This is a genomic window from Metalysinibacillus jejuensis (genome assembly GCF_003057615.1).
In the GTDB taxonomy this organism is placed as follows: Bacteria; Bacillota; Bacilli; order Bacillales_A; family Planococcaceae; genus Metalysinibacillus; species Metalysinibacillus jejuensis.
In genome coordinates, this window is record NZ_QAFW01000011.1 from 1 (window position 1) to 57,671 (window position 57,671).

Annotated in this window: 62 protein-coding genes, 1 pseudogene and 1 riboswitch (1 of these 64 running past the window's edge); of the genes and pseudogenes, 3 read left to right on the top strand and 60 right to left on the bottom strand. The window is 40.4% G+C overall.

Annotated elements, in window-relative coordinates; translation table 11 throughout:
• Window positions 1-190 precede the first annotated feature (190 nt).
• The 47 genes and pseudogenes from panD to DDE80_RS05690 form a co-directional block, all read right to left on the bottom strand.
• Entirely contained in the window at window positions 191-574 is a 384-nt protein-coding gene (gene panD, locus DDE80_RS05460) for an aspartate 1-decarboxylase (RefSeq protein WP_036141893.1), read from the bottom strand.
• A complete protein-coding gene (panC, locus tag DDE80_RS05465) occupies window positions 575-1,393 on the bottom strand; it encodes a pantoate--beta-alanine ligase (protein ID WP_108306666.1) in 819 nt (272 codons plus the stop codon).
• Complete coding sequence (gene panB, locus DDE80_RS05470; protein WP_108306667.1) at window positions 1,384-2,229, bottom strand: 3-methyl-2-oxobutanoate hydroxymethyltransferase; 846 nt, start codon at window positions 2,227-2,229, stop codon at window positions 1,384-1,386. The genes panC and panB overlap by 10 nt, the downstream gene beginning before the upstream one ends.
• Before the next feature lie 210 nt (window positions 2,230-2,439).
• Complete coding sequence (locus DDE80_RS05475) at window positions 2,440-3,426, bottom strand: biotin--[acetyl-CoA-carboxylase] ligase (protein ID WP_108306668.1); 987 nt, start codon at window positions 3,424-3,426, stop codon at window positions 2,440-2,442.
• Window positions 3,407-4,576, bottom strand: a complete 1,170-nt coding sequence (locus DDE80_RS05480; RefSeq protein WP_108306669.1) for a CCA tRNA nucleotidyltransferase — start codon at window positions 4,574-4,576, stop codon at window positions 3,407-3,409. The genes DDE80_RS05475 and DDE80_RS05480 overlap by 20 nt, the downstream gene beginning before the upstream one ends.
• Window positions 4,569-5,705, bottom strand: a complete 1,137-nt coding sequence (gene bshA / locus DDE80_RS05485) for an N-acetyl-alpha-D-glucosaminyl L-malate synthase BshA (RefSeq protein ID WP_108306670.1) — start codon at window positions 5,703-5,705, stop codon at window positions 4,569-4,571. Before bshA ends, DDE80_RS05480 begins: the two co-directional genes overlap by 8 nt.
• A gap of 15 nt (window positions 5,706-5,720) precedes the next feature.
• A complete protein-coding gene (gene mgsA, locus DDE80_RS05490) occupies window positions 5,721-6,125 on the bottom strand; it encodes a methylglyoxal synthase (protein WP_108306671.1) in 405 nt (134 codons plus the stop codon).
• A gap of 14 nt (window positions 6,126-6,139) precedes the next feature.
• Window positions 6,140-6,934 carry a 4-hydroxy-tetrahydrodipicolinate reductase gene (gene dapB / locus DDE80_RS05495; RefSeq protein ID WP_108306672.1) on the bottom strand — a complete coding sequence of 265 codons (795 nt, stop codon included), beginning with the start codon at window positions 6,932-6,934 and terminating at the stop codon, window positions 6,140-6,142.
• Window positions 6,931-7,266, bottom strand: coding sequence for a nucleotide pyrophosphohydrolase (locus DDE80_RS05500; protein ID WP_108306673.1), 336 nt, complete (start codon window positions 7,264-7,266; stop codon window positions 6,931-6,933). The genes dapB and DDE80_RS05500 overlap by 4 nt, the downstream gene beginning before the upstream one ends.
• A 109-nt stretch (window positions 7,267-7,375) precedes the next feature.
• Window positions 7,376-8,050 carry a zinc metallopeptidase gene (locus tag DDE80_RS05505; RefSeq protein WP_108306734.1) on the bottom strand — a complete coding sequence of 225 codons (675 nt, stop codon included), beginning with the start codon at window positions 8,048-8,050 and terminating at the stop codon, window positions 7,376-7,378.
• Window positions 8,051-8,097: 47 nt separating this feature from the next.
• Window positions 8,098-8,706: a lipoprotein heptaprenylglyceryl N-acetyltransferase LhaT gene (gene lhaT / locus DDE80_RS05510; protein WP_108306674.1), complete on the bottom strand. Its 609-nt coding sequence runs from the start codon at window positions 8,704-8,706 to the stop codon at window positions 8,098-8,100.
• A gap of 67 nt (window positions 8,707-8,773) precedes the next feature.
• Window positions 8,774-9,589, bottom strand: a complete 816-nt coding sequence (locus DDE80_RS05515; RefSeq protein WP_108306675.1) for a menaquinol-cytochrome c reductase cytochrome b/c subunit — start codon at window positions 9,587-9,589, stop codon at window positions 8,774-8,776.
• 43 nt (window positions 9,590-9,632) lie between these two features.
• Window positions 9,633-10,307: a menaquinol-cytochrome c reductase cytochrome b subunit gene (gene qcrB, locus DDE80_RS05520; protein WP_108306676.1), complete on the bottom strand. Its 675-nt coding sequence runs from the start codon at window positions 10,305-10,307 to the stop codon at window positions 9,633-9,635.
• A 21-nt stretch (window positions 10,308-10,328) separates the two neighbouring features.
• Window positions 10,329-10,838 (bottom strand): QcrA and Rieske domain-containing protein, encoded by a 510-nt coding sequence (locus DDE80_RS05525; protein ID WP_108306677.1) that lies wholly within the window; start codon window positions 10,836-10,838, stop codon window positions 10,329-10,331.
• Between the two features lie 155 nt (window positions 10,839-10,993).
• Window positions 10,994-11,443 carry a DUF2487 family protein gene (locus DDE80_RS05530; protein ID WP_108306678.1) on the bottom strand — a complete coding sequence of 150 codons (450 nt, stop codon included), beginning with the start codon at window positions 11,441-11,443 and terminating at the stop codon, window positions 10,994-10,996.
• Window positions 11,444-11,527: 84 nt separating this feature from the next.
• A complete protein-coding gene (locus tag DDE80_RS05535) occupies window positions 11,528-12,049 on the bottom strand; it encodes a YpiB family protein (protein ID WP_108306735.1) in 522 nt (173 codons plus the stop codon).
• A 4-nt stretch (window positions 12,050-12,053) separates the two neighbouring features.
• Complete coding sequence (locus tag DDE80_RS05540; protein ID WP_108306679.1) at window positions 12,054-13,313, bottom strand: tetratricopeptide repeat protein; 1,260 nt, start codon at window positions 13,311-13,313, stop codon at window positions 12,054-12,056.
• 75 nt (window positions 13,314-13,388) lie between these two features.
• Window positions 13,389-14,684 (bottom strand): 3-phosphoshikimate 1-carboxyvinyltransferase, encoded by a 1,296-nt coding sequence (gene aroA / locus DDE80_RS05545; RefSeq protein ID WP_108306680.1) that lies wholly within the window; start codon window positions 14,682-14,684, stop codon window positions 13,389-13,391.
• Between the two features lie 14 nt (window positions 14,685-14,698).
• Window positions 14,699-15,796 (bottom strand): prephenate dehydrogenase, encoded by a 1,098-nt coding sequence (locus tag DDE80_RS05550; protein WP_108306681.1) that lies wholly within the window; start codon window positions 15,794-15,796, stop codon window positions 14,699-14,701.
• Complete coding sequence (gene hisC, locus DDE80_RS05555) at window positions 15,793-16,893, bottom strand: histidinol-phosphate transaminase (RefSeq protein WP_108306682.1); 1,101 nt, start codon at window positions 16,891-16,893, stop codon at window positions 15,793-15,795. The genes DDE80_RS05550 and hisC overlap by 4 nt, the downstream gene beginning before the upstream one ends.
• Before the next feature lie 16 nt (window positions 16,894-16,909).
• Window positions 16,910-17,272: a chorismate mutase gene (aroH, locus tag DDE80_RS05560; RefSeq protein WP_108306683.1), complete on the bottom strand. Its 363-nt coding sequence runs from the start codon at window positions 17,270-17,272 to the stop codon at window positions 16,910-16,912.
• A complete protein-coding gene (aroB, locus tag DDE80_RS05565; protein WP_108306684.1) occupies window positions 17,269-18,360 on the bottom strand; it encodes a 3-dehydroquinate synthase in 1,092 nt (363 codons plus the stop codon). Before aroB ends, aroH begins: the two co-directional genes overlap by 4 nt.
• Before the next feature lie 2 nt (window positions 18,361-18,362).
• A complete protein-coding gene (gene aroC / locus DDE80_RS05570) occupies window positions 18,363-19,544 on the bottom strand; it encodes a chorismate synthase (RefSeq protein WP_108306685.1) in 1,182 nt (393 codons plus the stop codon).
• A gap of 172 nt (window positions 19,545-19,716) precedes the next feature.
• Entirely contained in the window at window positions 19,717-20,490 is a 774-nt protein-coding gene (locus DDE80_RS05575; RefSeq protein WP_108306686.1) for a CheR family methyltransferase, read from the bottom strand.
• A gap of 116 nt (window positions 20,491-20,606) precedes the next feature.
• On the bottom strand, window positions 20,607-21,023 hold the full coding sequence (ndk, locus tag DDE80_RS05580) for a nucleoside-diphosphate kinase (protein ID WP_108306687.1): 417 nt from the start codon (window positions 21,021-21,023) through the stop codon (window positions 20,607-20,609).
• Window positions 21,024-21,111: 88 nt separating this feature from the next.
• Complete coding sequence (gene hepT / locus DDE80_RS05585; protein WP_108306688.1) at window positions 21,112-22,089, bottom strand: heptaprenyl diphosphate synthase component II; 978 nt, start codon at window positions 22,087-22,089, stop codon at window positions 21,112-21,114.
• Between the two features lie 19 nt (window positions 22,090-22,108).
• The gene (locus tag DDE80_RS05590; RefSeq protein WP_108306689.1) at window positions 22,109-22,813 is read right to left on the bottom strand and encodes a demethylmenaquinone methyltransferase; all 705 of its coding nucleotides are present in this window, start codon (window positions 22,811-22,813) and stop codon (window positions 22,109-22,111) included.
• A gap of 5 nt (window positions 22,814-22,818) precedes the next feature.
• Entirely contained in the window at window positions 22,819-23,544 is a 726-nt protein-coding gene (locus DDE80_RS05595; protein ID WP_108306690.1) for a heptaprenyl diphosphate synthase component 1, read from the bottom strand.
• 33 nt (window positions 23,545-23,577) lie between these two features.
• Entirely contained in the window at window positions 23,578-23,799 is a 222-nt protein-coding gene (gene mtrB, locus DDE80_RS05600; RefSeq protein WP_108306691.1) for a trp RNA-binding attenuation protein MtrB, read from the bottom strand.
• Window positions 23,800-23,875: 76 nt separating this feature from the next.
• A complete protein-coding gene (gene folE / locus DDE80_RS05605) occupies window positions 23,876-24,445 on the bottom strand; it encodes a GTP cyclohydrolase I FolE (protein WP_108306692.1) in 570 nt (189 codons plus the stop codon).
• Between the two features lie 220 nt (window positions 24,446-24,665).
• A pseudogene (locus tag DDE80_RS05610) lies at window positions 24,666-24,743 on the bottom strand (HU family DNA-binding protein); the annotation flags it as partial.
• A gap of 118 nt (window positions 24,744-24,861) precedes the next feature.
• Window positions 24,862-26,679, bottom strand: coding sequence for a reverse transcriptase/maturase family protein (locus tag DDE80_RS05615; protein WP_108306693.1), 1,818 nt, complete (start codon window positions 26,677-26,679; stop codon window positions 24,862-24,864).
• Window positions 26,680-27,276: 597 nt separating this feature from the next.
• Window positions 27,277-27,507: an HU family DNA-binding protein gene (locus tag DDE80_RS05620; RefSeq protein WP_108306694.1), complete on the bottom strand. Its 231-nt coding sequence runs from the start codon at window positions 27,505-27,507 to the stop codon at window positions 27,277-27,279.
• Between the two features lie 142 nt (window positions 27,508-27,649).
• Window positions 27,650-28,417 carry a hypothetical protein gene (locus DDE80_RS05625; RefSeq protein ID WP_108306695.1) on the bottom strand — a complete coding sequence of 256 codons (768 nt, stop codon included), beginning with the start codon at window positions 28,415-28,417 and terminating at the stop codon, window positions 27,650-27,652.
• A gap of 20 nt (window positions 28,418-28,437) precedes the next feature.
• On the bottom strand, window positions 28,438-28,650 hold the full coding sequence (locus tag DDE80_RS05630) for a DUF2768 domain-containing protein (protein WP_108306696.1): 213 nt from the start codon (window positions 28,648-28,650) through the stop codon (window positions 28,438-28,440).
• A 105-nt stretch (window positions 28,651-28,755) separates the two neighbouring features.
• Window positions 28,756-29,775, bottom strand: coding sequence for an NAD(P)H-dependent glycerol-3-phosphate dehydrogenase (locus tag DDE80_RS05635; protein WP_108306697.1), 1,020 nt, complete (start codon window positions 29,773-29,775; stop codon window positions 28,756-28,758).
• Window positions 29,776-29,794: 19 nt separating this feature from the next.
• Entirely contained in the window at window positions 29,795-31,105 is a 1,311-nt protein-coding gene (gene der / locus DDE80_RS05640; RefSeq protein WP_108306698.1) for a ribosome biogenesis GTPase Der, read from the bottom strand.
• A 170-nt stretch (window positions 31,106-31,275) separates the two neighbouring features.
• Window positions 31,276-32,412 (bottom strand): 30S ribosomal protein S1, encoded by a 1,137-nt coding sequence (rpsA, locus tag DDE80_RS05645; protein WP_108306699.1) that lies wholly within the window; start codon window positions 32,410-32,412, stop codon window positions 31,276-31,278.
• 93 nt (window positions 32,413-32,505) lie between these two features.
• Window positions 32,506-33,180: a (d)CMP kinase gene (gene cmk / locus DDE80_RS05650; protein ID WP_108306700.1), complete on the bottom strand. Its 675-nt coding sequence runs from the start codon at window positions 33,178-33,180 to the stop codon at window positions 32,506-32,508.
• 70 nt (window positions 33,181-33,250) lie between these two features.
• Entirely contained in the window at window positions 33,251-33,907 is a 657-nt protein-coding gene (locus DDE80_RS05655) for a flagellar brake protein (protein ID WP_108306701.1), read from the bottom strand.
• A 51-nt stretch (window positions 33,908-33,958) separates the two neighbouring features.
• Window positions 33,959-34,633, bottom strand: coding sequence for a glutamic-type intramembrane protease PrsW (gene prsW / locus DDE80_RS05660; RefSeq protein ID WP_108306702.1), 675 nt, complete (start codon window positions 34,631-34,633; stop codon window positions 33,959-33,961).
• A gap of 147 nt (window positions 34,634-34,780) precedes the next feature.
• Window positions 34,781-35,746 carry an asparaginase gene (locus tag DDE80_RS05665; protein ID WP_108306703.1) on the bottom strand — a complete coding sequence of 322 codons (966 nt, stop codon included), beginning with the start codon at window positions 35,744-35,746 and terminating at the stop codon, window positions 34,781-34,783.
• Between the two features lie 10 nt (window positions 35,747-35,756).
• On the bottom strand, window positions 35,757-36,722 hold the full coding sequence (locus tag DDE80_RS05670) for a YpdA family putative bacillithiol disulfide reductase (RefSeq protein WP_108306704.1): 966 nt from the start codon (window positions 36,720-36,722) through the stop codon (window positions 35,757-35,759).
• Between the two features lie 23 nt (window positions 36,723-36,745).
• The gene (locus DDE80_RS05675) at window positions 36,746-37,489 is read right to left on the bottom strand and encodes a metallophosphoesterase (protein WP_161952274.1); all 744 of its coding nucleotides are present in this window, start codon (window positions 37,487-37,489) and stop codon (window positions 36,746-36,748) included.
• Between the two features lie 62 nt (window positions 37,490-37,551).
• Entirely contained in the window at window positions 37,552-38,316 is a 765-nt protein-coding gene (locus DDE80_RS05680) for a LysM peptidoglycan-binding domain-containing protein (RefSeq protein WP_108306706.1), read from the bottom strand.
• Between the two features lie 80 nt (window positions 38,317-38,396).
• A complete protein-coding gene (locus tag DDE80_RS05685) occupies window positions 38,397-39,794 on the bottom strand; it encodes a RecQ family ATP-dependent DNA helicase (protein WP_108306707.1) in 1,398 nt (465 codons plus the stop codon).
• A 1-nt stretch (window position 39,795) separates the two neighbouring features.
• A complete protein-coding gene (locus tag DDE80_RS05690) occupies window positions 39,796-40,782 on the bottom strand; it encodes a YpbB family protein (protein WP_108306708.1) in 987 nt (328 codons plus the stop codon).
• Window positions 40,783-40,882: 100 nt separating this feature from the next.
• On the opposite strand from DDE80_RS05690, the gene DDE80_RS05695 reads away from it, so the two are divergent.
• Both DDE80_RS05695 and fabI read left to right on the top strand, forming a co-directional pair.
• The gene (locus DDE80_RS05695; RefSeq protein WP_053584054.1) at window positions 40,883-41,131 is read left to right on the top strand and encodes a ferredoxin; all 249 of its coding nucleotides are present in this window, start codon (window positions 40,883-40,885) and stop codon (window positions 41,129-41,131) included.
• A gap of 123 nt (window positions 41,132-41,254) precedes the next feature.
• On the top strand, window positions 41,255-42,025 hold the full coding sequence (gene fabI, locus DDE80_RS05700; RefSeq protein ID WP_036141776.1) for an enoyl-ACP reductase FabI: 771 nt from the start codon (window positions 41,255-41,257) through the stop codon (window positions 42,023-42,025).
• Between the two features lie 29 nt (window positions 42,026-42,054).
• Here the strand turns inward: fabI and DDE80_RS05705 are convergent, their stop codons facing one another.
• The 5 genes from DDE80_RS05705 to infC all read right to left on the bottom strand — a co-directional run bounded on the left by DDE80_RS05705 (window position 42,055) and on the right by infC (window position 44,921).
• Window positions 42,055-43,404, bottom strand: a complete 1,350-nt coding sequence (locus tag DDE80_RS05705) for a sodium-dependent transporter (protein ID WP_108306709.1) — start codon at window positions 43,402-43,404, stop codon at window positions 42,055-42,057.
• A gap of 43 nt (window positions 43,405-43,447) precedes the next feature.
• On the bottom strand, window positions 43,448-43,711 hold the full coding sequence (locus DDE80_RS05710; RefSeq protein WP_108306710.1) for a DUF1294 domain-containing protein: 264 nt from the start codon (window positions 43,709-43,711) through the stop codon (window positions 43,448-43,450).
• Window positions 43,712-43,775: 64 nt separating this feature from the next.
• Entirely contained in the window at window positions 43,776-44,135 is a 360-nt protein-coding gene (gene rplT / locus DDE80_RS05715; protein WP_108306711.1) for a 50S ribosomal protein L20, read from the bottom strand.
• Between the two features lie 52 nt (window positions 44,136-44,187).
• The gene (rpmI, locus tag DDE80_RS05720) at window positions 44,188-44,388 is read right to left on the bottom strand and encodes a 50S ribosomal protein L35 (protein ID WP_108306712.1); all 201 of its coding nucleotides are present in this window, start codon (window positions 44,386-44,388) and stop codon (window positions 44,188-44,190) included.
• 29 nt (window positions 44,389-44,417) lie between these two features.
• Window positions 44,418-44,921, bottom strand: a complete 504-nt coding sequence (infC, locus tag DDE80_RS05725; RefSeq protein ID WP_108306713.1) for a translation initiation factor IF-3 — start codon at window positions 44,919-44,921, stop codon at window positions 44,418-44,420.
• A 385-nt stretch (window positions 44,922-45,306) separates the two neighbouring features.
• On the opposite strand from infC, the gene DDE80_RS05730 reads away from it, so the two are divergent.
• The gene (locus DDE80_RS05730; protein WP_161952275.1) at window positions 45,307-46,989 is read left to right on the top strand and encodes a methyl-accepting chemotaxis protein; all 1,683 of its coding nucleotides are present in this window, start codon (window positions 45,307-45,309) and stop codon (window positions 46,987-46,989) included.
• A gap of 50 nt (window positions 46,990-47,039) precedes the next feature.
• On the opposite strand, the gene thrS is transcribed toward DDE80_RS05730, so the two are convergent.
• The 8 genes from thrS to ccsB all read right to left on the bottom strand — a co-directional run.
• On the bottom strand, window positions 47,040-48,974 hold the full coding sequence (thrS, locus tag DDE80_RS05735; protein WP_108306715.1) for a threonine--tRNA ligase: 1,935 nt from the start codon (window positions 48,972-48,974) through the stop codon (window positions 47,040-47,042).
• Window positions 48,975-49,285: 311 nt separating this feature from the next.
• Complete coding sequence (dnaI, locus tag DDE80_RS05740) at window positions 49,286-50,224, bottom strand: primosomal protein DnaI (protein ID WP_108306716.1); 939 nt, start codon at window positions 50,222-50,224, stop codon at window positions 49,286-49,288.
• An 11-nt stretch (window positions 50,225-50,235) separates the two neighbouring features.
• Complete coding sequence (locus tag DDE80_RS05745) at window positions 50,236-52,806, bottom strand: DnaD domain protein (protein ID WP_108306717.1); 2,571 nt, start codon at window positions 52,804-52,806, stop codon at window positions 50,236-50,238.
• 14 nt (window positions 52,807-52,820) lie between these two features.
• Window positions 52,821-53,291, bottom strand: coding sequence for a transcriptional regulator NrdR (gene nrdR, locus DDE80_RS05750; RefSeq protein WP_108306718.1), 471 nt, complete (start codon window positions 53,289-53,291; stop codon window positions 52,821-52,823).
• Window positions 53,292-53,416: 125 nt separating this feature from the next.
• On the bottom strand, window positions 53,417-54,007 hold the full coding sequence (locus DDE80_RS05755; protein ID WP_108306719.1) for an ECF transporter S component: 591 nt from the start codon (window positions 54,005-54,007) through the stop codon (window positions 53,417-53,419).
• Between the two features lie 134 nt (window positions 54,008-54,141).
• Window positions 54,142-54,306, bottom strand: a riboswitch (FMN riboswitch).
• Window positions 54,307-54,374: 68 nt separating this feature from the next.
• Window positions 54,375-56,150, bottom strand: coding sequence for an ATP-binding protein (locus tag DDE80_RS05760; RefSeq protein ID WP_108306720.1), 1,776 nt, complete (start codon window positions 56,148-56,150; stop codon window positions 54,375-54,377).
• Entirely contained in the window at window positions 56,143-56,859 is a 717-nt protein-coding gene (locus DDE80_RS05765; protein ID WP_108306721.1) for a response regulator transcription factor, read from the bottom strand. Before DDE80_RS05765 ends, DDE80_RS05760 begins: the two co-directional genes overlap by 8 nt.
• 97 nt (window positions 56,860-56,956) lie before the next feature.
• Window positions 56,957-57,671, bottom strand: partial view of a c-type cytochrome biogenesis protein CcsB gene (gene ccsB / locus DDE80_RS05770; protein WP_108306722.1) — the 3' portion only. Its footprint extends 479 nt past the window's final position; only the last 715 of its 1,194 coding nucleotides appear in the window; its start codon lies beyond the right edge, outside the window; it ends in the stop codon at window positions 56,957-56,959.

Below are 57,671 nucleotides of genomic sequence, written 5' to 3' on the forward strand. Positions count from 1 at the left end.
GGATCTAGATAAACTGGCACAATTGTCGGTTGATTCGTTGGCATAAAAAAGCACCTCCTTAAATTGATACGTTTATCGTACCGGAGGTGCCAGGGTGTTTATATGCGTTATTTGATTGGGGGCTTACCGTTAACTCCCCTATGTTTAGCTTTAATAAAATAAAAAAAGCCAGCAAATGCTGACTTTTTCGTTACCCAATCGTTAATGGGGGCTCATCATATACCAATTGTGTAATGGTATTGCCTTCTCCCATAATCGCAATACGCGGCACATTTTTTATTGCTTGCTCTGTTGTCATTTGCGCATAAGCAATAATAATAATAATATCTTGAGGTTGTACTAAACGCGCAGCTGCGCCGTTAACACAAATGACACCACTACCTCGCTCGCCTGCAATCGTATACGTTTCGAAACGTGCACCATTATTATTGTTAACAATGGCTACAAGTTCGTTTGGTAAAATACCAACGGCCTCTAAAATATCTTGGTCAATCGTAATCGAACCGACATAGTTTAAATTAGCCTCTGTCACCTGTGCGCGGTGAATTTTAGCGTGCATCATCGTTCGTAACATTTATACGACCTCCCAAATAATATTGTCAATTAAGCGTGTTTTACCTACAAAGACAGCAACAGCTAAAACGAAGCGTTTAGTCGAAGCGGTCGGTTCAGTTAAATCAGGATAGGCAAGCTTTGTTAAATAATCAATTTTACCACCTGTTGCTCTTTCAATGGCTTCCTTTGTCGCTTCTCTCGTCTGTTTTCCTTGTTGTAGACGTGTTAGCTCCTTATAAATCGCAGGGGCTTTATCACGTTGCTCTTTCGTTAAATACACATTGCGTGATGACTTAGCCAGACCATCCGCCTCTCGTACAATCGGCACAGCGCAAATTTCAATAGGGAAGTTAAAATCACGCACCATTGTTTCAATAATCGCAAGTTGTTGCGCATCCTTTTGGCCAAAATAGGCGCGTGTCGGTTGCACAATATTAAATAATTTTGCGACAACTTGTACAACACCGTCGAAATGTGTAGGTCGTGACGCCCCGCAAAGCTTACTTGCCATAGCACCTGCCTGTAGCACTACACTGCCATTTACGGGATACATTTCTTCAACGGATGGCGCAAAAATAAAGTCTACACCTGCTTCTGCGGCTAGCTTACTATCACGCGCTAAATCACGCGGATAACTTTCAAAATCTTCATTTGGCCCAAACTGTGTTGGGTTAACAAAAATACTCATCACTACCGTATCATTTTGTGCTTTCGCCGCTGCTACCAACGCTAAATGCCCTTCATGCAAATACCCCATTGTTGGTACGAGCGCAATGCTACCTTGGCGTAATGAACTTAGCGCTTTACGTAACTGTGTGATTTCTGTAATTACTTGCATGTTTTTACGCCTCCATATAATGCTTCTAGTGTTTCTTCTTGCATAGAAAAACTTTGATTAAGCGTAGGGAAAGCGCCACTTTTTACTTGCTTTGCGTATTCGCCAATCGCTGTCGTCATTAATGCATTAACGTTTGCGTACTGTTCAACAAATTTAGGCACATGATGTTTACCATAGCCAAGTACATCGTGATAAACGAGCACTTGACCATCTACGTTAGCACCTGCACCAATGCCAATGACAGGTATCGTTAATTCATCCGCGACAATTTTGGCTAATTGATGGGGCACACATTCAAGAACTAAAGCAACAGCGCCTGCCTGCTCACATGCTTTCGCGTCCTTAACGAGTTGCTTAGCTTCTGCCATCGAGCGTCCTTGTACTTTATAACCTCCCATAACTTGAGCAGACTGCGGTAGCAAGCCTAAATGTGCTACACAAGGAATGCCTGCTGTCGTTAATTTTTGCATCACTGTAATCACTTCGCCCGCCCCTTCTAATTTAAGTGCATTGGCGTATGTTTGCTGCATCATATGTGTAGCGGTTTGCAATGTTGTATGAAAGTCCCCATGGTAAGAAGCGAATGGCATATCAACGACAATAAAAGTCGAAGGAGCTCCTCTACGCACAGCTTTTGCGTGATGTACCATATCAGCGACTGTTACAGGTAGTGTAGAGTCATAACCAAGTACTACCATACCTAGTGAATCACCTACTAATAGCATATCAACACCAGCTTCTTCCGCTTGACGCGCAGCAGGATAATCGTATGCTGTTAGCATTACAATTTTCTCATTACTTTCTTTCATTCGATAAAAATCACTTGTGGTTTTCATGTAAATTCCTCCTTTTACTGAGGAAGAAAACGAAAAAACCCTTCTAGCTAAAAAAGGGCAGAAGGGTAGTGTAAGCTACATGTGTTTTCTTCCGTCCCTGTCACATTGGATCAAGGCAGATTATTTTTTAATGTATTAAAAAAACAAGTAGGTACTGTTCATTACTGATACAGTCCTACTTGTCACTATACAAGAAAGCTTCACTTTTTTCTACAATATTTTAATATCTGCTGTATAAACTTCTACTACTTCGCCGCTATCTTTTTGTACTTGTAACACACCGTCTGCACTAATACCGATTGCTTGACCTTCAAACACTTCACGAGGAGTAGTGACGTGCAAACGTTGCCCTATCGTACAAGATGCTTCTTCCCATAGCTCGCGAATACGACCAAAGCCATTTTTCACATACATATTCGTGTAATGTTCGAGGAAGAATAAAAAGTTAGCAATTAGAGCTGGGCGGTCAATTTCTTCACCCTCTTCAATTTTTAATGAAGTAGCAATTGGGCGTAACTCTTCTGGGAAGTCTTCCTCATCTTGGTTAACGTTAATGCCTACTCCGATAAGTAAAGCTTGCACAACATCTGACTCTGCTTGCATCTCGGTTAAAATACCTGTGCACTTTTTACCATTAATTAAAATATCATTCGGCCATTTAATTTGCGGGTCACTAATATTTAACATCGCTTTCATCGTATTAACGACCGCTACAGCTGTGACTAACGTAAACTGTGGTGCACGATGTGGCGGAATATCGGGACGCAAAATAATCGTCATCCAAATACCTTTACGACGTGTTGATTCCCAAGGACGCATCATGCGCCCCTTGCCAGCTGTTTGCTCCTCACTAATAACGACCGTACCATGAGGTGCACCGTCTTGTACAAGGCGATGTGCAACCGTTTGTGTAGAATCGACTACGTCATAATAATAAATTTCTTTTCCAAGCGCCTCTGTCCGCGTAGCAAGCTCTGCTTTAATTTGAGCTGCTGTAACGGTATTTGGTACTCCAGTTAATACATAACCTTTTTTCTTAATCGTCTCAAATGAATAGCCTTCTTCTTCTAACGCTTTCATGTGTTTCCAAATAGCCGTACGGGACACATGAAACTCATCAGCTAACTTTTGACCAGAGACCGCTTTACCGTTTGAAGCGAGCAATTGTTTAATAATTTTATCTTTGATCGACGCCATTGCAATACCAGCTCCTTATTTGTTGTTGCGTATTGTCGATTTCCTCGTATAATACAGCTCGTTCTATTTCTTGTAGTGCTTGTTGTAACCATTTACCTGGCTTTTTATTGCACCACTTTTGCAAATCATGACCGTCTACCGCTAACGCTTGACGTGACTGAATTGGTAGTCGTGCTTTATTTTGTAATACGTCTTCTTCACTTAATTTCGTTCTTTGCAAGTGACGCGCGATACGTACCGCACTACATAATACATTGCCATCATATCGATAGTAATCTAGACGTGTAAAACCGCGCTCCACAAGCGCATCAAATGCGAGGTGAATCTGCTTTACACTACGCTTTTCTTGATTGGTTAAACGATAGTGAGAGGCGATATGAGGTTGCGTGCGATTATAATGTAAAAAATAAGCCCAACCTTCTTCGACAGTTTTAGGCTTAAAACCACGCCACGTTTGCGCACGCCACACGCCTGGTAATACTTTTACTAAATCGGTTTCTTCCATTAAGCGAATGGCCTCAGTTATTGCTTCACCTTGCCATATTTTATCAATTTCTTGCTTAATCCGTTCTCTCGCAACATAGGCTAAATCAGCCGAACAGCTTTGTATCGCGTCTTTAGTCTGCCTATCAACCGTAAAGTTAAGCTGTGCAACAAACCGAACGGCGCGTAACATTCGCAAAGCATCTTCACTGAAGCGCTCCTTTGCATCCCCTACCGCACGTACGATTTTAGCAGCTAAATCAGCTTGGCCTCCAAAGTAATCAATGATTGTATGATCTTTCGTTAATGCCATTGCATTAACGGTAAAATCACGTCGTGCTAAATCATCACGTAAACTACGTACAAAATGTACTGTTGAAGGGCGTCTGTGGTCTTCATAAGTTCCTTCTACTCGAAATGTCGTCACTTCAATAGGCGCAAGCGGATGTACAACAATAACCGTACCGTGTAAGATACCTACATCAACCGTTGTCGTAAATAAAGACTGCACTTCCGTAGGCAATGCACTCGTTGCCACATCCACATCGTGGACATCTTTACCTAAAAGCTGATCGCGCACCGCGCCACCTACAATATAGGCTTCGAAACCTGCACGCTGTAAGGTTGCAATAACTTCGAAAGCAGCTAGCCATGCTTTATTATTCATAGCGTTTCACCACTTCATAATATAGCGCCTCATACTGCGCAACAATTTTACTTGAATGGAAATTATGGTAAACCGACTGCACAGCTGCTTCTCTGAAGGCTTGATGCTTTTGTGGGTCTTTAAATAAATCAAGCACGCGCTGAGCAGCTAGCGTAACATCACCTAAAGGTACGATATAACCATCGACACCGTCGGTAATGACTTCTGGGATACCGCCAATATTTGTCCCGATACACGGCACACCACATGCCATGGCTTCAAGTAAAACGAGACCGAATGATTCCTTTTCAGACAGCAGTAACTTCACATCACTAATGGCATATAGCTCAGTTAAGCTTTCTTGTTTACCTAAAAACAATACGTCTGCTTCATGTTCATACTGGCGCACGCAATCTGCAATGCGTTGTTTTTCTGGACCGTCACCTACGAGTAATAGCTTCGCTGGCATTTGTTCGCGCACACGCATAAATGTGGCAATGATATCTTCAACACGTTTAATTTTTCTAAAATTAGAAACATGAATCATGACGCGTTCATCTGCCTGAATACCGAACTGCGCTTTTAAATCTCCCGTTTCTACGGGGTGGTATTCATGCTCATCGACAAAATTATACACGGTCTCAATAGGCTTTTTCGTATTAATCAACTCATAGGTTTGTTGTTTTAATGAATTCGAAACGGTTGTCACAATATCCGATTCGTCAATACCATACTGAATTGCACGCGCTAAATTTGAATCTTGCCCTAACACTGAAATATCCGTACCGTGTAAGGTCGTTACGATGCCAATAGCTCGCTTGCTCATACCACGCGCTAATACAGCACATACCGCATGAGGAATGGCGTAGTGAACGTGCAACACATCTAATCCTTCATCTTGAATAACATCGGCCATCTTACTTGCTAAGGCGATGTCATACGGTGGGTATTGAAACACAGCATAGTTATTGACAGACACTTCATGGAAGAAAACATTTGGATACATTTTATTTAAACGAAATGGCACACTTGAAGAAATAAAGTGAATCTCGTGGCCTTTTTCAGCGAGTAATTTACCTAGTTCTGTAGCAATTACACCTGATCCTCCTACAGTAGGATAACAAGTAATACCAATTTTCAATTTTTTCATAGCCTCATCCCTTTCTTACGAGCGGTTTTGCTGAATGAGACGCCAATCTACGAAACCTTCTTGCAAACCTTTTAATAAAATCTCTGCTGTACCCATATTCGTTGCAAGTGGCACATTATACACATCGCATAAACGAATCAACGCTGACACATCTGGCTCATGTGGTTGTGCGGTGAGCGGATCGCGGAAAAAAATCACCATATCCATCTCATTATTGGCAATCATTGCACCAATTTGTTGATCACCACCTAGAGGTCCTGATTTAAAACGGTGCACAGGTAAGTGAGTCGCATCGATAACACGCTTCTCTGTAGTCCCTGTAGCATATAAAGTATGCTGACGTAAAATCTTTGTGTAAGCAATCGCAAATTCTACGAGCAATTCTTTTTTTTGGTCATGTGCAATCAATGCAATTTTCATGGATAATGCCTCGCTTAAATTAAATTTTCTAGTCCGTAAATTAATGTTTGTTGTGTCATAACTTCTTCTACACAATACGCAACACCCGACATAAACGATCCACGGTTAAATGAATCATGACGAATCGTCAAAAGTTGACCATCGCCACCGAATAAAACTTGTTGATGTGCAACGAGTCCCGGTAAGCGAACTGAGTGGATGTGCATCCCGTCGAAATTAGCCCCGCGAGCCCCTGCATACGTTTCTTTTTCATTCGGGTGCCCCTGTTCCTTAGCTGTACGCACTTCTTGAATCATTTGGGCTGTTTTTAAACCCGTACCTGATGGTGCATCAAGCTTTTGATCATGGTGCATTTCGATAATTTCCACGTCTGGGAAAAAGCGCGCTGCTTCTTTCGCAAACTTCATCATTAGTATCGCTCCTACTGCGAAGTTAGGCGCTATAATGCAACCACGCTTTTGTTGCTGTGCTAACGTAGTTAACTCAGCTAACTGCTCATCGGTAAAGCCTGTCGTACCTACCACTGGTCGAATACCTAGCGTTAAAGCTTGTTTTGTATGCGTGTATACCACTTCAGGACTTGTTAAATCAATTAATACATCCGGTGCTGTGGCTTCATTGAGCTCAGCTAAATCTGTATAAACAGGTACGGTATAATCCGTTGGAAATAACCCTGTATCTGCCAATGTTGTATTTGCATTTTTATAATCAAGTGCCGCTACTAACATCATCTTGTCATTTTTAATTACGGTATGCACCGCTTCTTGCCCCATCTTCCCTCTTGCTCCTGCAATTGCTACTTTAATCAATTTTTCTCATCCTTTCTAGTCCAGCGATCTTTGTCGCGCGTTTCAAATTTATGTAAGACCTTATCGAGCGCTTCATCCATTGCAATACCTTGCGAATTTGCAAAACAAATTAACACGAAAAAGAAATCACCCAACTCTTCCGCTAAACTACTTTCAGCTTCTGTGGCTTTTTTCTTTTTTTGTCCATGTACATGTTGGACTTCACGTGATAACTCACCCAGTTCTTCAGTTAACCGTGCAAGCATTTCAAAAGGCGGAAAGTAGCCTTCTTTAAATTGACTAATATAAGCATCTACACGGCTTTGTAATTGTTGCATTGTTGGTTTTGTCATTTGTTACACTCCTTACTACTATATACTATTAGCTTACCATTCGTACGCTTTCTTGCCTATAATTGCATGTACAAAAAAAGACATCTCTACAAACCGAGATGTCACTTTTTTAGTCATCTGAACGCATGCCGATAAAAATAAGCAATAAACGTGCAAGCTCCATTACAGCTACTAGCGTCGCAGCAACGTATGTCATTGCAGCAGCGTTTAGCACTTTTCGCGCACTACGCTCCTCATTGTTACGTAAAATACCCGTAGCGACAAGCTGATTCATCGCTCGATTTGAAGCATCAAATTCTACAGGTAAGGTTACAATTTGGAAAAGCACACCTGCAGCTAACAAACCGATACCGACTAATAACATACCTGACATATTTGCAAACAAGCCAATCATGACAAAAATCCATGATGCACTTGATGAAATATTAGCAACCGGCACTAGTTTACTGCGTAATGTTAAAAACGAGTAAGCTTCTGCGTGTTGAATAGCATGCCCTACTTCATGAGCCGCAACAGCATTACCTGCAATACTTGTCTCATAAAAATTACTTTCGGATAAAGCTACTGTCTTTGTTGCAGGATTATAATGATCCGATAAAAAACCTTGATTTGGTACAACACGCACGTCAAATAGACCGTTATCATCTAATATTTTACGTGCTACTTCCGCACCCGTCATGCCTGACTGTGCATGAACATCTGAAAATTTGTTATACGTGGACTTCACCTTAAATTGTGCATACATTGGCAATGCCAAGATGACAATAAAATAAACAATATACATGCCTAATCCCACTATTCTCTCTCCCTTACATTAAAGCTACTTATAGTTTACTTACTCCCAATCGTTTCGGCAACCAATCCGCGCTTTTTTATGCAATAAATCGCTATTCCAATACATGCCATCGATAACCAAAACGTCACGTAGCCAATATAAGGCATATATTTTGTCAACGGACCATAAATCGGCATTTGACCAAAGACATAATCGATTACATCATTATGTAGCGTCCAAATAGCCGCTACGGCAACATGCCAATACGTAAAGCTATAATAAGCCATATAAACAATAGCCTGTACCGCCATAGCACCATGTGAAAATACGAGCATCCAACCGTCAAAACCAATATCGCCAATCTCTGTTAGCATAAGCAAGTTCATCCCCACGGCCCATACCCCGTACTTTACTAACGTAATAAGTGCTAATGCCTCCATAAGACGCCATTGCTTACCCATCAACCAGGCCATTAAGACAAAACAAAAGAATAAACTAGCGGTTGGACTATCTGGTACAAAAATATAAAAAATAGGACGTGTAATCGCTAATTGCCCACCATACCAATAATAACCATATATCGTACCAATTGCATTAATGATTAGTAACAACCATAAAAATTTGCGAGACGTTACAATATATTTTAACTGCGGGGATAATTGCATTCGGTTCTCTCCTTAAAAAAAAGAGATGTCACATAAGTTTATGCAACTTATTTGACACCTCTACCTATTATTCTTCTTCTTTAAGGCTAGCGATAAATTCAGCTAACTCTTTAAGTTCTTCGTCAGAACCTGCGAAAGTGCCACCTGGCATACCTGGTGCTTTACCATCATGCGCAATTGTTTCAATTTCTTCAGCTTCTAAACCTGTGTTAATTAACATTGGGCCTGCGCCACCTGTTAAGTCGCCACCGTGACATCCGATACATGAAGCAGCTGGACCTGCATCATCCATCCAGATTTCATATCCTGGCATATCTTTAAAGTCTTCAATATCAACTTTTGGACCTTCACCTAAGTCAGAAGGTTTAATTTCACCTTGAGCTTTAGCTGCTTCCCAGTCGTGGTTAACAACAGACTCCCAAGTTAAGTAGAAAATAGATGCTACTGCTAAAAGCATGAATGCTGTTGGCAGTGGACGCTTAGATGGACGACGCTCTGGCGTTGTATCTAAGAAAGGCATTAGCATTAATGCACCAAATGCTAAACCTGGCATAACGATTGCTCCGATAATATTATATGGACCTGAAGCAAATGAGTACTTTAATAATTGGTACACGAATAAGAAGTACCAGTCTGGTAATGGAATATATGCTGCGTTCGTTGGATCCGCTGGGCCCTCAAGTGGCGATGGGTGACCAACTGTTAGCAATAAATATCCGATTAAGAATACTGCCCCTACCATCCATTCTTTTAACAAGAAGTCTGGCCAGAACGCTTCTGTTTTACCAGGGTATTCGGAATAATCTTTTGGAAGATTTGGCATGCGGTGATTTGCTTTAATACGTGAGTCACCGACGAATTTCATTCCTTTTCCGCGTTGCATAGTGTCCCCTCCTTTATATACTTAAAAAATAATGCGATTTAAATCATAGTGGACCTGAAATACCTTGACGACGAATCATGATAAAGTGAGCTGCTAATAATGCAAATAATGCAGCTGGTAAGAAGAACACATGAATCGCGAAGAAACGCGTTAACGTTTGAGCACCGATAATAGTCGTGTCACCCGCTAATAATACTTTAATCATATCACCAATGAATGGTACAGAACCCGCAATTTCAAGACCTACTTTAGTTGCGAATAACGCTTTCATATCCCATGGTAATAAGTAACCTGTGAAACCTAAACCAATCATAACACCAAAAATACCTACACCAACAATCCAGTTTAATTCACGAGGCTTTTTATATGAACCTGTGAAGAATACACGAAGTGTATGTAAGAACATCATTACGATAACTAATGAAGCTCCCCAGTGGTGCATACCACGAACGATTTCGCCGAATGCTACTTCGTTTTGTAAGTAATAAACTGATTTCCAAGCATTCTCAACGTCAGGTACATAATACATTGTTAAGAACATACCTGATAAAATTTGAATTACTGTAATGAAGAATGTTAATCCTCCGAAGCAGTATACGAATGCAGAGAAGTGATGGGCAGGGTTTACGTGTTCTGGTACTTCATGGTCGGCGATATCACGCCAAATTGGTGTAATATCAAGTCGTTCATCGACCCAATCATAAATTTTATTTAGCACTGATTTCGTACCCCCTTACAATCATTTTTTAACTAACGTATTTGGTCGTACTGGACCGATTAATAATAGTCCATCTTTTTCTTCCACTTCAAACTCATCTAGTGGGCCTAGAGGTGGTGTACCCGGAATGTTCTCACCATTTTTATGGTAACGACCTGCGTGACATGCACAGAAGAATTCATCTGGGTGGTTTTTGTCACCTTCCCAACCTACTGTACAACCTAAGTGCTTACAAACTGGTGATAAAGCTACTACTTTATCGCCTTCTTTATAAACCCATGCCATTGCAGTTACATCCGATTTGTACCATGCATCAACTTGCTCGAATGAGAAGTTAACTTTTACTGGTGTTTCAGTTAGTTCAGCAACTTTTTGATCAGTTGGAACGAAGTCACCTGCGCCTTTACTTTGTAAAACTGGGTCAATCGCGAAACGAACCATCGGCATTAACATACCTGCCGCCATGAATCCACCAACACCTGTTAATGTGTAGTTAAGAAACTGACGTCTTGAAACTCGATTGTTACTCATCTTTTTCCCCCCTCTAACTTAAAGGTCAGTCCAACGGACATACTTTTAATAAATAGTAATACTAGGACATATCCATGATATATCAATAAAATAGGTAGGTCAATATCGCATTCAATTCATTTGGCAAGTTTGTGAACATTTATTGAATGTATTTTCTAGGCTTGCGACCATTTTGCAGAAAATACCGGAATAACTTGCGCTAATTGGTCTTCTAAAATTTTATTTTTAACAGTAGCGTCCATCGACTCTAATGGAATAGACGGTAACCATACAACTGTGTGTGTTTGTTGAAGTGCAGTTAAACTATGATCAGATGTCATAAAGAATACATGTTTAAAGCCTGCTTCTTTTAATTTTTGTTCAAACAACAACATTGCGCCGCTTTGGTCAACACCTTTTAAATAAGTAATAGGCGGCATTAGCATAATACGTCCCTTAAACTGATGTTCAATAAAATTTGTTAAATTTAATAAGTAATCCGATGCCGAACTGCTCTGTTTAATGCCGTCCTCACTCAAATCAATTTGCACAAGGGGCACAATAACTGTATCAATGAATGGCTTATTTGCTAAAAAGTCACTCACGTCTTTTACCGTAAAAAGCATAAACTTCCCTCCAACTAAAAATAACGCCTTGTAAGGCTCGTTACTAAATGTAACACATTTCACCTTACAATAGCGTTATTAATTTCAGCTTTTCAATTGCTCATATTGCTTGCTTAATTGTAAAAACCTTTCTTTATCACCATGGTCAAGTGCCTCATCTAACGCTACAAGAAGTTGCTTTACGCTATAATCTAAAGCGAGAGCTGCCGCTTCCTCAGCCGCCCCGTAGTGCTTTTTAGGTTCTTCAGGTCCGTAATGATGCGTTTCTAATACTGCAACATAATAAGGGTTTGTCATCGCTTGTGGCATTTTTATTTCCATATAAATCGCTCCGTCATGTAAGCGAACGTCATGAAATGCTTTTTCTGCATCTTGGATGTGTAAGCCACCCGTATAATACTGGAAATCCACTAGTTCTTCTGTGGCGATAATAATAGCGCGTGGACAATAATGTGCGCGTTCAACAAAATGTACGCGATCTAATATTTTATCATTACTTATTAAATAATTTAATAACCAAACGCTCTCACGTGTTTTAATGTCGTGATGAGCAAGAAACCAAGTAATAAATTGTCGCTTATCCTCTACTGAAATAGATAGGTTCAAACACTCACTCCTCCTCTAACGTTTCAACAAGCGCTGGCCATTCCGTAACGTAATCTTGTAGCGTCATTAACTTCTTCGCTACTGCTAACGCATCTCTTCGGCGTCCTTCCTCTAGTAAAAAGTAAACATATTCGGCTAAGAACGCCGCATCGTCAGCAAACTCTCGATACGCTGCATCATAATACGCACTCGCCTCTTCGAATTGCTCTTCCATCGCATAGGCCTTCGCGATAAATGGATACAGTGCTGTCCAATTAAATTGTTGTGCACGTAATGTTTCACTTAATTCAATAACGCTCTCATAATCTTCTTGCTCGGCTAAATACGCGGTTAGCGTCATAATGGCTTCCATGTACTCAGGATCAAGGGCTATCGCTTCACGTAAATGTTGTTCGGCCTCTGTAGTAGAGCCTAGCTTTAACGCTAATTTGCCTGCATACAAATATAAACCTTTATTATATTCATCCCGTTGCAAACCTTGTAACACGGTTTGATAAGCATCTTGTAAAAGCTCTTGTTGCTCATAACATTGCGCGAGTAAAACATAGGCTGAAAAATAATCCAGATCAAGCGCGAGTAACTCTTCTAATGTTTTGCTCGCATACGCAAATTGCTCCGTTTGAAACGCGGCATACGCTGCACCAAATAGTACATCAGGTTTTACTTCATCTTCAAGTGCTACTTTATAATATGTCAATGCTTCTTCGTAGGCCGCGCCTGCGCGATACACTTCAGCTAAACGCTCAGCAATAGCTACCGCACCAATATGAGTTTGTTGTTCATATAAGCTTTCATAAAGGCGAGATGCCTCTAAAAAACGACCAACTTCCGTCAATAACTCCGCTTTAGCAAATTGTACTAATGGCTCATGTGGAAGTAATACAAGTGCTTGATCTAAGCGTTGCATCGCTGCCTCAAATAGCCCTTGCATTTGATAATAGTCAGCTAGTGCTAACAATGCTTGAGGGTACTCCTCCGCCTCTTCATCGATTTGCATTAATAAATCGAGTGCTTGGTCTTCATACCCTAATTCCATTGCTACATTTGCGCGGTCGATTAAGAGTTGTGGTTCGTCTGGCAATAAAAATAAAAGATGTTGCAACACTTCATCAGCCTGTGTTAAATAGCCATAATACATCAATTGCTCAGCAATCGCATATTGATTTTCCGGTAAAGCATCTATCATAAATTGCGGAAGTAACGTTTCGACTTGTGTAAGATCACCTTGTGCAATTACTTCTGCTAACTGTTCATATTGTTCCATTATGTCACCCATTCTTTTGTCATATCTTCTATGTTAGCGGACTGTGTGAAAGACGACAAGAAAAAAAGCCTCCACTTAAGAGAGACTTTTTGCTAGTTGTTCAATATGTTCAAAAAATGTAGGGTACGAAATGCCGATGCATGCTGTGTCATCAATTGTCACTTCGCCCTCAGCAATTAATGCGGCTATAGCTCCCATCATACCGATACGATGGTCGCCATAAGAAGCTAAATTTGCACCATGTAATGGCGTTGGTCCAGTAATTACCATGCCATCTTCTGTGGCCTCAATCGTTGCACCTAACTTTTTAAGTTCTGTTACTACAGCTTGAATACGATCGGTTTCTTTTACTTTTAGCTCCTCGGCATCCTTAATAATCGTCGTACCGTGCGCTTGCGTTGCGAGCAATGCTAAAATAGGAATTTCGTCGATTAAGCGTGGGATAACGTCGCCTCCAATAATAGTCGCTTGCATCTCGCTCGTTTGTACAGTCAACGTTGCAGTCGGTTCTGCATCTTCCGTAACATCCGTAATCGCTAGTTTAACTTTCATTGCTTGCAATACGTCGATAATGCCATCTCTCGTCGGGTTGAGACCAACATTTTGCAATGTAATTTCACTATTTGGTACGATAGCACCCGCTACTAAAAAGAAAGCCGCAGAAGAAATATCGCCTGGTACTTTAACATGCGTCGCTTGTAGCGGCTGATTACCTGTTAAATGGACAGCGCCATCTTTTGTCGTCACCGCTACACCAAATTGGCGTAACATACGCTCAGTATGATCACGTGATACTACAGCTTCACGTACAATAGTCGTACCCGTTGCATGTAAACCGGCTAATAAAATTGCAGACTTCACCTGAGCACTCGCGACAGGCATTGTATAATCAATCGCTTGTAAAGGCTTTCCTTGAATGGCTAACGGGGTATATTGTCCATTGTTGCGCCCGCGAATATCCGCCTGCATTAAACGCAATGGATCTACTACACGACGCATCGGGCGTTTAGCAATCGACGCATCGCCTGTCATAATCGCATGGATATGCGACCCAGCTAACACACCTAACATAAGACGCGTTGTTGTGCCAGAGTTACCCGTATAAAGTACTTCACTTGGTTCTTCCCAATTATTTATGCCTGGGCTTTCGATTGTGACATTCGTAGCCTGTACGTCAATGTTAACGCCTAGCTTACGAAAACATTTAATGGTATCTAAACAGTCTTCCCCTAATAAAAAGCCCTCTACTGTTGTCGTACCCGTCGCCATAGCCCCGAACATAATAGAGCGATGTGATACCGATTTATCTCCCGGTACGATAAGGCTACCTTGTAAACGAACTGAGCCGTAATGTAATGTTTTTTGCGTCATAGAAAGATGCTCCTTTACGAAATAAATGTTTCAAACTTAGCACGACGTTCAATTGCGGTTGCCGCTCGTTTACGATCTTCTTCATTTTGAAAACTAATTACGAGAACGCCGTAAACATCTTCACGCGACTCTACAATGCGCAAGTTCGTAATACTAATCGCTTCATCAGCTAAGAAACCCGTTACTTCAGAAATTACACCAGGATAGTCAGGCACATCCACATACAAATCAAAACTTGTAAAGAAGGCCCCTGCTCCAATTGGTAGTTCATCTCGCACAGCCTTAGCAGATGCAAAGTACTGTTCAATAGCTTGTTCATCATCGCTTTCTAATAGTTTTTGCACGCGCGTCATTTCTTGTTGCCAATCTTGCAACTGTGCGAGTAGCTCTTTGCGATTTTGCATCGTAATATCACGCCATAAAATAGGATTAGAAGAGGCAATGCGGGTCACGTCCCTAAACCCTCCTGCCGCTAGCGAACGCGTCATTGGATAATTATCATCCTCTGTGCGTAGCTGATGCACGAGTGATGCTGCAATAATATGTGGGAAATGACTTACAACCGCAGTCATATGATCGTGCTCATGCGCAGAAACACTCACTACTTTTGCATGCGTAAATTTTAATAAACTTTCTAATTTCGCCATATTTATAATTTCTTCACCAGCTAAAGGTGTAAGCATATAGTAGGCATTTTCAAACAAATGAGGTTTTGCTGCTAAAATACCACTCTTATGCGAACCTGCCATCGGGTGACCACCAATAAATGTTATACCTTTAGCGCGTAATTCTCCCGCCTTTTGCATGATAGCTTTTTTGGTGCTACCGGTATCTGTAATAATGACGTTAGGCTTAACCTGCCACGTTTTGATGTCTTCCATCCATTGTAGCGTAGCGTTTACAGGTGTCCCGAAAATAATGACATCTGCGATTTCAGCTGCTGCTTCAACATCTTCTACCGCTTCGTGCACAATATGTAGCATCGCTGCTTGCTCGCGTGTTTTAGCATCGCGGTCATAGCCAAAAATACGGACCTCAGGCGCTTTTTGTAAAGCTAAGGCAATTGATCCTCCAATTAGCCCTAGCCCTATTACTAAAACATTACGTGTCATACAAGCACTCCTTGCTCCTGTAACACTTCTTCAAGTTGTTTAAAGAATGCTTCATTTTGCTCTTTTGTACCAATTGTTACACGTAAATAGCCTGGCACACCTAACGCGTTACCACTACGTACGATAAAGCCGCGTTGCATTAACTTTTCAAAAACTACATCGCTATCAGCCTTCACTTCAAACAATACAAAGTTAGTCGCTGATGGGTAGTAATGTAAGCCATGTTTGTTACAAAACGCTTCGAATTGACGTTTACCACTTTCATTAGCCTCAATACATGCTTCAATAAACGCTTGGTCTTTAATTGCAATTTTAGCAATTTCATGACTTAATACTGTATTGTTAAACGGTGCACGCACCGGATCAATTTTAGCGATAATTTCTTCGTTAGCAATGCCGTAGCCTACGCGGAAACCAGCTAAGCCGTAAGCTTTAGAAAACGTACGTAAAATAATAACATTTGGGTACGTATGAATGAGTGGTAGCGTATCTTTATGACGCTCGTCTACTACATACTCATAGTAAGCTTCATCTAGTACGACTAACACATCTTGTGGTACTTGACGTAAAAAGTTTTGAAGTTCGTCATCAGCAATGACGACACCTGTCGGATTATTTGGGCTACATACCCATACGACCGACGTATTTTCATCAATTGCTGCTAACATGGCAGTTAAGTCATGTGCTCCGTTTACTGTAGGTACTTTGCGCACTTCAGCACCTTCAATATCCGCGTTATGTGCATATTGCGAAAAAGATGGATCCGCCATTACAGTATTAACGCCAGGGTAAAGTAATGAACGTGTAATCATCGCAATTAAATCATCAGAGCCATTACCAAAAATCAATTCTTTCTCACTTACTTGTAAATGTTCAGCCATTACGGTACGTAAGCTTTGGGCATAGCCGTCTGGATAAATGGCATGGTTAACATCTGCTCGTTGTAAATAAGCATTTACTTTTGGTGAGCACCCAAAAGGATTCTCATTAGAAGCTAGCTTCACCACTTCTTTTAACCCATACATCTCTTTTACTGCTTCAATCGGCTTACCTGGTTGATAAGCTTTCATATTGTGAATTTGCTGTTTCCATTTCATTCGTACCGTCTCCTCTTTATTTTACTAAGTCTGGTCGTAACTTTACGGCCTCGTTTAAATATACGTGTTGCACTTCTTTTTGCGTTACAGTTACATCCGCATGCATTAATACACGAATACATAGTGGCAGCGCGTGTGCCACATTCATTTCATGCATACACATTACAGGAACATACTGCCACCCTTCCATCAAACGTACAGCTTTTGCTGGAAACGCTGACGTAATATCAGGTGTTGTTGAAATAATGACAGATGTGATTTGCTCAGGCGTTATGTTATTTTGCTCCGCCATTACCGTTACTAATTTAGCAGTTTCTTCCCACACTTGTTCAGCAATATCTGCTTCTACTGTAATAGCACCTCGTAATCCCCTAATCATTGAACATCCCCCTTTAATAAAGCGCGTAAAATTCGATCAATTTCTTCACACTCTTCAAGCGTCACTTCTTTTACTGTCGGTTGACCAACCGCTTCTAGTACGACAAATTGAAGTTGTCCATAAGCTACTTTTTTATCTTTCATTAAATAGCTCGCTAACGTGCTAAAAGTGTAGTCAAATACAGCTGTTAAAGGATAATTATTGCGCACTAAATAAGCGAGTAGTGCTGTCGTGGCCTCACGTGTAATAGTACCGTAACGTTCGCTTAAAAGAAGGGTAAAGAGTAAGCCAATCATGACAGCTTCACCATGCGCAATTTTACCGTAACCAGCTGCCGCTTCAATTGCATGCCCATACGTATGGCCTAAATTTAAATATTTACGTACAGATTGTTCGGTTTCATCTTGAGAAACGATTGCAGCTTTTACTTCGATACCTTTTTGTAAATCACTAGCAAGTTGCGCTGTCGTCATCGTTTGTTGATCGCGTACTAGCAGTTCTGTAAGCCATGCTTCATCTGATAAATACGCATGTTTAACTACCTCTGCCATACCAGAGCGAATTTCTCTAACAGGTAAGCTATTTAACACTGCTAGATCATAAATTACGCCTTGTGGCTGATAAAAAGCACCGATCATATTTTTACCTAACGGATGATTGATTGCTGTTTTACCGCCTACTGCACTATCATGAGCTAAAATTGTAGTAGGTACTTGTATAAACGGGATGCCGCGCATATACGTCGCAGCAATAAAGCCTGTAGCATCGCCTACTGCTCCACCGCCAAAAGCGATAGCTAATGTTTTGCGGGACGCACCTAATTCAAGTAAAAAACTTTGTGCAGCAAAATATTGCTCAAATGTTTTACTCGCTTCACCGCCAGGAAAAATAAATAATTCATACGCATAAGCAAAGTTTTCTGTAAAATAGGCTTGTTGTGCTTGCCATACTGCTTCATCAGTAAAGACAACAATTTTATCTGCCTTCTCTAGCTCCTTAGAAAATGTTGTCATTGCTTCTTTAAGAATGCCTTGCCCGATAACAACATCATAGCTATGCGATGCGGCCGAAACCTTTACATGCTTCATAATTAAAACTCCTTCGTGTACTGGCGATGCGCCGTAATTTGCGCTTGTAATTGAGGCAATTGATCACCGTGGAACTGATCTAAAATTGCGCTTGCAATTTCCCAGGCAATAACGTGTTCTGCCACTACAGAAGCAGCAGGGACTGCGCTACTATCAGAGCGTTCAATACTCGCTTCAAACGCTTCTTTCGTTTCGATATCCACACTTTGTAGTGGTTTATACAATGTTGGGATTGGCTTCATTACACCACGCACTACGATTGGCATACCTGTTGACATACCGCCCTCTAAACCGCCTAAACGATTCGTTGTGCGCGTATAACCGTGCTCTTCATCCCAAACGATCTCATCATGTACTTGTGAACCTTTAAGTCGTGCCATTTCAAATCCTTCACCAAATTCGACACCTTTAAAGGCATTAATGCTTAACATAGCAGCGGCTAATTTCGCGTCTAGCTTGCGGTCGTAGTGAACGTACGAGCCTACTCCTGCAGGCATACCTTCGACGATGACTTCTACTACGCCCCCAATTGTATCGCCAGCTTCTTTCGTTGCATCAATCATTTCTACCATTTTTTTAGATGCTTCTGGATCTAAACAGTAGCACGGGTCATTTTCTACAATTTCACGAATTTCAGCGACTGTTTTACCCGCTGCTAACGTAGTATCTGCACGCACACCACCAATTTCAATAACGTGTGCAATAATATGAATATCTAGTTCTGCTAATAATAGCTTAGCAATAGCGCCTACTGCCACACGTACCGTTGTTTCACGTGCAGAAGAGCGCTCTAATACGTTGCGTAAATCACGGTGACCATACTTCATACCACCTACTAAATCAGCATGTCCTGGTCGTGGACGTGAAATTTGACGCTTAATATCTTCCGGATTAACGCCCTCTTCAAGTGGCTCAACACCCATGATCTTAGTCCAGTGTTTCCAGTCATCATTTTTAACTACAAGCGCTAGCGGTGAACCCAGTGTTTTACCGTGTCGTACGCCACCTACAATATCTGCTGTATCCGTCTCAATTTGCATGCGGCGCCCTCGTCCGTGCCCTCCTTGACGACGTTTTAAATCATGATTAATTTTTTCAATTGATATTGGTAATAATGAAGGTAACCCTTCAATAATAGTTGTTAATTGAGGTCCATGAGACTCTCCTGCTGTTAAGTAACGCATGTGCACTTTCTCCCTTCAACTCACTAAAGTATATGTCTTCCACTATAACATAATTTTTTTCAAAAAACAGCGCTAAATTCTTAATTGTTTGACACAAAGAAAAATTCGAATACTCACGCAATTTATGTTAAAAAAGTGCGCTCCGCCCCTTAAGCGATTAGCGCACTCTACCTTATTGCATCTTACGATAGAAAAATGTATCTTCTACTTCAAACTGATAACGGGCAGGTGAGAAAATCTGCTCGGTTGAACCGACAAATAATACACCACCTGGTTTAAGTGCCTTACTAAAGTTTTGATAGATTTGATCTTTTGCTTCTTCTGTAAAGTAAATCATAACATTACGGCACACAATTAAGTCATGATTACTATCATATGTATCACTTAATAAATTATGCTTTTTAAATGTCACACAGCGTTTAATTTCATCTTTCACACGATAAAATTCGCCTTCTTTTTCAAAATACTTCGCTTTAACTGCTGGCGGCACTTCAGCTAATGAGCGTTCTGGGTAGACGCCACGTTTCGCTTTAGCAATCGCATTCTCATCTAAGTCTGTTGCCATCACTTGAATTTGCGATAGCGGAAGATGTTCTGCAAGTACCATCACTAATGAATAAGGCTCTTCACCAGTAGAGCAGGCAGCGCTCCAAATTTTCAAACGACGATTTCCTTGTAATAAACGAGGGAAAATTTTATTTTGCAACACTTCCCATCGCTTGCCATTGCGATAAAATTCTGACACGTTAATCGTCATGCGATCTAAAAACTCATTCATCATATCGCGATCGCTTTCAACAGCACGTAAAAAGTCTACGAAGTTTTTATAGCCCTTCTTTTCATAAAGAGAGGTTAATCGTCTCTTCATCTGCGCTTCTTTATAGAGTGCCAAATCAATACCTGTTTTTCGTTTAATACCTTCAACGAATTGTTCATAACCTGACATGCTACATCTTTCCTCTCTTTCTGTTGTATGTATCATTATAGCTGATGTAGCTATTTTGCGAAACCGTTTAAACAAAAATACGACCTTGCTACGAGAGCAGGTCGTATCATTCACTATTATAGTGCGTCTTCACCGAAGAATAACGCGATTTCACGTTGTGCTGATGCAAACGAATCAGAACCGTGAATAACGTTGTGTGATACTGTTGTAGAGTAGTCACCACGGATTGTACCTGGTGCAGACTCAAGTGGGTTTGTAGCACCCATCATTAAACGACCAACAGAAATTACGTTTTCGCCTTCCCATACCATTGCAAATACAGGACCTGATGTGATGAATTCTACTAATTCGCCAAAGAATGGGCGTTCAGAGTGCTCAGCATAATGTTGTTTAGCTAATTCCTCTGTAATTGTCATTAATTTTGCACCGCGTAAGTGGAAACCTTTACGCTCGAAACGGTCTACGATATCGCCAACTAGTTGACGTTTAACGCCATCTGGCTTAACCATTAAAAAAGTTTTTTCGATTGCCATGTTGTATACAACTCCTTTAGTTTATCTCAGAAGGCTTTCACCTACCGATAAATAGTATCAAACTATCGCCTATAGTTCAACATATATATTAAAACTTGCGTTTGCCCATAAATAAAGCAATATCGCGCAACTTCTTTTTCGTTGGATGTTTAGGTAATTGTTCAATTTCATTTAATGCTTTTTGTAAATATTTATCGCTTACTTTTTTCGCTTCTTCAATCGCAGGTGAACGACGTAGCGCACTAAGCATCGCTTGACGCTCTTCCTCACTTAACGTGTGCGTAGCAATAACTTTGTCAATATAAGGTTTGACACTTGGGTCATCTTGCGCTAACAAAATAGGCAGGGTAATGTTACCTTGCAGTAAGTCACTGCCCGCTGGTTTACCTAACGCCTCATCTGTTGCCATAATGTCTAAAATGTCATCAATGATTTGGAAGCTCATACCGACAAAATAGCCAAAGCGACGTAAATGACGCACATCTTTATCATTAACTCCTGCTGCTACTGCACCTAACTCACAACTTGATGAAATCAAGAGCGCTGTTTTACGTTTAATGCGACGGAAATAGTCAGTTAAGCTTTGATCTAGTCTAAATTTATCTTCAATTTGAATCACTTCACCATTACAAATTTCCACCATCGTATGCGCTAATATTTGATGCACCCGTGGATTATTTAACGTTGTAATGTACGCTAAAGCGCGCGCAAAAATAAAGTCGCCCACATACATCGCTACTTTATTATTCCACTGGGCTTTAACGGTCTGCCTTCCTCTTCTCATATCAGAGTCATCGATCACATCATCATGAACGAGTGACGCCATATGTATTAGCTCAAGTGGCACGGCAACATTTTTAATTTCTGTAATAGCATAATTGCCAAATTTAGCACCTAATAATACAAAAATTGGACGAATGCGCTTACCACCTGCTTGTAATAAATGGATAGAAGCATCGTTTAGCAAGTGTGAAGACGAGTTTAACGCTTGTTCTAACTCTTTTTCTATAACATCTAAGTCTGATTTCAAATCAGCGTAGAGTAACTTCAACTTCAACTTTTCCACGTAAAAAATCCTTCCTCCATTAGTTTTTAGGTTTATAACCGAAGTGCCCTGCTGCTGCACCACCACTATATGGCTTATATTCAATGCGTTCAAAACCAGTCGTTGCAAACATACGTGCAAGTTGCTTCATTCCAGGGAAATCATTTGCGGATTCCTGTAACCATGAATATTCATCATAGCTTTTCGCAAATACTTTACCAAACGCTGGCATAATATATTTAAAATACAAACGAAATGCTTGACGATAGCCTGGCATCTCTGGTTGCGACGTTTCAAGACATACTACTAGCCCACCTGGCTTTACTACGCGATACATTTCGCTAAGTGTTTGCATATAGTCTGGCACATTACGCAACCCAAAACCAATCGTTACATAATCAAATGTATTGTCTTCAAAAGGTAAAGCCATTGCATTACCTTGCATCAATGTAATTTGTGGGTACGGCACTACTTTATCGCGCCCTACACTTAACATATTTTCACTAAAATCTAACCCTGTCACGTCTCCTGTAGGGCCAGTAGCCTCTGCTAAAGCAATTGTCCAGTCAGCTGTGCCACAGCAAACGTCTAACACCTTAGCCCCTTTTTCAACTTGCATACGCTTCATCACATCTTTGCGCCACAGCACATGCATTTTAAAGCTGATTACGCTATTCATCGTATCATAATTACCTGAGATGCTCTCAAACACCTCATGTACACGTTGTTCTTTTGTTTTTGCCATTATCGTTATGCCTCACTTTTTTTCATACCCCATTCAACAATTAATGCTTTTACTGAAGGAAGTAAAAAGTCTGCTTCTTCAATCATTGTATGCATCTCTTGTTCTAAGGTAGCGATTTGTTCAGCTATAATTGCTAACGTTTCAGTTGGCGTAGCTAAGCGCTCACTTAAGCGCGATAATTGTTGTTGTTCTTCATATAAGCGAACTAATAGCAGCCCTTGCTCAGCAATGGGTATATACGCTGCAAATTGCTCGCACGTAAAATAGCTGCTAATGAGTACACTCTCCATTTGTTGCAGTGTCATTAACCATTGCTCGACAGTTAATGGATCAGTTTCGTAAGCTTTTGCTTTTTGCTCACAGCGCACAATAATTGCTTGCGATAACGCTTGTATAAGTGCGATATCATGTGAAGCTGCTAATAATTGATAGTAGCGTCCGCTATAATAATCACCTGCTAAGACAATAAGCTGTTGCTCTTTTGAAATCGTAGCTTGCTCTTCAATTAAATCATGCGCTGCGAGCGCTGCATGTACGACACCTAAGACGACCGCATTAGCCTCGTGCGCCTCCGTTGCCTCTTTATTGAAAAAGGGTAAGAGCGCGTAAAACATACGCGTATCATCGACGATTGGTGCTCCGGTAAACTGTTGTAAAGTTCTATGACGAACATGCTTAAAAACAGCTTCTTTAAATCGTTGTAATTCATTTTGAGCGTCTGTTACATTCATAGCCCTTGCTCCATTTCACTAGTTAATCCATCTCTATTTACGAGATTCACTTATTATTATACCGTGTGCGGTGTGTATTGATGCCTTGCCTCGCACCTTCATTGCCGAAGTGTGCTCAGTAAACTGCGCAATCATCACTTCACCTTTATCTAACTTTTCAGAGTGATGAAACTTTGTATCTGTACCGCGCGTTAACCCGATTAGTTGTACGCCATCCTCTTGTGCTTCAATTACAATATAGTCTGTTTGTGCCATCTTTACACATCCTTTTTCGCCTCGCTAGATGTAGGCAGATTTCTTTGTCCATCATATCATAAATATGCAATTGATATTAAGACATTTGGATAAATGATACGACTTCACGGCGCAATACTTCATCCTGTTCATAAACCCCACGTGCTACCGAGGTAACCGTCTTAGCACCAGGCTTTTTAAGCCCGCGCATTGTCATGCACATATGCTCAGCCTCAATAATAACATATACCCCTTTTGCACCAAGTGTTTCCATAATTACATCCGCTACTGAAGACGTAATGCGCTCTTGTAATTGCGGACGTCGTGCAATAGTTTCAACAGCGCGGCCTAATTTACTTAAGCCAGCTACTACACCATCTTGTGGGATATAAGCTACATGTGCTTTACCGTAAAATGGTACGAGGTGATGCTCACACATTGAATAAAAAGGAATATCTTTTACTAATACGAGTTCTTCGTGATTTTCATGAAATACCGTTTGGAAATAGTCACGTGCATCTTCATGTAAACCACTGAACATTTCTGCGTACATTTTAGCTACGCGTTTTGGTGTATCTAATAAGCCTTCACGATTTACATCTTCGCCTACAGCTTCTAATATCATTTTTACTGCTTCTTCAATTTTAGGTAAGTCTACCTTTGACATATCTGTTATCCTCCCACGTGTTAATACATTTAACCTTACATTAACACTACTTTAATAATGCAATCCATTGTCCATTGTAGCACCCTTTGCGCTGTTATTAAACGAACCAAACTCGAATTTCTGTGAAATTTATGTAAGAAAAAAGTAGAGGCGACCCAAAATAACATTTTAGGTCGCCTCTATGTAAAATACATTTTATTTTACAGCTTTAAATGATGCATTAGTTTACCGCATCTTTAAGCGCTTTACCTGGTTTGAAAGCAGGTACTTTGCTTGCAGCAATTTCAATCTCAGCACCATCGAGTAAGAACCTCCCGCCTTGCTATGTTGCCATAGTAGGTTTGGTTGAACTTCTCCTAGAACCGTACGTGCAACTCTCGAAGCATACGGCTCACCATCCGAACTACTTAGTCAGTTTACAATGACCCCGTGTGTATTTTCCAATGACAATCGGTGCATACAATTAGGGTTTTCCTATTTCGAGCTATCATTTCTTTCATCCAGTAACTCAATTTTGTCTTCTTTTTCAAGTTCTTGAGTTTATTTGTGTGGTGGATATGAAATTCACCATCGATGTCGAAGCTCCCGCAAATTTCACATTCACACGCTGATAGCCTTCTTTCTAGTTCCGTACGTCCTCTATGTTTCATTAGGTTAAATACTTCATCAACGCTTTCATCGGTTTTTGTTGACGAGAATTTCTCTCGTGTTATAGGGCTGTTAAAGAATAACATTGTCTTTTTCCCTTTTTTGGTATCATAGACTGTACCCCAATATTTCCCGATTCTTAGTGATTCCTTGATTTTACCTACTGAGGATTTCCGTTTTCTAGCCATAGTACCTAAGGTACTATATTCAATAGCGTAAATTATCGTAGACATTTGCCTGTGAATATTTTTCGCTATCTTGAAATAGTTGTAAATACCTCTGATTTCACTATTTGCGATAGAGATTAATTCCAAGTCAGACAGGTTAGTTAAACTGTAACGTGCTACCGGTTTCCAAGTACCGTCCTTTTTGAATGTTATAGCCCTAGCATCTTTGAGCCATTTTACAGCATAATCGTGTGGCATATAGAATTCCAAATTACCGTTAGCTTTCCTCATACTTCCGTGACTGTAGCTGACTCTTTCGATTTTAGGTACTCTCTTTGTAATTTCGAATCCTAAGAATTTTGCTCTGTCAGATACGTGTGTTACGAGTGTCTTTTCCTCTGAGAGTTCTAAGTCAAGTTCGTTTTTAAGGAATTCACCAACTTTCCTTTTAATTCTTTCGGCATCTTCTTTAGACCCTATGATACCTATTAAAAAGTCGTCTGCATATCTAACGTATCTCAGTCTTTTGTATGATTCGTCTTCTGGGTCATAGTAAGGCATTTGAAGCATTTCTTTTTCAAGTGCTTTAATTTCTTTCAATGTTTCCTCATTTGGATTCTTTTTGTATTTCACTCTTCTCCGATGTAATTTCGCAGAAGTTCTACTATACGCAGGGTTGGTTTTTCTGTTTGGTGAACCTTTTTCAAAGCCATTTTGCAGATTCGCCATATATTTATCCAATTCGTGCAGATAAATGTTAGCAAGAATAGGACTCATTATACCTCCTTGCGGAGTACCTGAATATGTTTTGTGATATACCCAATCCTCAATGTATCCACATTTTAGGAATTTGTTTATCAATCTTAGGAATTTTTCATCCTTTATTCTCTTTTGTAATAACTTAATGAGAATATGCTGATTGATGTTATCAAAGCATCCTTTTATATCCCCTTCAACAAACCATTTTATACCTGTAAAGGTAACGTCAATATCGTTTATTGCAGTATGACAACTTCTATTAGGTCTAAATCCGTGCGAAGTGTTAAGAAATATTGGTTCATAAATTGCCTCTAGTATTAGCCTAATGACTTCTTGCACTAGTTTATCCTTAAAGTTTGGCATTCCTAACGGTCTTTTCTTACCATTTTTCTTTGGAATGTAGACTCGGCGTAGTGGGGTAGGTTCATACGTTTCGTTGCGTATTTGGTCGATTATCTTTTCGATATCTTTGTTACTAAATCCACTGATAGATGTACCATCACTGCCTTTAGTACCCGCCCCACTATTGGCGTATAGTTTTCCTATGGCTCTAAGATAGAAATCTTCATTGTAAAGGTTTCTAATGAGCCTGTCGAACCTGTAATTCTCATCTGTCGCTTGGGTGACTAAGTTGTTCAATACCACCTCAGAATTTCTCATAGTGTCTCACACACTCCTTCTAAAGTTCGTATTAAACTCGCTCGAACTGTCCCCCTTCGCCACGTAGCAGGCTTTCCCTACCTCAGACTACTATGGGGACTCTGTTACCATATCAAGTTTTCATAGACCACACCTCTTGGTCTCCCTTGAGGTCATCTCTAATAGCTCCGTGAGGAGCGTCTTGACTTAGGTAATCCATCGTTATCCACTATGACTAGGAATGTTGATTGTCGGATGGAACTTTCGCTCTTAGATTTTTATCAAATCCGTGTCTACTATATGAATAGACGAATCTCCGTCAAACAGGGTACGGAAATTCCTAGTAGAAAATGGGACTATATCTCATTAACCCATCTGCCAACCCAATGCCACCGAGCTATTCTTCACGCAGTATAGCATTCATCCTTATATCAACTTGGCGTTGGTTCTCAGTCGCAAGTTATGAGTCCTTGACTTGAACCTTTGTTCCGGCATACTGTTGTCCTTATATTGGGTTTCCCCTCAAAGTGAGCCGTTCGCCTATGACCATCTATTACGTCATACGATTCCTTGCATCGTTTTCCTTAGCGGACGCGTACTTTCGTTACTTTCTTCTTATTAAGAAGCTAGTTGTGAAAGCACTTCGATGCGTGCTGTTTGTGGGTTACGACCTTTACGAGCCGCACGTTCACGTACTTCGAAGTTACCAAAACCGATTAATTGCACTTTATCACCCTTTGCAAGAGTGTTTTGAATTGTATTGAAGACAGCGTCTACTGCTGAAGCAGCATCTTTCTTAGAAAGTTCTGTAGCTTCTGCAACAGCGTTTACTAGTTCTGTTTTATTCACACTATTCACCTCCCCTCAAAGGATATGCTTCTGTAGCATGTAAAAAGATTAACACATCGCAAACCGCGGTGCAACTGTATTCCTTAGTCATTTACCCAAATCTACAGCAAATAATAGTATTTTGTTGATTTTTTAGAAAAATTTAAGGCGTTTCTGTTGTTTCTTCAGTGTTTTCGCGCGCTTTAGCCTCTTCTTCTTGCTTCTTCCCAAACATCATCACAGGCTCGTTATTCTCATCGACCGTATAAGGAATAGAATAAGCAGGAACAATTGGTGAACGCTCAATTAATAAGTCACGAATATCATCACCAGGTTTTACGTCAGGTTGTTCTTCTCGCAAAATCTCAGCTAAGTCTAATGTGTAATCTACATATAAATTACCATCACCTGTCATAAAGATCGGCAATTGATGATTGCTATAAGGGCTTTTTACAGTTAATGGTTCTTTAAAGCCTAACGCTTCATAATCAATATGATATGCTTTTGCATTAATCGGTTCAGCAATTGGCATATAACGATTCATCGAGCGAATACGAATTTCACGAATGCGCTCTGGCATATTTAAATCCACTAATTTTACTTCCGCCGTATTTTCAGGATCCCAAATAATATATTGGTAAATACCACCTTTTTCATAAGCATTGCCTGGTGGCTCAGGCATATATTTTGGTACGAGACGTTCGAAATCAATTAAATATTTAATAAAAATATCCGTATCCATATCACGTGTTTTAATCGGTACTAAACCGCCCGTATCGTCACGAAACTGATCTACTGCACGCTGCACAGATGCAAGCTGATCAGCATACGGAATTTGATTTTGTGCTTTTTCGCTGTCAGGAAACATACAGCCTGCTAACATCATCGCAACTAACATCATCGTTAGCCCTAAAGCAAAGTGCTTTTTCATTTTTCCACCTCTTTGACAAATTAAGCTGGCCAAGTTGCAACAACTAGTACCATTAAAAATGAACCTAAACCAAATAAAACATATGCAATTAAATTGTTAATCGTACGTAAAAATCCATTTTTGATTTTATTACGTCCTAAATAAATTAAAAGAATTGATACCATCATTAATCCAAGGCAGTAAAAAGAAACCCACATAATATCAAGTGATGGCATATGTGCTAACGGACCCAATGCGCCTAACCACCTTTCTGTATGATCATTTTCTACAACAGTATACTACAACTCACTCAAAAAAAGAGTATCCAATAAGCTAAGCTCTTTGGATACTCAGTGAACTCATTGCGGCATCATATCATCAATCTCTCGTTTTTTCATACGCATCATTAAGTGATCAACCGCTTCTTTAGGCGCTTGTTGCTCAAATAATACACGATATAGTGCACTCGTAATTGGCATCGTCACATCGTACTTTTGTGCAAGTTGATAAGCGGCTTGCGTCGTGCGTACTCCTTCAACGACCATACCCATTTGTGCTAAAACTTCTTCGAGCGGATGACCTTGTCCTAGCATATTACCTGCTCGCCAGTTACGTGAATGTACACTCGTACATGTCACAATTAAGTCACCCATGCCGGTTAAGCCCGAAAAGGTAAATGGATTGCCACCCATTTTAACGCCGAGACGTGTAATCTCAGCCAATCCTCTTGTAATTAGCGCCGCTTTAGCATTGTCGCCGTACTGTAAGCCGTCGGTAATGCCGGCTGCAAGCGCGATAACATTTTTAAGCGCTCCACCAATCTCCACACCAATAACATCATCATTAGTATAAACGCGGAAATACTGGTTCATAAATAAGTCTTGTACCTTTTCTGCTGCCGTTAAATTAACACAGGCTGCCGTTACAGTTGTCGGTTGTTGTTTAACAACTTCCTCCGCATGGCTCGGTCCTGATAAAATGACGATATCGTCCATACAAGCTGCTGTAATCGACTCTGCAATCATTTCCGAAACCCGTTTATGCGTATTTGGTTCAATTCCTTTAGATACAGGAATAAATAGCGCGGGTATCGTTAAATATGCATTAAGTGCCTCACAAACTTCGCGAATGGCTTTTGTAGGTACAGCTACGACAACGTTTGTAGCATGTTCACTCGCGCGTTGTAGCGATGCTGTAGCCTGTAATTGCTTTGGCAAAATTGTACCTGGTAAATAGCGCTCATTGCTATGGTGCATCATAATTTCATCCACTTGATCTTGTCGATGCGACCATAATAAAACGTCATGACCATTTTCAGCAAGCACAATCGCTAGAGCCGTACCCCATGACCCAGCGCCTAATACCGTTACTTTTTCCAATCTTATTACCTCCCCTTACTTATGTGCGAGCACGTGTAATTAAACGAATTGGCGTTCCTTCAAAATCAAAGGTTTCACGAATACGGTTTTCAATAAAACGCTCATAAGAGAAATGCATCAGCTCTGGTTCGTTGACGAACACAATAAATGTTGGCGGCTTGACCGCTGCTTGTGTCGTGTAATAAACGCGTAGACGCTTACCTTTATCAGACGGCGCAGGATTACGCACAACAGCGTCTTCAATTACTTCATTTAAAATAGAAGATTGAATACGCATCGCATGGTTGGCGCTCACACGATTAATAATTGGTAAAATTTGATGAACGCGTTGCTTCGTTTGTGCTGATACAAAAATAATAGGTGCATAATCTAAAAATAAAAAGCTTTCACGAATTTCATCAGTGAAATTTTTCATTGTTTTATCATCTTTTTCGATGGCATCCCATTTATTAACGACGATAATTACCGCCTTACCCGCTTCATGAGCGTAGCCTGCGATTTTTTTATCTTGCTCTTGAATGCCTTCTGCAGCGTTTAGTACGACTAACACTACGTCAGAGCGCTCAATGCCTCGTAGCGCACGTAATACCGAGTATTTTTCAGTTGATTCATACACTTTACCGCGCTTACGCATACCCGCTGTATCAATAATGACGTAGTCTTGACCATCATAAGAGTAAGGCGAGTCAATCGCATCACGTGTCGTACCTGCAATATTACTAACAATGACACGCTCTTGCCCTAAAAATGCATTAACTAACGATGATTTACCCACATTCGGACGTCCAATTAATGAGAATTTAATGACATCATCGCCATAATCTACGTCTTCTTCTTTAGGGAAATGTTCAGCGGCTGCATCAAGTAAATCCCCCAAACCTAAACCGTGAGAGCCTGAAATAGGATAAGGCTCGCCAAAGCCTAACGTATAAAAATCATAGAGCATGTCGCGCATATCCGGGTTATCAATTTTATTAACCGCTAATACAACGGGCTTTTTCGTTTTGTATAAAATTTTCGCTACTTCTTCATCCGCTACTGTTACGCCTTCACGGCCATTCGTCATAAAAATAATAACATCTGCCTCGTCCATTGCAATTTCTGCTTGCTGACGAATCTGCTCTAAAAACGGCTCATCACCTAACTCTATGCCGCCTGTATCAATAATATTAAAATCGTGTGTTAACCATTCTGCTGAACTATAAATACGGTCACGTGTAACACCTGGCACGTCTTCTACTATTGACACGCGTTCGCCAACAATTCGGTTAAAAATCGTAGACTTCCCTACGTTCGGGCGACCTACGATGGCCACTACTGGTTTTGTCATTTTCTTCAATCCTTCCAAACTCTACTATGCGTTTTATTATACATGAGAAATAAGCAACTTTCATCTATGCGCTTTGACAGCATAGCGTGTTCAGCCACTTTTCGCAATGTTATTTTGCTCAAAATAAAACGAGAGCTCACACGATTGTGTAAGCTCTCTGTTTTTGTTGTTTACTTATCGAAATCTTTTAATTGGTCGCCGATAACATCGCCGAATGAGAAGCCTGAACTTTCTTCAGGTAGCTCATAATCAAAGTTTTCTTCAGCTTCTTCGTTTTCTACTAAAGCTTTAATGCTTAATGACAAGCGATGCTCTTCTGGATTTACATCAAGTACTTTCACTTGTACTTCATCGCCTTCTTTCAGCGCTTCGTGTGGTGTATTAATATGTTTATGTGCAATTTGTGAAATATGCACTAAACCTTCAACACCTGGGAACACTTCGACGAATGCACCAAATGAAGTTAAACGCTGTACAACACCATCTAGTACCGCTCCTTTAGGCGCTTTGTCGGCTATTTCCGCCCATGGTCCTGGTAACGTATCTTTAATAGATAATGAAATACGGTTTTTCTCTGGGTCTACAGATAATACTTTAACGCGTACTTCTTGACCTTCTTCTAACGCTTCACGTACGTCCGTAACGTGCTCATGTGCAATTTGTGAAATGTGTACAAGACCGTCCACACCGCCGATATCAACGAATGCACCAAAATCTGCGATACGCTTCACAACGCCATCGCGCACTTCCCCTTGCGTGATTTCTTCGATTACTTCTTGTTTTTTATTCGCTTTATCTGCTTCTACTACAGCACGATGAGATAAAATCAAACGATTTTTTTCGCGGTCTAACTCAACGATTTTCACCGCTAATGTTTTACCTTTATAGTCTTCAAAATCTTCAACGAAATAGTCTTCAACTAATGATGCCGGAATAAAACCACGAACACCTAAATCTACAACTAAACCGCCTTTGACAACATCATTGATTACAACATCAAAAACATCACCGTTATCAAATTGTGTTGTTAATGTATCCCACGCTTTTAGTGCGTCTACTTTACGTTTAGATAAAACGAAATTATCATCCTCTACTTTAGTGATCATTAACTCTAATGTATCACCTACTGCTACAGCATCAGAAGCTTCTTCGATGTGTAAGCTTGAAAGCTCACTAATAGGTACAACCCCATCAAACGGAGCACCCGGAATTGAGACTGTTACTGCCTTTGCATCCACCTGCTCTGTTACACCTTTTACAATATCACCTTCGTTAAACGTTTCAATTTGTTTATTTTCCTCTGACATATGTAACCCTCCTTCGCATCTTCACTATCTATCTTAGTAGAGTTTTCCCCTAAAAACAAAAATTAACCCCCATTTTGCAATAAAATGTGGCTTTTACACCATTTTGTCGTATGCTAGCGTTAAAATTTCGTTCGCTGCCTCTTCAATTGTTAAGTGTGTTGTATCTAAAAAAATGGCATCTGGTGCTTGAATAAGCGGTGATGCTTCTCGCTCACTATCTTGGCGGTCCCGCTCTTCAATCGCTCGCTGCAACTCTTCTACAGTGGAGGCAATTCCTCGTTGTTCGTTATCAATAAAACGACGGCGCGCACGTTCTTCTACCGTAGCAGACATATACACCTTTAACTCTGCTTGAGGCAACACGTGGGTTGCAATATCTCTACCATCCATTACGACGCCACCTGCGCTCGCAAGTTCCTGCTGAAGCTTAACCATAACGGCGCGTACGCCTGCATGTGCCGCTACTTGTGAAACATTCGCTGTTACCGCTGGTGTACGCACGACTTGCGTTACTTCTTGACCGTCGATAAAAATAAGTTGTCCTTGTGCGGAAGGTTGCAATGTTATTTTCATTTTTTCAGCTACTGTCGTTAGTGCGCCTGCATCATTTAGCGAAACGTGTTGTTGCATCGCTTGATAGGTTACTGCACGGTACATCGCACCTGTATCAATATACGTAAACTGTAGTTTTTCGGCAACAATTTTTGCCACCGTACTTTTACCAGCACCTGCTGGCCCATCAATTGCAATTTGAATTTTTTTCATCATCGTTCCCCTGCCTTCTTTTTTTCGTCCATATTGTATCATAGCCGAAAAAAAGTTGCCGTTGTAGGCAACTTTAAAATTCGACTTCTCGTTTACGCTCCGCTAATTGGCGTTCAAAACAAAAGCGTACGATATGCTGTTTATCTAAATCATCCGTATCTGTAAACTGTACAGAAGCTAAGTGCATAGGTTCTTTTTCGAAAATACGCACGACATTAGCATCTGTCGTCACATACGAAATAGAGCCATCAGCAAAAGGTAATACAATAGTAGCTTGCACTTTCATACCTTCTTTTAATGTTGTTAAATCATGTCGCAATTTAATGGCTACCCCGCCAGCACTAATGTCTTCTGTAACGTATTGGTAATGCTTGCCTTCAACCGTTAACGCAATATCCACTTGTGTCTCTACACGCACATACTCGCGACGTTGAATTTTTTGAATAGTTGTCGGATCAGGTTTGGCCAAAATCATCATCGGGATGTTCCCGATTACGCGACGACCAATAATATCCGTATAAAACGCATAAGAATGTAAATTGTCTACGGAATAGGTTACGCGAAACTGCATACCATCTACTAAAAAGGCTGTCTTTTTCGTTAAGGTATTAACAGGATAGTCAACAAAAATCCCTTCATCCGTTACCTCTGCCACTTTACAGCGAAAACGTTCAATGCGCTCCGTATGTGTTGGCTCTAAAAATAATAACGTTCCTGCTTTTAAATCCATAGTCATTCCTGCCTGATGCAGTACCCCCCTTTTCGGTTACGATTTTACTCATCACAGTTTATTTTGTTCATGTAAATGACGCACAAGATCCCGATGAGCGAGCTTTACTTTACGCAAACCAAACCACCATAAAAATAGCATAAACGGCACAATTAAATACATCCAGTTTCCTTTGAATGTCAATATGCCATTGTAAATAATATGTAATAACATCGGTGCGAATAGCGCAATAGCTAGCAGTTCTTTCCGTCGCTCATTTTGTGAGATTTTAGCTTGACCGAAGTAATATCCCATTACTACGCCAAATAGTGCATGGCTTGAAACAGGTAAAAGTGCACGCAAAAATGCTGTATCTACACCGAACGTTAGTAGATACAAGACATTTTCTACTGTCGCAAAACCTAGCGATATGCTTGCGCCATATAAAATCCCGTCATACGGATCATCAAACTCCACATGATTGTAAATTGCAATTAATAGCAAAAACCACTTAAAAAATTCTTCGATTGTGCTTGAAAATAGCACATCTTGTGCAAATCCATGTGCAATAACGCCTTCCTCTACAAAAACATATTGAATAAAGAGGATAGGAAACGTTACTACAGCTCCATAAATAAACGTATGAAAGAGCGTTCTTCTCGGTTCAGTAGCCATCTGATTGCGTAAATAAAAATAGCTAAACAACGCTAGACTTGGGGCAATCGCTGCTGACAACAAGATGAACATAAGCACGCTCCTTTCACAAAAACATACGTTAATTATACCATTTTTCTTCAAAAAAACATGCTAAATCTTCTCATATCGCCAACGACTGTTAAATGCTTATGAATCCTCATCTTACTCCGCTATGCTTTAATAAGCCTGCCCATTGGATTAATGCATAAATGTCGCGTAGTCCGTATCATCATTAGCTAACATTAAACGCAGTTTTAATGCTGCTTTCTTCGCATCAAAATCGCCACCCATAATAACACCTAATTGAGCAAGATTATGTGCACTGCCATAATAATCATACGTCGGGAATACACGTCCTTCTTCTGTAGCTGTCGTGAGCACTACTTTAACACCTTGCGCACATAATTTTGCTACTGCTGTTGTCATGCTAGGTGTAATTTGGCCACGCCCTGCACCGACGAGCACAATACCTTGCACTGAAGTTTGCGCTAATAGCGTAAGTATAGTAGCACTCGCACCTAAATGTGCATAAACAATTTCCACTTCAGGATATCTAGCGTGAATGTTATAATGCTCTCTTTTGGTCGGCTTTTGGTAAATCATTACTTCATCATTATCAATAAACCCTAACATGCCATAACCGATTGCACCGAAACCATTAATGCTAGATGAATGAATTTTTTTTACATACTTCGCATGCACAATTTTTTCATTAAATACTACGCATGTACCAATATTGTCACTTGCATCATCCGCTGCTACAAGTAAGGAATTACGCAAATTGGCATAAACATCTGTACCAGGATCGCTCGGAGACTTTTGAGAGCCTGTCACAATAATAGGGCGCTTATCATGAATCGTTAAATCTAAAAAGTAGGCTGTTTCTTCTAAGCTGTCTGTACCGTGCGTAACAACAATGCCTGCTAAAGTCTCATCTTCTAACAGCTCCATAATCGTTTCGTGTAAACGATTAAGATGATCAAATGTCATATGCATCGAAGGCACTTGAAATAAGTCAACGAGCACAATACTAATTTCTTGTTCTAGTTGACACATCGCTAAAATTTCATTCCCACTTAGCTTTCCTGACTCTAGCTTATTTGAAGCATTGCGCGTACTTGCAATCGTACCACCTGTTGTAATTAAAGCTACTTTTTTCTTCATACGCCACCTCTTAATCGGTATTTTTCATAATAGCTTCTGCAATACAGCGACCGTGGAAACGTCCATTTTCAATAAAAATTTCATTGGCATTATTGCCTGCTGCAATGACCCCAGCAATAAATAAATTCGGGACATTCGTTTCCATCGTTTGCTCATTAAATGTTGGACGGCCTGTACAATCGTCCATTTCCACACCCATCGCTTTAATAAAGCTATGGTCAGGATGATAGCCGGTCATCGCAAATACTGTATCATTTTTAATGATTTGTTCCTTGCCATCGATAACAAGTGTTACCGTATGTTCATCAATCGCCTTCACTTCTGTTGAGAAATGCATCGTAATTTCACCGTCGCGGGCTAAAGCTTCAAACTCAGGTAGCACCCACGGTTTAATGCTCGGTGAATAGCTATCGCCACGATAAACGACTGTTACACGTGCTTTCGCTTTATTTAGTTCAAGGGCTGCGTCAATCGCCGAGTTTTTCCCACCAATAACTACTACATCGGTATCGAAATAGGGGTGTGCTTCTTTAAAATAATGATGCACTTTAGGTAGATCTTCACCTGGAATATTTAAATAGTTGGGGCTATCATAATAACCTGTTGCAATTACTACATAAGGTGTAGTGTACACTTCTTTATCCGTAGTAACTGTAAACATATCCGCTATCTTTATAACGCTTTCTACACGTTCGAAACGATGCACCTTAATATCCTTCATTTTTACGACTTCACGATAATAAACAAGTGCCTGATTACGCTTCGGTTTACGCCCTTCGATAATAAAAGGTACATCTCCTATTGCTAATTTTTCGCTCGTACTAAAAAAAGTTTGGTGCGTCGGATAGTTATAAATTGCATTGACGATGTTTCCTTTTTCAATGACTACCGGGCGCATGCCTTTCTCTTGTAGCGCAATCGCAGCAGCTAAGCCGCAAGGGCCTCCCCCTACAATAATCGCATCTACTTTATTCATGCTAAAACACTCCTTTATTTTCATCACTTCTTATTATACATCGTTCTCGGTTGTAACGTAATGATATGCGTTTCGGGCAGCGCACCAAAGCGAAGTGGCATGAGTGTTGTGCCGTAGCCATTACTAATAATCGTCGTCACTTCTCCTTGCTTTTGTATCGTTCCTTTTGGACGAATACCGAGAGCACCTAAACGTATTTGCCCGCCGTGCCAATGCCCAGCTAAACGAAGCATGGCTGCATCATTAGACATGCGCTGAAAGACAACCGGGTTATGCGAAATAAATACGGTAAATGCATGCTTAGGTACGGTTTGCAGTGCTTGTTCAATGCTATAGTTCCGCGACGATGTATCTTCAATCGCACTAATATAAACTTCATTCGTTAATGCAGAAGCGCTATTCTCTACTAATACAACATCATATTTTTGGTAAAGTTTACGCACGATTTCTTCATCAATTTCGCGGTCATTATTTCCCCATACGGCAAAGATTGGACCACACTGACGTAAGCGTTGGAGATTTTTTTCAAGCTTAGTGAGCGTAGTGCGTCGATCGCAAAAATCACCGCCGATAATAACAGCATCTACTGGTCCTAGACGTTTAAGCATCCGCTGATTAATCGTACGATTATGCACATCCGAAATAAAATAGAGGCGCAAGTTCTGTGTAATAGGGGCCTGTACAGTATGTGCGACGATGCGATTCCGGTTCGCTGTAAATATCATATACAGCATAACGATAAAAGGTATGGCTACTATATACTCCATAAAATTCCTTCTTTCCATGAAAAATGTCGATACAGTTTGCGCTGTATCGACATTTACAAAAGTTAAGGCAACGTAATTTGTTGACCTACTACTATATTATTTGAGCTTAAACCATTAGCAGCGCGAATTTTTTGTAACACTGCCTCGTCGCCACTACCATAATAGTTAACGCCGATACGATAGAGCGTCTCACCTGCTTGCACCGTATGTGTACGCGCCTGAGGTTGCTGTTGCTGTTGTTGCTGTTGTTGCTTTTGCTCTTCAGCTTTACGCGCAGCTTCGGCTTGGCGAGCAGCTTCAGCTTGACGTGCTGCCTCCGCTTGTTGTGCCGCTTTGGCTTGCTCAGCAGCTTGCGCTTGTTCTGCTGCTTTTTGTTCTTCAGCTTTACGCGCAGCCTCTGCTTTGCTAGCTTCCTCTGCTTTTTTCTTAGCTAAAGCTTCTTTTTCAGCTTGTGCCTTATCTTTTTCGGCTTGCTCTTTTTCTTTATCCGCTTCTTTTTCTTTGTCAGCGTCTTTTTCTTTATCTTTAGCTATCGGCTCTCCGCCTTTTACTACTTCTACTTCATCCTCATCGTCTACTACTACATCTGTTACTTTTTGCCCTGGCTCGTAAAATAACCAAACAAAAATAAGAATAGAAATCAAAATTAAAATAAATGTAATTGATAAATATTCCATCAGATGACGTTTTTTCTTCTCCGGCTTATCGCTCTTTTCTGTACGATAACGTTCGGTACGAGACATTTTTTGAGGCTCTTGCTCTTCTTCTTCGCCATCAATTGTTTGGCGATGCTCTTCAAATTTATCTTTGTAGTCATCCTTATCCATGTTCGACCCTCCAACTAAGATTACTATCACATATTATGACGAAAAACGTGATGCTTGTAAATGTTTCTGTATGCATTGTATCATTTTAACAGCATTTGCTGTAAACGCAACGCCCAATCTAGAGATTGCTTCGATAAATTTGTAAACTTCCGCACTTCCTTATAGTCCTCAACATTTAACCCACACTGGGTACAGCATGCCTGTTGCGGCACTGTTGCTTGCTCAAAGTATTGTAGTAGCGTAGCACGTAAACATTTCGACGTTTCCATATAGTTTTTAGTTGCTTGAAACGCTTTATTTTTTTCTACCTTTAACGTTTGACAATAGACAATCGCTTGTGAAAGCTCATAATTCGCGTACAAATATTTCAACAGTTCGGCATTGCTGTCACTAATGGCAAGGGATACATGCGCATAGTAGGCGCGCACCATTTCTTCGGTCGGCACTGTATCATGTAGAAACTGCAATACTTCTTTATCTTGTTCTGTGCAAAGCACCGTCGCCAGTGCGTCTTGCCCATCTCTTGCCGCACGACCAATTTCCTGCATATAGCCTGAAAGCGTCGGGGACATCGTTTCATGAATTACGTGACGAATATTATTTTTATGTACGCCCATACCGAAAGCGCTCGTTGCTACAATCCACTCTAGCTCTGCAGCTAAAAACTGTTCTTGAATCAATTGGCGATCTTCATTCGTCATACCACCATGATACGCGGCTACCTTTATACGCCACTTTCTCAGTTGCGCTGTCAATTGTTCGGTTTTTTTACGCGAACTCGTATAAATAATCCCAGGACCTAGCGTTGTGCTTACATACTCCTCTATCCAATTTACCTTTTCCTGCGCTGTTGTAAACCACTGACGCGCTAATCGAATCTCTTTTCTATCTATTGGCGCAAGATACATGCTAGCTTCTTTTATACATAGCACATCTTTTATATCGGCTAGTACTTTACTAGTTGCAGTGGCCGTTAGGGCAACAATCGGTGGTCTAGAATCATACTTTAACCATGTATTCAAGCGCAAATAATCAGGTCGGAAGTCGTGTCCCCACTCCGAAATACAGTGCGCTTCATCCACTACGATTAAACCGAACGGCAACTGTTTTAATCGCCTGCCTATATTGACATTTTGTAACATCTCAGGTGAAACAAAAATATAATCATAATGCGCTAAGTTAGCCAACACCTCAGTAAATTGCTCTCTTGTCAAAAAAGAATTTAGCGCTACTACACGTTTAAAACCTAGTTTTTTCATTTGATTCACTTGGTCTTGCATTAAAGATAAAAGAGGTGAAATGATTAAGACAGGTGCCTCTTTTAACCGTCCTGTTAATTGATAACATAAAGATTTTCCCGTACCTGTAGGTAATAACGCTACAACATCTTCGTTAGCAAGCAAAGCGCGAATTACTTCTTCTTGCCCTGGTCGAAAAGAGCTAAAGCCGAAATAGTGTTGTAAAGCTCGTTCTAACATATTAAACCTCCCTAGTTAAAGCTAAACGAATGGTAAAGTAATCGATGTTTAATGTTTGTTGCAATACTTTTAAACGTCTCGTCTTTAGCGTTGCTACAGCTTGATGCACGCGGCGCACTATTTTATCCTCTACATAAGGTGTAATATCAAACGTTGGGCGATTACGCGCGATTTCAATCACATGATCATGAATCGTCGCAAGTTTAAGTTTGCGCTCGTTAGCGACTTGTTCTAATGTGTAGCCTTGCGCAAGAAATTGCAACGTTTTAGCTGCACTGACCGTTAGCGGTTCACTTACGATACAGCCTTCTAACAAAGCAAGTAGTAAGGGGCTTTCTACACGCTTTAACAAATAGTGTAGCGCTTCTAACCAGGCTAGCTCCGCATCGATGGTTGCTACATCTTTCGTACTCGCTAATTGCTCAAGTGTTTGTGCTGGTTGCTCATAGCCACTTAGACGATATGTAAATAACAAGCGTTGCCAATCACTAATTGCTTCATCCGCTAGTAACGATACTATCTCCTTATAAAGATCTTCGGCTAATGACGCTGTTGTATAACGACGTAAAAACTGTTTAACGAACCGCTGTATACGTAAATCCGTAACTACAGGTACAAATTTCATATTTTGTGCATTGCGTTGTGACAAAGTTTGTACAAGCAATTGTAAACGAGCAAAAAAGACGCGCTCACCACCGCGATAAGAGAAGCCATCAAAGTGAGAAGATTGTTGTGGAGGTGGCTTTACAGTATAGCGCTCGTTAGTTAGTTGTAAATCACCTTGCTGACACAGCTTAGCAATGACTGCATCATAGCTTTCTCTCGTTAAAAAGGGCAAGAGATGGTAGTAAGGTTGCAAATGAAACAACACTGCATCCTCCAATGTTTGGGATGACTTCTTCCCTTTTAATAAATGATAAGGCGCGGAAATCGTGCGCTCACTGTTGAAAATCAGTAAAATTTGTCGAACTAATAGCTGAAAATTCACAGCAAAATCCTCCGTTTCGATAGTTACTGTTGAAATGTAAGCCGAACATCTTTAAAATGAGAAGGGAACGATTAGCGGAAATGTAAAGGAGAGAATATAAATGGCTAAGTACACGATTGTCGATAAAGATACATGTATCGCTTGTGGCGCTTGTGGTGCAGCTGCACCTGATATTTATGACTACGATGATGAAGGTATTGCTTTCGTTATTTTAGATGATAACATGGGCACAACTGAAGTACCAGAAGACTTACTAGAAGACATGCAAGATGCTTTTGAAGGTTGCCCAACAGATTCTATTAAAGTGGCTGACGAAACATTTGACGGCGACTCATTAAAATTTGAATAGTCTTTACTTAAATTGCTTATGCGCTTATGCATAGGCAATTTTTTATTGCATCTCATTTTTTGGCATGGTACTATAATTAGTAGTTGGTACTAATAACTGATAATACAAAAGGAGTTGCTACTTATGTTGCAATTAACAAATAAAAACATCGTCGTAATGGGTGTTGCAAACGACCGCAGTATTGCCTGGGGCATTGCAAAAAAATTATTTGACGCTGGCGCTAATGTCATCTTTACTTACCGTCAAGAACGTTCATTAAAAAAGCTTACACAATTACTTGAGAAGAATGACCAAAGCACATCATTAGTCGTACAGTGCGATGTAAATGACGACGCGAGTACAAAACAAGCTTTCACTACAATTGGTGAAAAGGTCGGTGTCATTCATGGCGTTGTCCATTCCGTAGCTTTTGCAAACGGCGAGGACTTAAAAAATCGCTTTTTAGATACTTCTCGTGATGGCTATGCCTTCGCACAAGATACAAGCGCTTACTCATTAATCGCAGCTGCTAAGGCCGCTCACCCTTATATGACAGAGGGCGGATCAATTGTTACAATGTCTTATTTAGGCGCAGAGCGCGTACTAGACGGCTATAACGTAATGGGCGTAGCTAAAGCTGCACTAGAAGCTTCTATGCGTTATTTAGCTGCTGATATTGGTCAGGATAATATCCGTGTTAATGCTATCTCTGCAGGCGCAATTCGCACGCTTGCTGCTAAAGGTGTGCCATCATTTAATACAATTTTACACAAAATCGAAGAAACTGCGCCACTAAAACGTAATGTACAACAAGATGAAGTAGCAGATATGACACTTGTGATGTTATCTCCACTATCTCGCGGTGTTACAGGCGAAACCATTTATGTTGATGGTGGCTATAATATTATGGGATAAAAAAAGCTGAGGCGCGCCTCAGCTTTTTCTTATGCTATAAATTTTTCATAAATTGTATACAAAATAACAATACTAATCGCTACAGGCACTACGTATGTCATCAATAGACGGTACACCGTATAAAATAAAGGACTCACGTTACTCCCTTGTAACAATTCCGCTTTAACGCGTTCACGCTGCATCACATGAATGACAAAAATCGCAATGAGCAAGTTGCCAATTGGTAAAATAATATTAGACACTAAAAAATCGGTAGCATCAAAAATTGTCTTACCAAAAATCGTAACGTCACTTAACACACTTGATGTTAATGCTGAAGGAATCGCCGCAATAAATACGACAACACCTAAAATCATTGTCAGTTGTGCACGTGTCAGCCCAAACTTTTCAACAAGTGCTGCTACAATAATTTCATATAAGCTAAAAGATGACGTTAATGTAGCAAATAAAAATAACACTAAAAATAAAGCTAAAAAGATTTCACCAAATGGCATTTGACCAAAGGCTGCTGGCAGTACAATAAATAACAACTCCGGTCCTGCTTTTGCCTCAAGCCCTGTCGCAAATACTACAGGAAAAATTGCTAAACCCGCAAGTAAAGATACTAAAATATTTAATGTTACTACTGAACCTGCCGCCTGTGGTAAACTCACATCTTTTTTTAAGTATGAACTATACGTTACTAAGCACGACATACCTACTGCTAGCGCAAAAAAGGATTGCCCCAGTGCATATAACAATGACTCTCCTGTTGTCTTAGAAAAATCAGGATATAAAAAGAACTTTACACCCTCCATTGCCCCGTCTAGCGTTAATGCACGCCCAACGAGTATCATAAATAATACGAAAAGCAACGGCATCATAATTTTATTCATTTTTTCGATGCCATTTTGTACACCTAAGGAAATAACGACTACATTAGCTAATGTAAATAGGGCTAAACCAAAAAGGGTTGTACTTGGTGTACTCGTCACAGCACCAAAAATTTGGCCAGCATCAATACCATCACCAATTAACCCACCTGTTAATGCATAGCCTGTAAAGAGGGTTATCCAGCCACCTACTACACTGTAAAAAGTGAGTAATAAAAAGCAACCAATGACGCCCATACGTCCTAACCAAACCCACTTAGTAGCAGGTGCTAGCTTTTTATACGCTGTCACTGCCTCTGCTTGGGCATTACGTCCAATAATATATTCAGATAACAACATCGGTAAACCGATTAATAACGTAAACGCAACAAAAATTAAAAAGAATGCGCCCCCGCCACTTTGCGCCGTTACATAAGGCATTTTCCAAATAGCACCTAGCCCAATGGCCGCGCCTGCTGAAGCCAAGATAAAACCAAATTTGCTTGACCACTCATTTTTTTTACTCATCTCAACTCTCCTCAATATCTAAGCTCTTTCTACTTTACCAAAATTAAGGCCAAATTTGAACGACTAAAAATACTTGTACGGCTGCAAGTAATGGAAAGCCAAAGGCAAATTTGTTTTTTCGTGTTTTATGACGAAATAAATACATGCCAAGTACACCACCGACAGCACCACCAAAAATCGCGAGTGTAAATAGCGTTTTTTCTGCAATGCGTGATTTATGCTTTTTTGCTTGTGATTTATCATAACCCATGCAAATCACAAGAGATAATGACATTACGACTATATAACCGAGTACAACTTCATGCATTTTACTTAACTCCTTAAAAAAAGAGCTGACAAATTCGTATTGAATTTGTCAGCTCTTGTGTAAATTATTTTGCTACTGCTTGTTTAGCAGTTTCAGCTAGTTGAGCAAATGCTTGTGCATCTGTAACAGCTAAGTCAGCAAGCATTTTACGGTTTACGTCGATATTAGCAACTTTTAAACCGTGCATTAAACGGCTATATGAAAGACCATTCATGCGAGCAGCTGCGTTGATACGTGTAATCCATAATTTACGGAAGTCACGTTTTTTGTTGCGACGGTCACGGTATGAGTACATACCCGCTTTCATTACTGATTGGTTCGCAACTTTATATAATCTATGCTTTGAGCCGAAGTGACCTTTAGCTAATTTTAAAACTTTTTTACGACGCTTGCGCGTTACAATTCCGCCTTTTACGCGTGGCATACCAATTACCTCCTGCTAATTCATGTGAATGAATTTGTTTGTTTTGTTTTTATTACTTCATGTAAGTTAATAATGTACGGATACGTTTGAAATCGCCTGAAGAAACTACTTTAGCTTTACGTAAGTGACGTTTTTGCTTAGTAGATTTGTTAGCGAATAAGTGAGAACCGTATGCACGGTCAAACTTTAATTTACCTGTACCTGTCTTTTTGAAACGTTTCGCCGCGCCGCGGTGAGTTTTCATTTTTGGCATTTGAAATTCCTCCTAAACTCAAGTAAAAATTATTTTTCGTTCTTAGGTTGCATAATTAAGAACATGCTTCGGCCTTCCATCTTCGGTTTTGTTTCAACCGTTCCGACTTCAGCACAAGCTTCTGCAAAGCGATCTAATACGCGTTGACCGATCTCTTTGTGCGTAATTGCACGACCTTTAAAGCGAATAGATGCCTTAACTTTGTCTCCTTTTTCAAGGAACTTAATACCGTTGCGAAGTTTCGTTTGGAAATCATGCTCATCAATTGTAGGGCTCAGACGAACCTCTTTCATATTGATAACCTTTTGATTTTTACGAATTTCGCGATCTTTTTTCTGTTGCTCAAACTTAAACTTACCATAGTCCATGATACGAGCGACTGGTGGCTTCGCTTGAGGGGCTACAAGGACAAGATCCAAGTTTACACGAGTAGCGATTTCTAGCGCCTCGTTGCGTGTTTTCACACCTAACTGATCACCATTGTGGTCAATCAAGCGGACTTCACGTGCGCGAATGCCTTCGTTTACATACATGTCTTTGCTAATAATAATCCACCTCCAAGTGTTGTCGCGAATACATGAGTGGGCTTATATGCCCTGTTGAACGGTACACTTCTAAATGTCCATAAAAAAAGGACGGACATCGAAGAAATGTCCGCCCGCTTATATGTTCATACGCAAAAGTCTATGCGTTACAATTCAACGTGTCAAACCTGTAAACAACTCGTGCGAGCGTCTTATTCAGGTGAGAAGCGGGCAGCCTCTACTTCAACCACAATCTGTATTCATTAACCTTAACTATAATATCATCTATAATTTATTATGTCAATACAAAGTGTATAAAAATATTCACACCTTTTCAATTATAAATTATAGTATATTTAAGTATATCATCATTATTTTAAAGGAGGAAATACCTATGACTATCCGTCAAAAGTTTATTGTAGTCGTAACGCTCTTAAATACATTAACGGTTATCGCTTGCGCTACAATTTTTTGGCAACTTAAGCAAGTGGAGCATGAGTATAACGCAACCCTAGACAATGCTCTCCCTCTTTTAGAATCTTTACGCACATTGGAAGAGGATTTCTCGCAGCAAATGTCTGCCGTGCAAAATGTTTTATTAGATGTACCTGGAGCTGAGCGCAACTTCAATGCGCTAGAACAAGATAAACAACAAATTTTACAATCACTCGAAGCGACTGCTGATACAAAAGAAAGTCAAGCCTTAATTAAAGAAGTCATTGCAGCACACAACGCCTTTTTACAAGATGGCGAGGCAACGATGGCCCTTTATAAAGACAACAAACAAGCAGAAGCATTACAAAATTATGTGATGAAAGTAACTGAGCATGATGCGACAATTAATGAAGTTGGTAATCGCTTATCAGAAGCTATCAACGCTGCCATTATTGACGTACGGTCACAAGCTGAAGGCGTGGCTAAAAAGGCTGGCTATATTGCTCTTATTATCGCAACTGTTTCTGTTCTACTCGGTATTATGATTGGTATTTTTGTAACGCGCATTATTGTCATGCCAATTCGTGCATTACAAAAAGAAGTTAGCTTAGTAGCAACAGGCGATTTACGCTCTAATGACTTACCCGTTATTAGCAATGATGAAGTAGGTCAGTTAACGCAAGCTTTTAATCAAATGAAAAAAATGCTTTATACGTTAACGACTTCTTTACAAGATAACGCAAATCACTTAAGTGCAACTGCTGCAGAACTATCTGCTTCTACTACCGAAGTTACGGGCGCAGCTGAGCGCGTTGCTACATCAACACGCGCAGTTACCTCTAATATGGTAGGTACAGCTCAATCTGCTAATGACAGCGCTGTTGCCATGGATGAAACTGCACAAGCTGTTCAGCGCATTGCCGAATCTACACAACACTTACAACAATCTGCTACAGATACAGCTAGCATTGCTCATCAAGGTGGGATAACGATACAATCCGCAAGTGAACAAATGTCCACCATTCATACATCCACCCAAGCGATGACTTCGATGATTGAGCGCCTCATTGAACAATCGGTCCAAATTGAACAAATGACAGCCGTTATTGCTTCTATTACAGACCAAACGAATCTACTCGCCTTAAATGCTGCCATTGAAGCTGCACGTGCAGGTGAGCACGGTAAAGGTTTTGCTGTTGTAGCTGATGAAGTGCGTAAGTTGGCTGAAGAATCCAATGCATCGGCTGCCCAAATTAGCACCCTTACCGCTAGTATTCAGCAAGAAACACGCAACGCTGGTAAAGCAATGGCATCCAATTTAGCGACAGTGGAACAAGGTGTAACTATTATTAACGATGCGGGCGTAGCCTTCTCCCATATTACTAATGCTGTCGATACGATGCAAAATCAAGTCGAAGATATCTCAGCTGTAACCGAACAAATTTCTGCTGCAGCCGAACAAGTTGCCGCTTCCGTTACAGAAATTGCCACGAATGCTGGACAATTAGCCGAAGATGCTGCGACTTCACTTGAAATGACAGAAAATCAAAATGCCTCACTACAAGAAATGCAACAAGTTGCCGCGCAGCTTAGCGACCGATCTGTTGAACTTCAACAAGCTGTTGCCCAATTTAAAAACTAACAAAAATCCCGCTAGCGAAGAGCTTATCGTCCTCACTAGCGGGATATTTTTTATTTATTGTCTACGTCTTGAGCAATAATTGTTGCAAACTCATCAAATGATACGGTTTCAGAAGCTTTTGAACCATAGCGACGAATATTCACGCCACCTGCTTCAACCTCTTTATCACCAATGACAAGCATATACGGGATTTTTTGCATTTGTGCTTCACGGATTTTATAACCAAGTTTTTCTTCACGGTGATCCATTTCGACACGGTAGCCAAGTGCTGTTAGCTTTTGCTGTACATCTTTTGCATAATCAAAGTGTGCCTCATTTGATACAGGAATAACTTGTACTTGCACTGGTGATAACCATGTTGGTAATGCACCTTTGTACTCTTCAAGTAAGAAGGCTACAAAACGCTCCATTGTTGATACTACACCGCGGTGAATAACGACAGGGCGATGGTGTTTACCGTCTTCACCAATGTAGGATAAGTCAAAGCGCTCTGGTAATAAGAAATCAAGTTGTACAGTTGATAGTGTTTCTTCCTTACCAATTGCTGTTTTTACTTGAATATCAATCTTAGGACCATAGAAAGCTGCTTCACCCTCAGCTTCGTAATATTCTAAACCTACTGTATCCGCTGCTTCTTTCAGCATCGCTTGCGCTTTTTCCCACATCTCATCGTCATCAAAGTACTTCGTAGTATCTGCTGGGTCACGGTATGATAAACGGAAGCGGAAATCTTCAATACCGAAGTCTTTATATACAGCACGCACTAACTCTAATGCATGGACTAACTCATCACGAATTTGGTCAGGGCGCACAAAGTTATGACCATCATTTAATGTCATACCACGTACACGTTGTAAACCTGATACTGCACCACTCATTTCATAACGGTGCATGTTACCAAGCTCTGCGATACGGATTGGTAAGTCACGGTATGAACGCATTTTTGATTTGTATACCATCATATGGTGAGGGCAGTTCATTGGGCGCAGTACAAATGTTTCGTTATCGCGCTCCATTGCTGGGAACATATCGTCTTGGTAGTGATCCCAGTGACCTGAAGTTTCATATAACTCTTTAGAGCCAAGTACTGGCGTATATACGTGTTGGTAGCCAAGTGACAACTCTTTGTCTACGATATAACGCTCAATTGTACGGCGGATAGTTGCACCATTTGGTAACCAAAGCGGTAAACCCATACCTACTGTTTGATTCGTTGTGAAGATTTCAAGTTCACGACCTAATTTACGGTGGTCACGTTCTTTTGCTTCTTCAAGCATTTGTAGGTGATGCTTTAAATCTTCCTTCTTGAAGAAAGCTGTACCATAAATACGCTGCAACATTTTATTATCTGAGTTACCGCGCCAGTAAGCGCCTGCTAGTGATAATAATTTAAACTCACGTAATTTCCCTGTTGATGGCACGTGTACACCGCGGCAAAGATCAAAGAACTCGCCTTGGTAGTAAATTGATACTTGCTCATCCTCTGGAATGGCTTCAAGTAGCTCTAATTTATATTCGTCGCCTACTTCTTCATAAATCGCTTGTGCTTCTTTACGCGACACATTTTTGCGCTCTACTGGGAAGTTTTCTGCAATAATTTTTTTCATTTCTTTTTCAATAGCAGGTAAATCTTCTGCTGTAATTGGTGTTGGTGAATCAATATCATAATAGAAACCATTTTCAATAACTGGTCCAATACCTAATTTTGCATCAGGGTATAAACGTTTAACGGCTTGCGCTAAAACGTGTGCTGATGAGTGACGTAACACTTCTAAAGCTTCCTCATCATCCTGTGTAATAATAGCGATATCGCCATCTTGCTCAAGTGGTGTAGATAAGTCAACAAGTGTTCCGTTCACTTTACCTGCATAAGCTTTTTTGCGAAGTCCTGGGCTAATACCGCCTGCGATTTCCTCTGTTGTGATGCCTTTTTCAAATTCCTTTACTGCACCATCCGGAAAAGTTAATGTAATCATCTCTGCCATAAGTCGACACTCCTTGTAATTTTGTACACAAAAAAGCCCCATCCCAAAAGGGACGAGGCTTGTGCTCGTGGTTCCACCCTTCTTCCTTCCGAACAAAGTTCAGACGAAGCTCCTACATCAGCTAACGTGCTGGGGACGGCAAGAGATTTAACCCTCTTGCTGCTCATAGGGAGTAAAACTTATTACGTACTTAGGAAGTTTACAGCCGTGCCTTCCCTCTCTGTTAAGTCGTTTAATAAATTTCATATCCTAATCACTGCATTTACTATTTGAATAACGTCATTATACGCTCGTCTTACTATTTTTGCAAACTAATATTGTCGGCGATTTGTGCCATCTAATTGAATTGGAACAGTTGTAGACTGAATGCGCTCCATAATACGGGCAGCTTTTACAGGCTCTTGGTGGTTTTGTACATACGTTAAATGGTCCGCTAGGCTTTTATAGTCAAAGTTTGACGTTACAAAAACGGGCAACCCCTCCGCCATACGGTAATGTAAAATCGCGCCTAATATTTCGTCTCGTGACCAGCTCGTTAGTGATTCGGCCCCTAAGTCATCTAGCATTAATACAGGTGCTTTTTTAACAAAGTCCATTTTTTGTTGCAGTGTTTTATCATCAATCGCTTGCTTAATTTCACGTAAAAACTCAGGCACATAGACAAGCACCGAGCGCACTTGGATATTGGCAAGCTCATTGGCTACTGCGCCCAAAATAAAGGATTTGCCAACACCAAAGCCGCCGTAAATATACAAGCCTTTTGAAGGCATCTCTTTTGTTTCCTTAATTTGATTAATAAAATTAGCCACAAAGCGTGCAATTTCTAAACGTGCACCTGTGTCCATTGCCATTGTAGAAAGCGAAGCAGATAGCGTTTCACGCGGCATATGCAAACTACTAATCATTTCTGCAACTGCTCGCGCCTCGTCTTCCTTATACTTTTGCGGGCATGTGGCATACATTACCTCTACTGTAGTGCCTTGTAAAACAAGCTTGGGTACACAGCCGACGACCGCATTTGTACAAGCACGTACACTGCCTGCATGACAGCATTCACTTGCTTGACTCGTGTATTCTAAAAATTTTGGAAGTGCATCTTCTATCATTTGTGCGGTTAAAGTAGCTTGATGATTAGCAATAAAAGCTTGCACCGCTTCGTGACGCAACACCTCTTGACGCGCCTGCTCATACTTTTCTTTAAACGAAGGCGATTGTAATTGTTTAGCTAGCGTCTTTTTAATCGGTTCCATATTCTCACCTACTATTCTTTACGACCGAGCATCGCTAATATTTCGGCTCGCTCTTTCTCATAATTTTCGCCAGTAATTGTGCTAGTTGTATTATTTTGTAGCCACTCTGGTACATGCTCTACTTTTCCTGTTACTTTGCGCTTTGCTTTTTGACGCGCTTCATACGCTTCATTTTGTGCTTGCACATGTGCTAACGCTTGCTCAACGGTCGTTATATTTTTTTGACGCCAACTGCCCGCAATCGTATTAATATAATTTTTAGGTAACTGACCTTCTTGTAAATTATAAACGTATTCGATTAAGACATTCGTTACGCCTAAAGGCATGTTGTAAAGCGTAATTAACTCTTCTGCTACTCTCACATCATGCGCAAACGGCTCTTGGCCATTTGCTAATTTTTTTAACATATCATACGGCGTTGAACTATCGTAGTAGTTTGACGCTTGGGGTGCTGTCGTAATGGTTGGTGTATAGTCCTTTTTAGGCATCGTCTGTGCCAGCGCCTGCTCTACTGTAGTGACATTATTAAGTTGCCAACGTTTGGCAATCGTTTCTACGTAAGCTTTTGGCAATAAGCCTTCTTTTCTTGTAAAGACGTATTCAATCAAGACATTAGCGACTTCTACTGGTAGATGATGTGTGAGCACTAAATCTTCGCAGAGCTTACTATCTTTTCGTAGCGGCTCTTGGCCGTCATACAACATACGTAAAAATACATAAGGTGGCTGACTATACTTCGCATCGATTTGCTGTACTTCTGTGATGCGCGGCTCATAAGATTTTGGTGTTTGACGACGCATAATCATCGCTTGAGCCTCAGCCACAGTCGTAACTGATGCTTGACGCCATTCACTGGCAATCGTTTCAACTAAGCGTTTAGGTAACTTACCTTGTTCTTTTTGCAAAACATGTTCTACTAAAACATTGACGACACCAATCGGCATGTTATACGTAAGTACAAGGTTTTCAGCAAGAGCTATCATCGTAGGGAAAGGCTCCTGCCCATTTAAACAAGCTTTCATAAAATCATATGGGATTGTCGTATCATAGTGCGTCGTTTGTGTCGTAATATGCGCTTTCGTAACACGCGGCTGATAATGCCCTTGTGGCTCTGTAGCTGCTAATGCTTCTTCTACTGTCGTTATGCCACGACTTTGCCAATTGCTTGCAATCGTTTCAACATAATTACGCGACGCTTTACCTTCTGTTTCTTTAATCGCATATGCCATTAAAACATTCACAACACCTATAGCCATCCCATGATTTTTCACGAGGCCTTCTGCGAGTGTCACTAAAAACTCAAACGGCTCATGACCGTCGTTTAATTGTTTTAAAAACTCATACGGTGTCAAGTTATCATAGCCGTTTTCCACGGTAGTTTCCACGCTTGTAATCGTCGGCTCTTTCACTTGATTTTTTGCTTTTTGGTATTTGTCGCGTTCTTCTCTCGCCGCTACCATCGCTGCCGCTGCTGTATTAATTCCTTTGCGGCGCCACTGATCCGCAATAGACTCTACAAATTTTTTCGGTAGCTTCATATCCGTAATTAACATGACATATTCAATTAAAACATTAATAACGCCAGGGGGTAAACCATAGCGTACAAATAACGATTCTACAAGTTGAACTGCGCTATCTGAAGGTGCCGCACCTTTATGTAGCCGACGTAAATGTTCAACTGGACTCGTATTTTCTAAATAAGCAAGATGCTTTTCCTCTTTCGTTTGCGATGTCGTTGTCATTGCTTGTTTTTCGAAAACCGGCATTAACTTTGGCATCTCTGTTGTCACTGTTAGCTTGTAATAATCAGCCGCCGCTTTTCGCAACTGCTTTTGTGAAATAACTAAATCATCATCAAGTGCTAAAATTACAACTTTTTGCATATCAATTGGCGTAAGCTGATATAAAAAAGCGAGCTTCGCAATATCTTCTTTCACTTCTGCTGTTAGCGCAGCTGATGGCACTAAACTTTCTTGCAAACCGGATTGCAACAAAGCAAAATCAAAGTTTTGTTGCATAAAAGGATACGTTTTTTTCTCAGTCGCGACTACAGGTGCCACAATATCGGATGGAATCTCGCTGTGAAGCGGAGTAAAAACATCCGTAAAGCTGCGTGTTACTTCTGTAAATTTCGCACGATTTTTTAGCGCTGGCGTAAAGCGTTCACGTAAATTGCGATAGTTTCGCTCACCAATTTTACTATATAGCATCATAGATAATAGAGGATCCGTAAAAAACATTTGTGTCTCTAACGGACGAGCAAGTTCATAAAGAAATGTGCGTTGCTCTCCTTCTGTCGTGCGCCATGTACGCATTAAGCCAATAGCTTCTAGCGCTAAACGCGCGCTAAGTATATCGCGTAATCCCATATCAAGCGTTTGCATCAAATAATAATGCATAACAGGCGTCGCTGCTTGAAACTCCCCTTCTGCCCATAACGTAAAGTATAAACTTAGCGCCTTACCTCCAATAATTGGTTGGTAAAACAAGGTTAAGCGTTGACGTTCTGCTACCGTTAATTGATCAGGAATTTCCACAAAAAACACATCATTTTGATGCAACTCTTTTGGTAATAATGACACCAGGCTCACGCTCCTTACTTTTTAGCATTCGATTGGCGTTCAATAATCTCTCTAATTTCATCAATAAATACATTAATATCTTTAAATTGACGGTAAACTGAAGCAAAGCGCACGTAAGCCACCTCATCGATTGATGCCAAGTGATCCATAACTTTTTCGCCCACATCATCAGATTGCACTTCTCCGTTACTCATTTGACGTAAATCTTTTTCTATAGTTAGCACTACTTCATCTAGCACTTCTAGTGCAACTGGGCGCTTTTCACATGCACGAATCATGCCGCGCAGTAACTTTTCACGACTAAACTCTTCACGCGACCCGTCTTTTTTCACTACAATTAAAGGGGTTTCTTCTATTTTTTCAAACGTCGTAAAACGATAGCTGCATGATTCGCATTCACGACGACGTCTAATTTCTTTATTATCATCAACTGGGCGCGTATCAACTACTCGCGTCCCATTGTATTGACATGAAGGACATCTCATATTTTTATCTCCCGTAAGTTAATTTACTACTGCTAAGTATAACAAATTTTTAAGCATACAAAAAGGATAGGCTATAATAAACAAAAAAGGCAGTACCACAAACGTGATACTCCCCTGCTCATTTATTATTGATAACGGTACGCTTTTTGTTGCATCGCAATCCATTTACCCATCGCTTGATACAACAGCACCATAATAATTGTAATAATAATACCTTTAACAATATTGAAAGGCAAAATACCTTTAATGATCATCACATAAAGTGCATCGCCTACGACTTTTTCCATACCTAAGAAGTACGTATACATCGGTAAAAATACCGCATAATTTAAAATGCTCATACCTACTGCCATAACGACTGTGCCTGTAATTAAACCTGCTACTAACCCTTTAACTGATTTAAAACGATTAAAGATGACATAAACTGGCATAATGAATAATACACCCGTCGTGAAATTAGCAATATGACCTACTGGCACCCCTGTTTCTGTACCGGTAAACAACCAATCTAAAACATTTTTAAAGAATTCGACTAAAATACCAGCTACTGGCCCCATTGTAATAACAGCAAGCAATGCTGGCATATCACTAAAATCTACCTTTAGAAATGCAGGAAATGGTGGAATCGGGAAGTTTAATAAATGCAGTAAAAAACCAATACTACTCAGCATCCCTACCGTTACAAAATATCTTGTGCGCTTACGTTGTTTTTCCATGTTACTCTCTCCTTGTGTTGATTGCATCTCGCAAGAAGAAAGGTTCGACAAATGTGTTGCATAAAAAAACCCTACTACAAGGAATGTAGTAGGGAGAATTAGGCACGTTTAAAAAGACATTACACATGTCGCACCTTCACCTTCTCCCATCCAGACTGTACTGTCGGCCTTGGAGTTACACCAAGTCAGCTATTCATAACAATGAATAGGTCGCGGGCTCGTATGTGAAATCGTAGTTGTCGTACAGCTACCACATAATTACCGCCGGTCGGGAATTGCACCCTGCCCCGAAGATGAATCATATTTTTTAGTTTTACACTATTATCATAGGCAATTTTCACGCAATTGTAAAGCCCTTCAACTTACTTTAGCGTAATGGTAAATAAAATGTAAATGTTGTACCTTCTCCTTCAACGCTATCTACCATAATATTTCCTGAGTGTGCCTTTACAATGTTACGCGCAATCGCTAAGCCTAGTCCTGTACCACCCTTAGCTCTCGTGCGTGCTTTGTCTGCTTTATAAAATCGTTCGAAGACATAAGGTAAATCTTCTTGTGGGATACCAACGCCGGAATCTTGTACTAACACTTTAACAAATGTCTCTTCACGCTCTACTTTTACACTGACAGTGCCGCCTTCTAATGTATGACGAATTGCATTATCAATTAAATTCGTTAACACTTGCTCAATGCGATCCTCATCGAGCACGATTGTTTCATGTGCGGCAAATTCACTATCAAATGTTAAATTAACTTGCTTTTCTTTAGCTACTTGCGCAAATTTTTGCGTAATGCGTTCAAACACTGTATTTAGCGGATACGTAGCAGTATTTAACATCATATGTCCCGCTTCCATACGCGCTAAGTCGAGTAGCTCAGATACTAAGCGACCCATACGCTGTGACTCATCATAAATAATGCGAATCATCTCGTTACGATCTTCTTCTGTCGTTACGACTTCATCGAGTATCGCTTCTGAGTAACCTTGAAGCATAGCAATCGGCGTGCGCAACTCATGCGAAACATTGGCGATAAAGTCTGAACGTAATTTTTCTAAACGGTGTTGCTCTGTCATATCACGAATGACAGCTACAGCGCCACGTACTGAGTCGCCGCCATAAAGCGGGCTAATTGTAATGCTATAGTACGCACCGTGCATCTCGATTTCTTCTTCAAGCTTATCTTCAAAAACGAGCACATGGTCTAACATATGATAAATTTCTGGTGGCAGTGGCTCGCTATTTTGATTTCCCTTACTGACAAACCACATTTGTAGCAATTTTTCAGCAGGTGGGTTACTTAATAATATTGTACTATCACTATTAAATGTAATAACTGCGTCTGTCATAGATGTTAAAATGTTGGACACCTGCTCTTTTTCTTGATTGATTACTTCAACATTATGCTTTAATTGCCGGCCCATTTGATTAAAAGCATTCGCTAATTGACCAATTTCATCGTTTTGGCTTGCAACTACTTTCGCATCAAATTTACCTTTTGAAAGTTCAATCGCTGTCTCACGCATTTTACGTAGCGGTAACGTAATACGCGATGATAAGAAGAAAGCAAAAAATGTAGTTAGCACAAAAGCAATAATAGCAGCAAGTACTACAATTTTAGTCGTTTCTCTCGAAGTTTTATGCAACGCCTCTGGATTTTGGTACATAAATACGGCACCGTGTAAAGCACTTTCCCCGTTCAGTGGAAACGCAAGCACTAAATATGTATCCATTGCCTCTTTATCAGAATAAGACGGCATAAGCAATTCTTTAACGATAGGCTCTGGTGTGGAATACACTTTAGCAAAAGATTTGTTCGTTAAAATTGTTTTTTCAATCGCTTGTTGGTTTTCGCCATCTTGTAGCGCCATTACAACCTCGCGAGACGTATTGACGACAATAGCGTTTGTGCCTTCTGGCAATACGTCCTCTAGCATGCTCTTCGTCTTACTATCGAGTTGCTCCTCATCATACAGGCTAGCGATTGTCGTAGCGGTTTGCCTTAACGAAGACTCAGCCTGTTGCACGTGATAGTTTTGAAGAAACTCAAGCATAAGTACGGTAAATACGAATAGTACAAATGAAACGAGAAGCAAAATGGTTACCCATAGCTTCCCGACAACACTATTCCATATTCTATTCATTCACGACCTCAAATTTATAACCTACGCCCCACACTGTAACAATCATTTTTGCAGCATTTTCGGATACGCGGTTAAGCTTCTCGCGCAGTCGCTTTACGTGCGTATCAACTGTGCGTAAATCGCCAAAGAAATCATAATGCCATACTTCTTTTAATAGCTGTTCGCGGTCAAACACTTTGTCTGGTGATTTAGCTAAGAAGTACAGTAATTCATATTCCTTTGGTGTTAAATTAACTTCCTCACCTTCTGCAGTTACACGGTGAGCGTCATGATCAATCATTAAATGTGGGAATACTACTAAATCTTTTGAAGTCGAAGCATTAGCCGCTGGTGCAAAGGCTTGTGAACGACGCAAAATTGCTTTTACACGTAACACTACTTCTCTTGGGCTAAATGGCTTGACGATATAGTCATCCGCTCCGATTTCAAAACCGTGAACGCGATTTGCCTCCTCGCCTTTTGCCGTTAATAAAATAATTGGTGTCGTTGAGCGCTCTCGCAACTCCTCACACACTTGCAATCCGTCTTTTTCTGGCATCATAATGTCGAGCAAAATACAGTGGTATTCTTTTTCTAATGTCATAGCAAGCGCCTGCTCACCATTCTCTGCTTCATCAATCTCGTAGCCTTCTCGCTCTAAATACATTTTTAATAAGCGGCGGATGCGATCCTCATCATCCACTACAAGGATGGAAATATTGTCTGACATTGTGTTACCCCTTTCTACATTCATCTATATCTATTGTACAATTTAGTTCACAAATTGAAAAGAGAAGCACATTTTGTCAATGTGCCTCTCCGTTTTATTACGCGTATGAGTGAAGACCTGCAATGATTAAGTTGATTACAACTAAGTTGAAAATCATAATCGCGAAACCAATTAAAGCAAGCCATGCTGATTTGCGACCTTCCCATCCTTTTGATAAACGTAGGTGAAGGAATGCGGCATAAAACAGCCATGTAATTAAAGCCCATACTTCTTTCGGGTCCCAGCCCCAATAACGTCCCCACGCCTCTTGTGCCCAAATCATCGCAAAGATTAAAGCACCTAATGTAAAGACAGGGAAACCGATTAACACTGAGCGGTAACCAATTTCATCCATAAGTTCTAAGTTTGCACGTTTGACAAACGGCTGAAGCATTTCGCTTACACGCTTGCGTGAAATTAAGCGAAGTAATGCGTATAAAATTGTACCAACTAATAATGACCATGTAACAGTTGTTAATTTTTTAGCATTAATAATTGGTGGTGTTTCGATTAAAGGTTGCATAACGTCTTCTGTTAATGCTGCTGACTCATTCATACCAAAAATAGCCGGCATATTATACGTGATTTCTCTTTGAATTTCGTCTTTATCTACATACGTAAATTGCGCTTCATATCCCATGCCACGGAACACAAGTGTTACGAGTACGAATCCGATAACGACAACAACAAAGAACATAACGCTTTCTAATGCTGTGCGTTCTTTTGATGCTTTTTTCACATCTACTACTTTTAGTAAATATACGAGGCCCGCC

Bases quoted from the DNA above. Each gene is read 5' to 3' on its own strand.
- hisC (WP_108306682.1), bottom strand. From the start codon at position 16,893: ATGAAATGGAAACAGCAAATTCACAATATGAAAGCTTATCAACCAGGT.
- der (WP_108306698.1), bottom strand. From the start codon at position 31,105: ATGACAAAACCAGTAGTGGCCATCGTAGGTCGCCCGAACGTAGGGAAG.
- cmk (WP_108306700.1), bottom strand. From the start codon at position 33,180: ATGATGAAAAAAATTCAAATTGCAATTGATGGGCCAGCAGGTGCTGGT.
- ndk (WP_108306687.1), bottom strand. From the start codon at position 21,023: ATGGCAATCGAAAAAACTTTTTTAATGGTTAAGCCAGATGGCGTTAAA.
- nrdR (WP_108306718.1), bottom strand. From the start codon at position 53,291: ATGAGATGTCCTTCATGTCAATACAATGGGACGCGAGTAGTTGATACG.
- panC (WP_108306666.1), bottom strand. From the start codon at position 1,393: ATGCAAGTAATTACAGAAATCACACAGTTACGTAAAGCGCTAAGTTCA.
- DDE80_RS05675 (WP_161952274.1), bottom strand. From the start codon at position 37,489: ATGGAGTATATAGTAGCCATACCTTTTATCGTTATGCTGTATATGATA.
- dnaI (WP_108306716.1), bottom strand. From the start codon at position 50,224: ATGGAACCGATTAAAAAGACGCTAGCTAAACAATTACAATCGCCTTCG.
- mgsA (WP_108306671.1), bottom strand. From the start codon at position 6,125: ATGAAAATTGCATTGATTGCACATGACCAAAAAAAAGAATTGCTCGTA.
- DDE80_RS05505 (WP_108306734.1), bottom strand. From the start codon at position 8,050: ATGTATATTGTTTATTTTATTGTCATCTTGGCATTGCCAATGTATGCA.
- DDE80_RS05550 (WP_108306681.1), bottom strand. From the start codon at position 15,796: ATGACACGTAATGTTTTAGTAATAGGGCTAGGGCTAATTGGAGGATCA.
- fabI (WP_036141776.1), top strand. From the start codon at position 41,255: ATGTTGCAATTAACAAATAAAAACATCGTCGTAATGGGTGTTGCAAAC.
- DDE80_RS05765 (WP_108306721.1), bottom strand. From the start codon at position 56,859: ATGTCAGACAATATTTCCATCCTTGTAGTGGATGATGAGGATCGCATC.
- aroB (WP_108306684.1), bottom strand. From the start codon at position 18,360: ATGAAGCATGTAAAGGTTTCGGCCGCATCGCATAGCTATGATGTTGTT.
- DDE80_RS05515 (WP_108306675.1), bottom strand. From the start codon at position 9,589: ATGCAACGCGGAAAAGGAATGAAATTCGTCGGTGACTCACGTATTAAA.
- DDE80_RS05625 (WP_108306695.1), bottom strand. From the start codon at position 28,417: ATGAAAAAGCACTTTGCTTTAGGGCTAACGATGATGTTAGTTGCGATG.
- DDE80_RS05540 (WP_108306679.1), bottom strand. From the start codon at position 13,313: ATGGAACAATATGAACAGTTAGCAGAAGTAATTGCACAAGGTGATCTT.
- DDE80_RS05680 (WP_108306706.1), bottom strand. From the start codon at position 38,316: ATGGATAAGGATGACTACAAAGATAAATTTGAAGAGCATCGCCAAACA.
- DDE80_RS05530 (WP_108306678.1), bottom strand. From the start codon at position 11,443: ATGCTTTTTACGGTAAAAGACGTGAGTGACTTTTTAGCAAATAAGCCA.
- rpmI (WP_108306712.1), bottom strand. From the start codon at position 44,388: ATGCCAAAAATGAAAACTCACCGCGGCGCGGCGAAACGTTTCAAAAAG.
- DDE80_RS05475 (WP_108306668.1), bottom strand. From the start codon at position 3,426: ATGGCGTCGATCAAAGATAAAATTATTAAACAATTGCTCGCTTCAAAC.
- infC (WP_108306713.1), bottom strand. From the start codon at position 44,921: ATGTATGTAAACGAAGGCATTCGCGCACGTGAAGTCCGCTTGATTGAC.
- rpsA (WP_108306699.1), bottom strand. From the start codon at position 32,412: ATGTCAGAGGAAAATAAACAAATTGAAACGTTTAACGAAGGTGATATT.
- DDE80_RS05695 (WP_053584054.1), top strand. From the start codon at position 40,883: ATGGCTAAGTACACGATTGTCGATAAAGATACATGTATCGCTTGTGGC.
- DDE80_RS05730 (WP_161952275.1), top strand. From the start codon at position 45,307: ATGACTATCCGTCAAAAGTTTATTGTAGTCGTAACGCTCTTAAATACA.
- folE (WP_108306692.1), bottom strand. From the start codon at position 24,445: ATGTCAAAGGTAGACTTACCTAAAATTGAAGAAGCAGTAAAAATGATA.
- lhaT (WP_108306674.1), bottom strand. From the start codon at position 8,706: ATGCAATTATCCCCGCAGTTAAAATATATTGTAACGTCTCGCAAATTT.
- thrS (WP_108306715.1), bottom strand. From the start codon at position 48,974: ATGGCAGAGATGATTACATTAACTTTTCCGGATGGTGCAGTAAAGGAA.
- DDE80_RS05525 (WP_108306677.1), bottom strand. From the start codon at position 10,838: ATGAGTAACAATCGAGTTTCAAGACGTCAGTTTCTTAACTACACATTA.
- bshA (WP_108306670.1), bottom strand. From the start codon at position 5,705: ATGAAAAAATTGAAAATTGGTATTACTTGTTATCCTACTGTAGGAGGA.
- DDE80_RS05500 (WP_108306673.1), bottom strand. From the start codon at position 7,266: ATGACAAAACCAACAATGCAACAATTACAAAGCCGTGTAGATGCTTAT.
- DDE80_RS05595 (WP_108306690.1), bottom strand. From the start codon at position 23,544: ATGAATGTAACAGACGCTCAAAATGAATTACAACGATTTAAAGAAGCT.
- aroH (WP_108306683.1), bottom strand. From the start codon at position 17,272: ATGATTAGGGGATTACGAGGTGCTATTACAGTAGAAGCAGATATTGCT.
- panB (WP_108306667.1), bottom strand. From the start codon at position 2,229: ATGAAAACCACAAGTGATTTTTATCGAATGAAAGAAAGTAATGAGAAA.
- DDE80_RS05480 (WP_108306669.1), bottom strand. From the start codon at position 4,576: ATGAATAATAAAGCATGGCTAGCTGCTTTCGAAGTTATTGCAACCTTA.
- DDE80_RS05670 (WP_108306704.1), bottom strand. From the start codon at position 36,722: ATGAATAAAGTAGATGCGATTATTGTAGGGGGAGGCCCTTGCGGCTTA.
- aroC (WP_108306685.1), bottom strand. From the start codon at position 19,544: ATGCGTTACTTAACAGCAGGAGAGTCTCATGGACCTCAATTAACAACT.
- aroA (WP_108306680.1), bottom strand. From the start codon at position 14,684: ATGACGCAAAAAACATTACATTACGGCTCAGTTCGTTTACAAGGTAGC.
- DDE80_RS05655 (WP_108306701.1), bottom strand. From the start codon at position 33,907: ATGGATTTAAAAGCAGGAACGTTATTATTTTTAGAGCCAACACATACG.
- DDE80_RS05710 (WP_108306710.1), bottom strand. From the start codon at position 43,711: ATGCATGAAGTTGTACTCGGTTATATAGTCGTAATGTCATTATCTCTT.
- DDE80_RS05760 (WP_108306720.1), bottom strand. From the start codon at position 56,150: ATGAATAGAATATGGAATAGTGTTGTCGGGAAGCTATGGGTAACCATT.
- DDE80_RS05685 (WP_108306707.1), bottom strand. From the start codon at position 39,794: ATGTTAGAACGAGCTTTACAACACTATTTCGGCTTTAGCTCTTTTCGA.
- DDE80_RS05590 (WP_108306689.1), bottom strand. From the start codon at position 22,813: ATGGCAAAAACAAAAGAACAACGTGTACATGAGGTGTTTGAGAGCATC.
- DDE80_RS05575 (WP_108306686.1), bottom strand. From the start codon at position 20,490: ATGTCAGGTTATGAACAATTCGTTGAAGGTATTAAACGAAAAACAGGT.
- DDE80_RS05705 (WP_108306709.1), bottom strand. From the start codon at position 43,404: ATGAGTAAAAAAAATGAGTGGTCAAGCAAATTTGGTTTTATCTTGGCT.
- prsW (WP_108306702.1), bottom strand. From the start codon at position 34,633: ATGTTCATCTTGTTGTCAGCAGCGATTGCCCCAAGTCTAGCGTTGTTT.
- rplT (WP_108306711.1), bottom strand. From the start codon at position 44,135: ATGCCACGCGTAAAAGGCGGAATTGTAACGCGCAAGCGTCGTAAAAAA.
- DDE80_RS05755 (WP_108306719.1), bottom strand. From the start codon at position 54,007: ATGGAAAAACAACGTAAGCGCACAAGATATTTTGTAACGGTAGGGATG.
- DDE80_RS05665 (WP_108306703.1), bottom strand. From the start codon at position 35,746: ATGAAGAAAAAAGTAGCTTTAATTACAACAGGTGGTACGATTGCAAGT.
- panD (WP_036141893.1), bottom strand. From the start codon at position 574: ATGTTACGAACGATGATGCACGCTAAAATTCACCGCGCACAGGTGACA.
- DDE80_RS05615 (WP_108306693.1), bottom strand. From the start codon at position 26,679: ATGAGAAATTCTGAGGTGGTATTGAACAACTTAGTCACCCAAGCGACA.
- mtrB (WP_108306691.1), bottom strand. From the start codon at position 23,799: ATGGCACAAACAGACTATATTGTAATTGAAGCACAAGAGGATGGCGTA.